Origin of the sequence: Olsenella sp. SW781, assembly GCF_012027725.1 — a bacterium.
Classification (GTDB): domain Bacteria; phylum Actinomycetota; class Coriobacteriia; order Coriobacteriales; family Atopobiaceae; genus Thermophilibacter.
In genome coordinates, this window is the sequence record NZ_SJOU01000015.1 from 1 (window position 1) to 56,087 (window position 56,087).

Annotated in this window: 50 protein-coding genes (1 of these 50 running past the window's edge); 36 read left to right on the top strand and 14 right to left on the bottom strand. The window is 69.0% G+C overall.

The annotated features are described in order from the left end of the window. Nucleotides 1-238: 238 nt before the first annotated feature. A complete protein-coding gene (locus tag E0L17_RS08790) occupies nucleotides 239-1,105 on the bottom strand; it encodes a DegV family protein (protein ID WP_167930864.1) in 867 nt (288 codons plus the stop codon). Between the two features lie 122 nt (nucleotides 1,106-1,227). Here E0L17_RS08790 and E0L17_RS08795 point away from each other — a divergent pair, with 122 nt between their 5' ends. From E0L17_RS08795 to E0L17_RS08815, 5 genes are read left to right on the top strand one after another with little or no spacing between them, the layout of a single operon-like run. Then, complete coding sequence (locus E0L17_RS08795) at nucleotides 1,228-1,824, top strand: DUF1836 domain-containing protein (RefSeq protein ID WP_167930865.1); 597 nt, start codon at nucleotides 1,228-1,230, stop codon at nucleotides 1,822-1,824. A 3-nt stretch (nucleotides 1,825-1,827) separates the two neighbouring features. Beyond that, nucleotides 1,828-3,231, top strand: a complete 1,404-nt coding sequence (gene nhaA, locus E0L17_RS08800; protein WP_167930866.1) for a Na+/H+ antiporter NhaA — start codon at nucleotides 1,828-1,830, stop codon at nucleotides 3,229-3,231. Nucleotides 3,232-3,268: 37 nt separating this feature from the next. Continuing rightward, nucleotides 3,269-3,907 carry an alkaline shock response membrane anchor protein AmaP gene (gene amaP, locus E0L17_RS08805; protein ID WP_167930867.1) on the top strand — a complete coding sequence of 213 codons (639 nt, stop codon included), beginning with the start codon at nucleotides 3,269-3,271 and terminating at the stop codon, nucleotides 3,905-3,907. Nucleotides 3,908-3,912: 5 nt separating this feature from the next. Then, entirely contained in the window at nucleotides 3,913-4,281 is a 369-nt protein-coding gene (locus E0L17_RS08810) for a DUF2273 domain-containing protein (protein ID WP_167930868.1), read from the top strand. A 59-nt stretch (nucleotides 4,282-4,340) separates the two neighbouring features. Beyond that, on the top strand, nucleotides 4,341-4,931 hold the full coding sequence (locus E0L17_RS08815) for an Asp23/Gls24 family envelope stress response protein (protein WP_167930869.1): 591 nt from the start codon (nucleotides 4,341-4,343) through the stop codon (nucleotides 4,929-4,931). Nucleotides 4,932-5,332: 401 nt separating this feature from the next. Here E0L17_RS08815 and E0L17_RS08820 read toward each other — a convergent pair whose 3' ends face one another. Next, the gene (locus E0L17_RS08820) at nucleotides 5,333-6,316 is read right to left on the bottom strand and encodes a D-isomer specific 2-hydroxyacid dehydrogenase family protein (protein WP_167930870.1); all 984 of its coding nucleotides are present in this window, start codon (nucleotides 6,314-6,316) and stop codon (nucleotides 5,333-5,335) included. A gap of 78 nt (nucleotides 6,317-6,394) precedes the next feature. On the opposite strand from E0L17_RS08820, the gene E0L17_RS08825 reads away from it, so the two are divergent. Further along, the gene (locus E0L17_RS08825; RefSeq protein WP_167930871.1) at nucleotides 6,395-6,847 is read left to right on the top strand and encodes a C-GCAxxG-C-C family (seleno)protein; all 453 of its coding nucleotides are present in this window, start codon (nucleotides 6,395-6,397) and stop codon (nucleotides 6,845-6,847) included. Here E0L17_RS08825 and E0L17_RS08830 read toward each other — a convergent pair whose 3' ends face one another. Continuing rightward, nucleotides 6,848-7,444, bottom strand: a complete 597-nt coding sequence (locus tag E0L17_RS08830; protein ID WP_167930872.1) for a metal-dependent hydrolase — start codon at nucleotides 7,442-7,444, stop codon at nucleotides 6,848-6,850. Between the two features lie 205 nt (nucleotides 7,445-7,649). Here E0L17_RS08830 and E0L17_RS08835 point away from each other — a divergent pair, with 205 nt between their 5' ends. The 8 genes from E0L17_RS08835 (at nucleotide 7,650) to E0L17_RS08870 (ending at nucleotide 15,714) form a co-directional block, all read left to right on the top strand. After that, on the top strand, nucleotides 7,650-7,991 hold the full coding sequence (locus tag E0L17_RS08835) for a thiamine-binding protein (protein WP_167930873.1): 342 nt from the start codon (nucleotides 7,650-7,652) through the stop codon (nucleotides 7,989-7,991). Between the two features lies 1 nt (nucleotide 7,992). Next, the gene (locus tag E0L17_RS08840; protein WP_167930874.1) at nucleotides 7,993-8,781 is read left to right on the top strand and encodes an ABC transporter permease; all 789 of its coding nucleotides are present in this window, start codon (nucleotides 7,993-7,995) and stop codon (nucleotides 8,779-8,781) included. Next, complete coding sequence (locus E0L17_RS08845) at nucleotides 8,771-9,820, top strand: ABC transporter substrate-binding protein (protein ID WP_167930875.1); 1,050 nt, start codon at nucleotides 8,771-8,773, stop codon at nucleotides 9,818-9,820. Before E0L17_RS08840 ends, E0L17_RS08845 begins: the two co-directional genes overlap by 11 nt. 2 nt (nucleotides 9,821-9,822) lie before the next feature. Then, a complete protein-coding gene (locus E0L17_RS08850) occupies nucleotides 9,823-10,596 on the top strand; it encodes an ABC transporter ATP-binding protein (protein ID WP_353652974.1) in 774 nt (257 codons plus the stop codon). A 323-nt stretch (nucleotides 10,597-10,919) separates the two neighbouring features. Next, nucleotides 10,920-12,074: a hypothetical protein gene (locus tag E0L17_RS08855; RefSeq protein WP_167930876.1), complete on the top strand. Its 1,155-nt coding sequence runs from the start codon at nucleotides 10,920-10,922 to the stop codon at nucleotides 12,072-12,074. Between the two features lie 20 nt (nucleotides 12,075-12,094). Then, complete coding sequence (locus E0L17_RS08860) at nucleotides 12,095-13,717, top strand: vWA domain-containing protein (RefSeq protein WP_167930877.1); 1,623 nt, start codon at nucleotides 12,095-12,097, stop codon at nucleotides 13,715-13,717. A 79-nt stretch (nucleotides 13,718-13,796) separates the two neighbouring features. Further along, nucleotides 13,797-14,483 carry a hypothetical protein gene (locus E0L17_RS08865; protein WP_167930878.1) on the top strand — a complete coding sequence of 229 codons (687 nt, stop codon included), beginning with the start codon at nucleotides 13,797-13,799 and terminating at the stop codon, nucleotides 14,481-14,483. A gap of 49 nt (nucleotides 14,484-14,532) precedes the next feature. Continuing rightward, the gene (locus tag E0L17_RS08870; protein ID WP_167930879.1) at nucleotides 14,533-15,714 is read left to right on the top strand and encodes a toxic anion resistance protein; all 1,182 of its coding nucleotides are present in this window, start codon (nucleotides 14,533-14,535) and stop codon (nucleotides 15,712-15,714) included. A gap of 19 nt (nucleotides 15,715-15,733) precedes the next feature. Here the strand turns inward: E0L17_RS08870 and E0L17_RS08875 are convergent, their stop codons facing one another. Next, entirely contained in the window at nucleotides 15,734-16,480 is a 747-nt protein-coding gene (locus E0L17_RS08875) for a DeoR/GlpR family DNA-binding transcription regulator (RefSeq protein WP_167930880.1), read from the bottom strand. 161 nt (nucleotides 16,481-16,641) lie between these two features. Next, on the bottom strand, nucleotides 16,642-17,550 hold the full coding sequence (locus tag E0L17_RS08880; protein WP_167930881.1) for a glycyl-radical enzyme activating protein: 909 nt from the start codon (nucleotides 17,548-17,550) through the stop codon (nucleotides 16,642-16,644). A gap of 152 nt (nucleotides 17,551-17,702) precedes the next feature. Between E0L17_RS08880 and E0L17_RS08885 the strand changes: the two genes are divergently transcribed. The 3 genes from E0L17_RS08885 (at nucleotide 17,703) to E0L17_RS08895 (ending at nucleotide 21,781) form a co-directional block, all read left to right on the top strand. Then, a complete protein-coding gene (locus E0L17_RS08885; RefSeq protein ID WP_167930882.1) occupies nucleotides 17,703-20,123 on the top strand; it encodes a glycyl radical protein in 2,421 nt (806 codons plus the stop codon). A gap of 65 nt (nucleotides 20,124-20,188) precedes the next feature. Next, entirely contained in the window at nucleotides 20,189-20,866 is a 678-nt protein-coding gene (locus E0L17_RS08890; RefSeq protein WP_167930883.1) for a transaldolase family protein, read from the top strand. A 294-nt stretch (nucleotides 20,867-21,160) separates the two neighbouring features. Further along, nucleotides 21,161-21,781: a hypothetical protein gene (locus tag E0L17_RS08895; RefSeq protein ID WP_167930884.1), complete on the top strand. Its 621-nt coding sequence runs from the start codon at nucleotides 21,161-21,163 to the stop codon at nucleotides 21,779-21,781. Nucleotides 21,782-21,965: 184 nt separating this feature from the next. Here the strand turns inward: E0L17_RS08895 and E0L17_RS08900 are convergent, their stop codons facing one another. Together E0L17_RS08900 and E0L17_RS08905 are read right to left on the bottom strand one after the other, a co-directional pair. Next, the gene (locus E0L17_RS08900) at nucleotides 21,966-23,369 is read right to left on the bottom strand and encodes an aminopeptidase (protein WP_167930885.1); all 1,404 of its coding nucleotides are present in this window, start codon (nucleotides 23,367-23,369) and stop codon (nucleotides 21,966-21,968) included. Nucleotides 23,370-23,655: 286 nt separating this feature from the next. Further along, nucleotides 23,656-24,561 carry a hypothetical protein gene (locus E0L17_RS08905; RefSeq protein WP_167930886.1) on the bottom strand — a complete coding sequence of 302 codons (906 nt, stop codon included), beginning with the start codon at nucleotides 24,559-24,561 and terminating at the stop codon, nucleotides 23,656-23,658. A gap of 177 nt (nucleotides 24,562-24,738) precedes the next feature. On the opposite strand from E0L17_RS08905, the gene fba reads away from it, so the two are divergent. From fba to E0L17_RS08950, 9 genes are all read left to right on the top strand, one after another. Further along, nucleotides 24,739-25,611, top strand: a complete 873-nt coding sequence (gene fba, locus E0L17_RS08910) for a class II fructose-1,6-bisphosphate aldolase (RefSeq protein WP_167930887.1) — start codon at nucleotides 24,739-24,741, stop codon at nucleotides 25,609-25,611. Between the two features lie 301 nt (nucleotides 25,612-25,912). Next, a complete protein-coding gene (gene dltA / locus E0L17_RS08915) occupies nucleotides 25,913-27,532 on the top strand; it encodes a D-alanine--poly(phosphoribitol) ligase subunit DltA (RefSeq protein ID WP_167930888.1) in 1,620 nt (539 codons plus the stop codon). After that, a complete protein-coding gene (dltB, locus tag E0L17_RS08920) occupies nucleotides 27,529-28,728 on the top strand; it encodes a D-alanyl-lipoteichoic acid biosynthesis protein DltB (protein WP_167930889.1) in 1,200 nt (399 codons plus the stop codon). Before dltA ends, dltB begins: the two co-directional genes overlap by 4 nt. Next, nucleotides 28,718-29,020, top strand: coding sequence for a hypothetical protein (locus E0L17_RS08925; RefSeq protein ID WP_167930890.1), 303 nt, complete (start codon nucleotides 28,718-28,720; stop codon nucleotides 29,018-29,020). The genes dltB and E0L17_RS08925 overlap by 11 nt, the downstream gene beginning before the upstream one ends. A 12-nt stretch (nucleotides 29,021-29,032) precedes the next feature. Continuing rightward, the gene (locus tag E0L17_RS08930) at nucleotides 29,033-30,274 is read left to right on the top strand and encodes a D-alanyl-lipoteichoic acid biosynthesis protein DltD (protein WP_286163400.1); all 1,242 of its coding nucleotides are present in this window, start codon (nucleotides 29,033-29,035) and stop codon (nucleotides 30,272-30,274) included. Nucleotides 30,275-30,335: 61 nt separating this feature from the next. Further along, nucleotides 30,336-30,590, top strand: coding sequence for a D-alanine--poly(phosphoribitol) ligase subunit DltC (gene dltC / locus E0L17_RS08935; protein ID WP_167930892.1), 255 nt, complete (start codon nucleotides 30,336-30,338; stop codon nucleotides 30,588-30,590). A gap of 1 nt (nucleotide 30,591) precedes the next feature. Beyond that, nucleotides 30,592-31,776 (top strand): D-alanyl-lipoteichoic acid biosynthesis protein DltD, encoded by a 1,185-nt coding sequence (locus tag E0L17_RS08940; RefSeq protein WP_167930893.1) that lies wholly within the window; start codon nucleotides 30,592-30,594, stop codon nucleotides 31,774-31,776. Next, nucleotides 31,773-33,374 carry a serine hydrolase domain-containing protein gene (locus tag E0L17_RS08945; RefSeq protein WP_167930894.1) on the top strand — a complete coding sequence of 534 codons (1,602 nt, stop codon included), beginning with the start codon at nucleotides 31,773-31,775 and terminating at the stop codon, nucleotides 33,372-33,374. The genes E0L17_RS08940 and E0L17_RS08945 overlap by 4 nt, the downstream gene beginning before the upstream one ends. Beyond that, nucleotides 33,319-33,909, top strand: coding sequence for a GNAT family N-acetyltransferase (locus tag E0L17_RS08950; protein WP_167930895.1), 591 nt, complete (start codon nucleotides 33,319-33,321; stop codon nucleotides 33,907-33,909). The genes E0L17_RS08945 and E0L17_RS08950 overlap by 56 nt, the downstream gene beginning before the upstream one ends. Before the next feature lie 89 nt (nucleotides 33,910-33,998). Here the strand turns inward: E0L17_RS08950 and E0L17_RS08955 are convergent, their stop codons facing one another. The 6 genes from E0L17_RS08955 to sufC form a co-directional block, all read right to left on the bottom strand. Further along, nucleotides 33,999-34,439, bottom strand: a complete 441-nt coding sequence (locus E0L17_RS08955) for an RrF2 family transcriptional regulator (RefSeq protein ID WP_167930896.1) — start codon at nucleotides 34,437-34,439, stop codon at nucleotides 33,999-34,001. Between the two features lie 103 nt (nucleotides 34,440-34,542). Beyond that, entirely contained in the window at nucleotides 34,543-34,980 is a 438-nt protein-coding gene (gene sufU, locus E0L17_RS08960; RefSeq protein WP_167930897.1) for a Fe-S cluster assembly sulfur transfer protein SufU, read from the bottom strand. Beyond that, a complete protein-coding gene (locus E0L17_RS08965) occupies nucleotides 34,967-36,205 on the bottom strand; it encodes an aminotransferase class V-fold PLP-dependent enzyme (RefSeq protein WP_167930898.1) in 1,239 nt (412 codons plus the stop codon). The genes sufU and E0L17_RS08965 overlap by 14 nt, the downstream gene beginning before the upstream one ends. After that, entirely contained in the window at nucleotides 36,205-37,368 is a 1,164-nt protein-coding gene (locus E0L17_RS08970) for a SufB/SufD family protein (protein ID WP_167930899.1), read from the bottom strand. The genes E0L17_RS08965 and E0L17_RS08970 overlap by 1 nt, the downstream gene beginning before the upstream one ends. Beyond that, nucleotides 37,368-38,795 carry a Fe-S cluster assembly protein SufB gene (sufB, locus tag E0L17_RS08975; RefSeq protein WP_167930900.1) on the bottom strand — a complete coding sequence of 476 codons (1,428 nt, stop codon included), beginning with the start codon at nucleotides 38,793-38,795 and terminating at the stop codon, nucleotides 37,368-37,370. Before sufB ends, E0L17_RS08970 begins: the two co-directional genes overlap by 1 nt. Then, nucleotides 38,792-39,601 carry a Fe-S cluster assembly ATPase SufC gene (gene sufC / locus E0L17_RS08980; RefSeq protein WP_167930901.1) on the bottom strand — a complete coding sequence of 270 codons (810 nt, stop codon included), beginning with the start codon at nucleotides 39,599-39,601 and terminating at the stop codon, nucleotides 38,792-38,794. Before sufC ends, sufB begins: the two co-directional genes overlap by 4 nt. A 291-nt stretch (nucleotides 39,602-39,892) precedes the next feature. Between sufC and E0L17_RS08985 the strand changes: the two genes are divergently transcribed. The 5 genes from E0L17_RS08985 to E0L17_RS09005 all read left to right on the top strand — a co-directional run bounded on the left by E0L17_RS08985 (nucleotide 39,893) and on the right by E0L17_RS09005 (nucleotide 46,342). Further along, complete coding sequence (locus E0L17_RS08985; RefSeq protein ID WP_167930902.1) at nucleotides 39,893-40,846, top strand: bile acid:sodium symporter family protein; 954 nt, start codon at nucleotides 39,893-39,895, stop codon at nucleotides 40,844-40,846. Nucleotides 40,847-41,601: 755 nt separating this feature from the next. Then, nucleotides 41,602-41,919 carry an Asp-tRNA(Asn)/Glu-tRNA(Gln) amidotransferase subunit GatC gene (gatC, locus tag E0L17_RS08990; protein ID WP_167930903.1) on the top strand — a complete coding sequence of 106 codons (318 nt, stop codon included), beginning with the start codon at nucleotides 41,602-41,604 and terminating at the stop codon, nucleotides 41,917-41,919. Then, a complete protein-coding gene (gene gatA / locus E0L17_RS08995) occupies nucleotides 41,919-43,424 on the top strand; it encodes an Asp-tRNA(Asn)/Glu-tRNA(Gln) amidotransferase subunit GatA (protein ID WP_167930904.1) in 1,506 nt (501 codons plus the stop codon). The genes gatC and gatA overlap by 1 nt, the downstream gene beginning before the upstream one ends. Then, a complete protein-coding gene (gene gatB, locus E0L17_RS09000) occupies nucleotides 43,421-44,929 on the top strand; it encodes an Asp-tRNA(Asn)/Glu-tRNA(Gln) amidotransferase subunit GatB (RefSeq protein WP_167930905.1) in 1,509 nt (502 codons plus the stop codon). The genes gatA and gatB overlap by 4 nt, the downstream gene beginning before the upstream one ends. A 468-nt stretch (nucleotides 44,930-45,397) precedes the next feature. Beyond that, nucleotides 45,398-46,342, top strand: a complete 945-nt coding sequence (locus tag E0L17_RS09005; RefSeq protein ID WP_353652975.1) for a YitT family protein — start codon at nucleotides 45,398-45,400, stop codon at nucleotides 46,340-46,342. 219 nt (nucleotides 46,343-46,561) lie between these two features. On the opposite strand, the gene E0L17_RS09010 is transcribed toward E0L17_RS09005, so the two are convergent. Then, a complete protein-coding gene (locus E0L17_RS09010) occupies nucleotides 46,562-47,215 on the bottom strand; it encodes a helix-turn-helix transcriptional regulator (protein ID WP_167930906.1) in 654 nt (217 codons plus the stop codon). Between the two features lie 296 nt (nucleotides 47,216-47,511). Between E0L17_RS09010 and E0L17_RS09015 the strand changes: the two genes are divergently transcribed. The 5 genes from E0L17_RS09015 to xdh form a co-directional block, all read left to right on the top strand. After that, the gene (locus tag E0L17_RS09015) at nucleotides 47,512-48,846 is read left to right on the top strand and encodes a uracil-xanthine permease family protein (protein ID WP_167930907.1); all 1,335 of its coding nucleotides are present in this window, start codon (nucleotides 47,512-47,514) and stop codon (nucleotides 48,844-48,846) included. An 88-nt stretch (nucleotides 48,847-48,934) separates the two neighbouring features. Then, entirely contained in the window at nucleotides 48,935-50,287 is a 1,353-nt protein-coding gene (gene ssnA, locus E0L17_RS09020) for a putative aminohydrolase SsnA (RefSeq protein ID WP_167930908.1), read from the top strand. A gap of 117 nt (nucleotides 50,288-50,404) precedes the next feature. Beyond that, complete coding sequence (gene ygfK, locus E0L17_RS09025; protein WP_167930909.1) at nucleotides 50,405-53,401, top strand: putative selenate reductase subunit YgfK; 2,997 nt, start codon at nucleotides 50,405-50,407, stop codon at nucleotides 53,399-53,401. Between the two features lie 120 nt (nucleotides 53,402-53,521). Continuing rightward, complete coding sequence (locus tag E0L17_RS09030; RefSeq protein WP_286163397.1) at nucleotides 53,522-53,731, top strand: 4Fe-4S binding protein; 210 nt, start codon at nucleotides 53,522-53,524, stop codon at nucleotides 53,729-53,731. 63 nt (nucleotides 53,732-53,794) lie between these two features. Then, nucleotides 53,795-56,087, top strand: the 5' portion of a protein-coding gene (gene xdh / locus E0L17_RS09035) for a selenium-dependent xanthine dehydrogenase (protein WP_167930911.1). The gene runs 464 nt beyond the window's last position; 2,293 of the gene's 2,757 nt are visible here — the first part of the coding sequence; the start codon lies at nucleotides 53,795-53,797; its stop codon lies beyond the right edge, outside the window.

Here is a 56,087-nt window from a genome sequence, read left to right on the forward strand (position 1 = left end):
CGCTGTAGGCACGCGGAAGCGGAGATTTCCGCACATCCCGGTTTACGCGTGCAAAAGGTGAAACCTTCGGATGCGTAGCTTGGGATCTCGCGTCAGAATCAACCAGAATCCCGGCTTGCGCGTCCTTCTCGGCACGCGTAAACCGGGATGTCTGAAAAACCATGGCTGCGCGTGATGGCGCGTGTGCCAAATGTGCCAAATAAACCTGACGCCAGTGGCATGCCACGCGGCGGCGCGCCTAGACTCCCTGGACCGCCATGCCCACGAGGGTGGGGCCGGTGTGGACGAGCAGGTCGGCGGAGATGCCGCAGCTCACAAACTCGACGATCTCCGCCACGGCGCCCACGCGCTCGCGCACGCGCGCCACGAGCTCGCCGCGCAGCGCGGGGTCGAACGTGCAGACCGCAATGCGCACGCGGCCCCACCGCGTGGCGTTCTCAGCGAGCAGCTTGACCTGCGTGTCGAGCGCGCGCTGCCAGCCGCGGGCCTTCTTGGCGATGACGTACTTGCCCTCGCGCTCGTCGCACATGAGGACGGGCTTGATGTTGAGGACGGACCCCACGCGGTAGACGGCCTCGCTGATGCGGCCGCCCTTGCGCAGGAAGTCGAGCTTCTGGACGGAGAAGTACACGCGCGTGCGCTCGGAGAGCGCGCCCAGCACGCTGCCGATCCTGTCGAGCGGCATGCCGGCCTCGACCTGCCGCACGGCCTCCATGACGATGAGGCCCGCGGCGACGCCGATGCTCTTGGTGTCCACCACCACGACGGGGAAGTCCTCCATCTGGCGCGCGACCATGTTCATGGTCTCGTTGGTGGCGGAGAGCCCCGAGGAGATGGTCACCACGACGGCGCCGACATACCCGTCGCGCCGCGCCTGCTCGAAGGTGTCGCGGATCTTCATGGGCGAGGGGAGCGAGGTCGAGGGGATCTCCTCGTCAAAGCGGCGGACCACGTCCTCCGTGGTGATGTCGACGCCGTTCTCGTAGCTCGACCCGTCGGAGTAGTTGATGCGCAGCGGTATGACGCGCACGTCGTGGGCGGCCACGAAGTCGGCCGGCGTGTCGGTCCCGGAGTCGGTGATGACGGCGATGCGCTGCTCGTTCATGGTTTCTCCCCCTGATGCGTGACGAGGTCCCCGCTGGCCGGTATGATGCTAGCTAGACTATATCCCTTTCACATGGTCTTGAATACTAGATTATCTGTTTACGAGAAAAACAAAGGAGTGCCATGGGCGAGAAGAACCGTGAGCTCCGCGCCGCGTCGGCAAGCGAGGACGACCTCAGGTCTCTCGGGGAGCGGATGCGCTCCGTGCACATCTCGCGCATCCGCGAGATGCCGCGCATCGAGCTCTACCTCGACCAGCTGCTCACGCTCGTCTCGCAGGAGCTCGAGTTCATGCAGGTCCCGGGCGAGACCCTCGTCACGGGCTCCATGGTCAACAACTACGTCAAGCAGGGCGTGATCCCCGCGCCGCGCAAGAAGCGCTACACGCGCCGGCACGTGGCGTCGCTGCTCTTCGTGTGCGCCCTGAAGCGCGTGTTCTCCATCTCGCAGGTGAGCCAGCTCGCCGCCCTCATCTGGTCCTCCGAGCTCGACCTCGAGGCGCTCTACGACAGCTCGTGCGCGGCGCTCGAGGCGGCGCTCGCGCGGCGCTTCTCGCCTGGCGGCGAGCAGGCCTGCCAGGAGGGCGCGCTCGTTCTTCTCGACAAGGACGGACGCCCGGCCGAGACGGGGCTCGCGTGGCTGCTCCAGGCCGCCATGGATGCCCTGGCGGACAAGGTCGCGGTGGAGCAGGTGCTCCTCCTCGGCGAGCGGGGGGCGTGAGGCATGGCCAAGAGCATCTACGGCGAGCCTGCCGTCGTGCGCCGCCTCGAGCGGCGCGGCGCGCTCGCCACGGTGACCGGGAACGGCACCGTCGCCGCGGGCGTCATGGTGGCCGCGGCCCTCCTTGCGCTCGTGATCGCCAACACCCCGCTCTACGAGGGCGTGGAGTGGGTGCTCGCGCTGCCGCTCGAGGTGGGCGCGGGCCCGTTCGAGGTCTCGCTCACCGTCGAGGCCTTCGTGAACGACTTCCTCATGGCGGTCTTCTTCCTGCTCGTGGGCATCGAGCTCAAGTACGAGACCACGGTGGGGCAGCTCCGCCGCCCGCGCCAGGCCATCCTCCCCATGCTCGCGGCGGTGGGCGGCGTCACCGCGCCCGCCCTCATCTACCTCGCCGTCAACGCCGGCCAGCCCACCGCGAGCGGATGGGCGGTCCCCATCGCCACCGACATCGCCTTTGCGCTCGGCGTGGTGTCGCTCCTCGGCGACCGCATCTCACCCGAGGCCAAGGTCTTCTTCCAGACGCTCGCCATCGCCGATGACATCCTCGCCATCGTCGTCATCGCCCTCTTCTACGGGCAGGTGCCGGACCTCGGCTGGTGCGCCGCCTCGCTCGTGGCCGTCCTGGGCCTCGTGGCGCTCAACCGGGCGCGGGTCTACTCGGTGGCCCCGTACGTGGCGGTGGGCCTCGTGCTCTGGGCGTGCATGTTCAACTCGGGCGTCCATGCCACGCTCGCGGGCGTCATCCTCGCCTTCGCGCTGCCGAGCCGCTCGGACGTGCGCCTCCCCGAGCTCTCCGACTGGCTCGCGCACCGGGCCCACGACCTCGATGACGCCTACGACGACGAGCACCACGTCCTCGGCCAGCACGACTTCACCGAGGGCGCCTGGCGCGTGGAGCGCGTCATGCACCACGTGACCCCGCCGCTGCAGCGCATGGAGCGCTACGTGTCCGTCTTCGTGAACTTCCTCGTGCTGCCGCTCTTCGCCTTCGTGAACGCGGAGCTGCACCTCGTGGGGGAGAACTTCGGCGCCATCCTCTCCAACCCGGCGGCGCTCGGCACCTATCTCGGCGCCGTCGTCGGCAAGCCCGTGGGCATCATCCTCGTGACCGTCCTGCTCGTGCGCCTCGGCTTCTCGCGGCTGCCGCGCGGGATGGACTGGGGCCAGGTCGTGGCCGTGGGCATCCTCGGCGGCGTGGGCTTCACCATGTCCATCCTCATCTCCGGCCTGGCCTTCGCGGACCCGGCCGACGCCGTCGCGGCCAAGTGCGCCATCCTGCTGGGCTCGGTGACCTCCGCCCTTCTCGGCTACGCCTTCGTGCGGCTGGCCGTTCGCGGGCGCGGCGGCGGGCATGGGCGGAAGTCTCGCCCTCGCGGGGCAAACCGTCCGGGGCAAGGGGTATCCTAGGGTGCATGCGCACGCTCGCACCCGTTAGGAGTCTCGCATGAACGGTTTCAAGCGCCTCTGCATGGTCCTCTTCACGCTGGCGAACCTCTTCGTCCTGGCGGCCCTCGCGCTCACGTGGTACGGCCCGTGGACGGCGGAGGCGTCGGCGCTGCTCAACCTCGAGCCGTATTCCATCGCCATCTTGGCGTGCCTCGCCGTGAGCGCCTTCGGCCTCGTGGTCCTTCTCGTCCGCGCGCTCGTGGTCCGCAAGGTCCGCACGATCGAGGTGGCCTCCGTCGACGGCGGCGTCATCTCCGTCACGCGCGACGCCATCGCCGCCCAGGCCTCCCACATCGTGGAGGCCGACGGCACGTGCTCGGCGGCGCGCGTCATCGTTGACGCCAGGGCCCGCGGTCACGTGCGCGTCCACGTGCGCGTGCTCCCGCACGAGAGTGTGGACGTGGTCGCCAAGGGCGCCGAGCTGCACGAGGACCTCCTGCACGGGCTCGCCAAGGTCTGCGGCGACAAGGTCGAGGACGTGAGCCTGGAGTTCGTGGAGCCCGAGTCGGTCACGGTCTCGCTGGCGGAGGTCGACGAGCCCGTCGACGACGGTGGCCTCGCGCCGGCCGAGCCCGACTCCACGAGTGAGATCACGGTGTCGATGGGCGCCGCGCGCGAGTCCGAGAGGGAGGCGTAGGAGCCATGGCAGACGAGAGGGGCGCCAAGCCCAGGGTGGAGTTCAAGGTGGAGCTCGAGGACGCGGGCGAGAAGGACGCGGGGCAGCGGCCGTCCGCCGACGTCCCCGACGACGGGGCCGCCTCCGGCGAGCCCGCGCGCGACGGCCTGGGCTGCGTGTGCGACTGGGTGCGCCGCACCTTCCCGGGCGGCGAGGGAGCCTTCTGGGGCGGCGTCGTGGGCCTCGTGGCGGCCATCGCCTTCCTGGTCCTGGGCGTCTGGTACACCGCGGTCATCGCCGCCTTCGTGCTCGTGGGCGTGGCCGTCGGCCAGGCCGTTGACGGGGACCCCAAGATCTGGAACCTCATCCGCAGCCTCTTCTCACGCAACCAGTGACGGGCATAACGAGTAGTGCAGACGCGGGCGGCGCGCCGCCCCGGCAGCGAGGAGCAGACATGAGCAAGCCGAGCAGCATCAGGACCAACGAGCCGGTCGCCGAGCCGGAGCCCGAGGTCGTCGAGGAGACGGCGGTCGAGGAGGCCGTCGAGGAGGGGCCGGAGCCCGCTGAGGACGCCCTCGCCGAGCTTCCCGAGGAGGGCCAGGACATCGACCTCTCCACGGAGGGTGACGAGGACACGGACTCCGAGGACTCCCTCACCTTCTCAAACGGCGTCATCGAGAAGATCGTGGCCATCGCGATGCGCGAGGTCCCGGGCGTCGTGGGCATGAAGGGCAGCTGGTTCAACCGCGTGCAGGACGCCTTTGGCGCGAGCGACTCCACGAAGGGCGTCACCGTCGAGGTCACGCCCGAGAGCGCCGTGCGCGTGAACATCTCCGTGCTCATCGAGTACGGCGCGTACGCACCGCAGGTCTTCGAGGACGTCAAGCGCGCCGTGGTCAAGCAGGTCACGGGCATGACGGGACTCGAGGTGGCCGGCGTCAACCTGCGCATCGAGGACGTGCTCACGCCCGAGGAGATCGAGCAGCGCAGCCGCCGCGCAGCCCCCGCAAAGAAGGACGAGAAGGACGAGGAGCCGGAGGAGTAGCGACTCCGCTCAGTCACCCGTTTCGGCCGCGCGGTCCTTCTTGCCGCGCGGCCTTTCTTTGCCGCGACCCGGCTTTTTCTTCCTCTCCGCGCCCCCTCTCGCCTCCGCCGTCTCCTGCCTCTGCCGCCCCTGCGCCCGCTCCTGCCGCCCCACCGCTTAGGTGAGCAAATTAGTTGAACCATCTCTGCTCACCTAAGAGAGGTGGCTTCCTGCGACCTGTGAAAACGTTACTCACCTAAGAAAACCATGCAAGATAGTTCAACTTTTGTGCTCACCTAAGCGACGGGCGGCGAGAAGGGGGCGCTGCGGGGCGAGGCAGGCGGCAAGGCAGGGGCGACGCGAGGCTGGGGGCGCGAGGGGGACGAGGGCGGCGATGAGGACAGAAGGGGACCGCCCCGGGATCAGCGAACCTCGTGCGGCGTCTCGACGCCTGCGGCGAAGGCGAGCAGCGCCTCGACGTTGCTGCGGACCATGCCCTCCACGTCCTCGGCGGTGTAGAACGCCATGTGCGGGGTCACGATGGCGTTGGGCAGCGCCATGAGCGCGGCGCGGTCCCGGTTGGGGAGGGCGTCGCGGCTGCGGTCAAGGTAGTAGAGGCCGGCCTCGTGCTCGATGGTGTCGAGCGCCGCCCCGCCTATCCGCTCGGACTCGAGCGCTTCGACGAGCGCGGCCGTGTCAACGAGGCTGCCGCGCGCGGCATTCACGAGCACGGCGTCCGTCTTCATGAGCGCGAGCTCCTCGGCGCCGATCATGTGGTGGTTCTCGGGCAGGCCCGGCGCGTGGAGCGTCACCACGTCAGAGGAGGCGAGAAGTTCGGGCAGGCTCGTGTAGGTGGCGAGGTCCGCGAGCTCGGCGCGCGGGAACGGGTCGTACGCGAGCACGCGGCAACCGAAGCCCCTGAGCTCGCGCACCACGCAGGAGCCGATGGCGCCCGTCCCCACCACGCCCACGGTACAGCTGGAGAGCGCCCGACCGAGCTTGCCCTCGAGGGTGAAGTCCTGCGCCGCGGCGTGGCGGCAGACGAGCTTGAGCTTGCGCAGCGCCATGAGCATCAGCATGATGGCGTAGTCCGCCACGCCCTCGGGCGGGTAGGACGCGTGCCCCACGCGGATGCCCAGCTCGCGCGCCGCGGCAAGGTCGATGTGCTCATAGCCGATCGACCGCGTGGCGAGTCCGCGGACGCCAAGCTCGCGGTAGGCCGCGAGGAGCTCGCGCGACATGGGGTTGGTGATGATGCAGATGCCGTCCGCGCCGGCCGCGAGGCCCGCGTTCTCCAGCGTGGGGTAGTCGGCCGTCCAGCCGAAGTCAAAGCCCAGCTCGCGGCTCAGCGCCTCGAGGCAGGGCAGCTCGTCGTAGGGGCGCAGGGCGTAGGCGAAGATTCTCATGGGGCCTCCCGTGGTCGGATGGCCCTATGCTAGCGGTTCCGCTGCTAGAATTGGCGAGACTTCGACGGAGGGGGAGACATGACGGACAGCGTGAGCATCGAGGCGGTGGAGGCCGCGGCGCGCGCCAACAACACGCCCGGCCCGGACCACATGAACTGCGGCGAGTCCGTGATCGCGGCGCTCTGGGACGCCTTCGAGCCCGACTTCCCGCGCTCGGTCGTGGCGATGGGCGCCGGCATGGGGGCGGGCATCGGCGGGTCGGGGTGCATCTGCGGCGCGCTTGCCGGCGCCGTGGCGTTTCTCGGCCTCATGGTGGGGACCAAGGAGCGCGCCAAGCCGCTCGCGGCCGAGCTGCACGACGCCTTCCGCGACGGCACCGCCAAGCACGTGACCTGCTGCCGCGTGCTCACGCGCGGGATGGACTGGTGGGGCGAGGAGCGCGTCTCCCAGTGCCAGTACCACTGCTCGCTCGCGGCCGGCGCCGCGGCGCGGATCCTCTGCCGCGAGCTCGGCGTCCGCGCGGAGGACTAGCTAGGGGAGGGCCTGCCAGAGCGAGGCCGCGGCTATGACGAGCGCCGCAGCGAGGCAGCACGCGTCCACGATGCCGCCCGTGTGGCAGAGGCGCGCGCTGAAGCCGTGCCTGGACGGCCAGAAGAGGCGCAGGCCGCGGTAGGTGAGCGCGTCGAGCGCGAGGTGCGTGGCAAAACCGAGCGCCACGTACGGCGCGAGCGGCGGACAGACGAGCCACGTCGCCGCCGCAAATCCTACGAGCGCGGGCAGCGAGTGCGAGAAGGACCGGTGCGCCGAGAGCCGCGCCGCGCAGGCCAGGGCGACGAGCCCGACCGCGCCAAGTGAGAGCGGGCCGACGCCGTGTGTCACCGCCTCCCGCGCGAGCGATGCGCCGTTCGCAGCATCGAAGACCAGTGCGCCCGCGAGCAGCGCCGCAGCGCCGGCGCGCGTGAGCCGCTCTCGCCAGGGGTGAGCCGTGTCGCGGACGTCCAGATCCGGCAGGACGGCACCGACCGCGCCCCCGGCGGCCGCGACCGCGAGGCCGGTGAGGCCCGCCGCCGGCCCCGCCGCGAGCAGCGCCGCCGCGACGCCCACCGCGAGGTGCGTCCTTCCCGTCACGTGCCCTCCGTCCTTCTCGCCTGCGCGCGTGCTACACTACCTTACGACAACGGGGGGCTGGCGCATGCCGGCTGAGATTGGGCCCAGGATTGCGGCCCTGACCCAGGAACCTGATCCGGGTAATGCCGGCGTAGGGAAGAGCTTCGCGCGCAACGAGGCACCTACGGGAGACGGGGTGCCCTGGGGCACCCGGAAGGGAGGGCGCGTGAACTGCTCGGTTGCGATTCAGTTCCTGCCCATGGACGCCACCACGGACGACGCCACGTGCGACGCGGTGGATGCCGTCATCGCCTACATCGACTCGACGGGGGTGGACTACTTCGTCGGCCCCTTTGAGACGGCGATCGAGGGCGACTACGAGACCTGCATGGAGATCCTCAAGAACTGCCAGCTCGTGGGTGCCAAGGCGGGGTGCAGGCACATGATGTGCTACGCCAAGATCAACTACCGTCCCGACGGCGACGTCATGTCCACCGACCGCAAGATCGGCAAGTACCACCCCGGCGACCCGGAGTTTGCCCCCAAGGCCGAGGACGCGGCGGCCTAGCATGGCGTCCCGTCCCGAGCCCGCCCGCGCGCGTCGCGTGCTCACGCCGCTTCTGACCGTCGCGGCGCTTCTCGCCCTGTGGCAGGCCGTCGTGGGCGTGGGGATCGTCCCCAACTTCCTGCTGCCCACGCCGGTGCAGGTGGTCCAGTCCCTCGTGGAGGACGCCCCACTGCTCGCGAGCCACTGCGTGACCACGCTTGCCGAGGCCGCTGCCGGCCTTGCGGCAGGCGTTGCGCTGGGCTTTGTCTTTGCGGTGCTCATGGATCGCTTCGAGGGCTTCTACCTGGCCTTCGAGCCGCTCATGACCATCTCGCAGACCATCCCCACCGTGGCCATAGCCCCGCTTCTGGTGCTGTGGCTCGGCTACGGCGCGCTGCCCAAGGTCGTGCTCGTGATCATCTCGACGTTCTTCCCGATCACGGTGTCTCTGGCCTCGGGGTTCCGCTCGGTGGACCCGGACGTCATCGACCTCATGCGCACGATGAACGCCTCGCGCTGGCAGATCTTCTGGTACGCCAAGCTGCCCGCCGCGACGGAGCAGTTCTTCAGCGGCCTCAAGATCTCCGCCACCTACGCCATCGTCGGCGCGGTCATCGCCGAGTGGCTCGGCGGCAACGTGGGCCTCGGCGTCTACATGACGCGCGTGCGCAAGTCCTTCTCGTATGACCGCATGTTTGCCTCGATCATCGTCATCTCCGCGCTGTCGCTCGCCCTCATGAAGCTCGTGGAGCTCGCCCAGCGCACGTGCATGCCCTGGAAGCGGGCAGAAAGGAACAGCAATGAGCGATAAGAACCTCGCCAGGAACCTCAGCCGCCGCCAGTTCGTCGCCGCCGCGGGCGCCGCCGCGACGACCGCGGCCCTCGCGGCCTGCGACGGCGCGCAGGCCCCCGCCGCTGACGACGCCTCCGGCTCCGCGGACGGCGGGAAGACCAAGGTCTCCTTCGTCCTGGACTACACCCCCAACACCAACCACACCGGCATCTACGTGGCGCTCGCCGAGGGCTACTTCGACGAGGAGGGCCTCGAGGTGGAGATCATCCAGCCGCCCGCGGACGGCGCGGACGCCCTCATCGGCGCCGGCGGCGCGCAGATGGGCGTCTCCTACCAGGACTACATCGCAAACAACCTGGCCTCCGACCAGCCGATGCCCTACTCCGCCGTGGCCGCGATCATCCAGCACAACACCTCCGGCATCATGAGCCGCGAGGAGGACGGCGTCACGCACCCCGCCGCCATGGAGGGCCACACCTACGCCACGTGGGACATGCCCGTCGAGCAGGCCACCGTGCGCCATTGCGTCGAGGCCGACGGCGGCGACTGGTCCAAGGTCGAGCTCGTGCCGTACGAGGTGGACGACGAGGTCAGCGGCCTGCGCGCCAACATGTTCGACACCGTGTGGGTCTACGAGGCCTGGGCCGTCCAGAACGCCGTGGTGCAGGACTTCCCGTACAACTACTTCAGCTTCATCTCGGTGGACCCGGTCTTTGACTACTACACGCCGGTCATCGCCGCCAACGACGACTTCGCCAAGGAGAACCCCGAGGCCGTGAGGGCGTTCTTGCGCGCGGCCAAGAGGGGCTACGAGTACGCCGTGGAGAACCCCGACGCCGCGGCGGACATCCTCTGCGAGCAGGTGCCCGAGCTCGACTCCGCGCTCGTCCACCAGAGCCAGACCTACCTCGCCGACCAGTACGTCGCCGACGCCGAGGCCTGGGGCGTCATCGACCCCGAGCGCTGGGCCGCCTTCTACCAGTGGCTGAACGACAACGAGCTCGTGAACAACCAGCTCGACGTCAACGCCGGCTACGACCTCTCCTTCCTGGAGTAGGCGTGGGCGCTGGCGAGAAGAACGTGGTGCCCGCGCTCGAGGCGCGCGACCTGACGCTGTCCTGGGACGGCGAGCATATCGTCGTCCAGGGCGTGTCCGTTGACGTCGCTCCCGGCGAGGTCTGCTGCCTCGTGGGCCGCTCCGGCTGCGGAAAGACCACGATCCTGCACGCGCTCGCCGGCCTCACGACGCCTGTGTCCGGTCGCGTCCTCCTGCATGGCGAGGACGTGACCGGCCGGCCGGGCCGCGTGAGCTACATGCTGCAGAAGGACCTGCTGCTGCCGAGCCGCCGCATCATCGACAACGTGTGCCTGCCGCTCGTGCTCGCGGGCATGAAGAAGACCGACGCCCGTGCCAAGGCCGCCCCGCTCTTCGAGCGCTTCGGCCTCGCGGGCTGCGAGCGCAAGTGGCCGAGCGAGCTCTCCGGCGGCATGCGCCAGCGCGCGGCGTTCCTGCGCACCTACCTCATGGGCGCGGACGTGACGCTCTTGGACGAGCCCTTCTCGGCGCTCGACGCCCTCACGCGCACGGACGTGCGCCGGTGGTTCGTGGGCGTGGCGGCCGAGCTGGGGCTCTCCGCGCTCGTGATCACGCATGACGTGGACGAGGCCGTCTCCATGGCGAGCCGGATCTACGTGCTCGCGGGTGCGCCGGCTGCGGGCGAGCCCAGCCACGTGGCGGGCATCGTGCCCGTGGAACGCGTGAACAGCGAGCACTTCGAGCTCACCGACGAGTACCTCGCCGCCAAGCGCGAGGTCATGGCGCTTCTGGGGTAGCCGCCGCCGACCCGAGGCCCTTCTCGGTGGCTCAATGTGCCCATATCAAATCTGGCCGCGGCTTTTTGGCGCTTTCGTCCCCCTCGGGAGGGCAAAAAGCGCCAAAAAGCCGCGGCCAGAATTTATGTTGTAGGCGAGAAGGGCGCGTGGGCGAGAAGGGTGAGCGGGCGAGTGGGCGAGAAGAACGAATGGCCGAGAGACCCCGCGCATCGTAAGCAAGGAATAACGGCGGTGTAAGGCTCGCGCAAGGGGAGGGGAACGATCCGTAAAAGGTCTTCCCCCGGACGTATCGTTAGGGCATCGATACGTCTGAAGGGAGCTTCGTGGGAGCAAGGACCAGGACCCTCGTCGCCGGAGTCGCGCTCATCGTGGTGGCGGCGGCGCTCGCTGTGGGGATTGCGCTCTTCTCCAACGGGACGGTGCCCGGGCAGGGCCCCAGCGAGGCATCCGGGGACGCGCCTGCCGAGCAGTCGCTCACGGTGGTCCGCGGCGTCATCGGCTCCGAGAAGGAGTCGCTTTTCGCGGACCCCGAGGCCAAGGAGATCTTCGCTCGCTACGGGCTCGACGTTCAGGTCACGACGTCGGGCTCCTGGGCCATGGCGGAGCGCGAGGGCATCGAGGGGTCGGACTTCGCCTCGCCCTCCTCTGAGATCGCGGCCGCGCACATCGAGGACGTCCACGGCGACGCCGTTCTCTCCACCACGCGTCCCTTCTACTCGCCGCTTGCCATAGCCACCGGCGAGACGGTCCTCGCCGTTCTCGGGCAGAACGGCCTCGCCGAACAGCGTGACGGCGTCTGGTATCTCGACATGGCCGCCTACCTCGATGCCGTCGCCAACGGCAGGCGCTGGACGGACCTCGCGGGCTCCGAGGCCTATCCCTCGAGCAGAAACGTCATGATCACCACCACCGACGTGCGCTCCTCCAACTCCGCGCTCATGTATCTCAGCCTCGCGAGCTACGTCCTCAACGGCAACGCCGTGGTCACAAGCGAGGATGCGGGGCGCCAGCAGGCCACGGACGCTCTCGCGCGCCTTTTCCTCGACCAGGGCTACTCGCAGTCCTCATCCGCGGGACCGTGGGAGTCCTTCCTCTCCAAGGGGCCCATGAACCAGCCGCTCACGCTCATCTACGAGAGCCAGTACCTCGAGGCCCAGATGAACGAGCCCACGCGTGTGACCGACGAGATGCGCATCTGCTACCCCGCGCCCACCATTTTCTCGGACCACGTGGTCGTGGCCTTCTCCGAGGCGGGGCAGCGGGTCCAGGACGTGCTGGACAACGACCCTGACATGGCGCGCGTCATCGCCCGGCACGGGTTTCGCCTCAACGGCTCCAACTCGGGCGTCTTCTCCGAGCAGGTAGGGGAGGCCGGACTCACTGGATACGCTGCGGACGGCACGTTTATCGACGCCGCCCAGGCTCCCAGCTACGAGGTGGCGGACGCCATGCTCCAGACCATCGAGGCGCTGTACTAGCGCCGGGGAGGAGAGGGACCATGCTGAACGCACCCGTCACACGCCGCCGCTGGCTCGCCGTTCTTCTCGCCCTGGGCTGCGCGCTTGGCTGCGTGGCCGCCCTGCCCGCCTGCACGGGCGGCGGGCCCGCGCAGGGCGAGCCCCAGGGACGGCCCGCCAGCGAGGACGTCGACTCCGAGCCCGCGGTCGACGTCTCGGGCACGACGCTGCGCGTGCTCGCGGGCTCGGAGGTCCAGGACATGCTGCCCATCCTGGAGGACGCCGAAGCGGAACTGGGGATCTCGGTGGAGCTTGAGTACATGGGAACGCTCGACGGCACGGAGGCGGTCATGGCGGGCGAGGGGGACTACGACGCCACGTGGTTTCCGTCCAACGCCTACATGAGCCTCTTTGACGAGAAGGGCTCGCTCGTCTCGCAGGAGACCTCGATCATGCGGACGCCGGTGGTGCTCGGCGTGAGGGCAGATCGCGCTGTCGAGCTCGGCTGGGACGAGGAGAGCCCCACGTGGGCCGAGGTCGTGGACGCCGCCGCCTCGGGCGAGTTCTCCTATGGCATGTCCAGCCCGGTCTCGTCCAACAGCGGCTTCTCCGCGCTGGTGGAGCTCGCGACGGCGCTCTCGGGAACGGGCGTTGCCATCTCAGCCGACGACGTCTCGCTCGTGGCGGCTGACCTCACGCGCTTTGCCCAGGGGCAGGCGCTCACGAGCGGCTCTTCGGGCTGGCTCATGGAGGCCTACGACAAGGACGCGTCCGCCGTCGACGGCATCTTCAACTACGAGTCGCTCATCCTGCAGGACGAGGGGCTCGTGGAGGTGATCCCGCAGGACGGCGTCATCACCGCGGACTACCCGCTCACGCTGCTCTCCGGCCGCGGGGAGGACGCCGAGGCGGCGTATCGGGCGCTCGTGGACTACCTGCGTCGCGATGACGTGCAGCGGCGCATCGCGGACGAGACGCTCCGCCGCACGGCCGCGACGACGCCCGATGACGCGCGGATGGTCTTTGAGATCCCCTTCCCCAACCGTCTCGAGACGGTGCGCGCCCTGCTCTCCAGCTGGGTCGCCGACGTGCGCAAGCCCGCCAACATGGTCTTTCAGATCGACACCTCGGGCTCCATGGAGGGCGCGCGCCTCGACGCGCTCAAGGCTGCGCTCGTCTCCCTCACGGACACCGGAGCGGACGGCACGACCTCGCTCCTCACGTTCCAGCCGCGAGAGACGGTGCACTTCGTCGAGTTTGGCTCGGAGATCAAGAGCGAGAAGGACCTCGAGGTGGCGGCGGACGGAGACCTCTCCGACGTGCGCGCCTACGTGGAGGGGCTTCGCACGGCGGGCAACACGGCAATCTACGGCACCCTGCAGCACTCCCTCGAGCTGGCGGCGCAGAGCCGCTCGGACGACAACGTGACGTCGGTCGTGCTCTTCTCGGACGGGGAGAACACCGACTACCCGGGCATCGCCGAGTTCTCCTCCTGGTACGAGGCCACGCCCGAGGTCCAGGGCATCCCCGTCTACGCGATTCTCTTCGGCGAGACCAGCAGGGCGGAGATGGAGCAGCTCACCCAGCTGACGGGCGGGCGCGCCTTTGACGCCGCGGACGGCGACCTCACCGCCGCCTTCAAGGAGATACGCGGCTATCTGTAAATTGGGGACGGGTTTGTTCTCTCAGAGAAAACGGGACAGGTTGGGGGCGCCCGCCACGTCGCCACGGATGGGAGGTTCGATGCCAGGGGAACGGGGTCTCGTGCTCGGGATGTCGGCGGCGGTCTTCGTCGTGTTCTGCGTCTCCGCCCTTCTTGCCTCGGGGCTCGCCGCTCAGGTGGCGCTCGTGGTCGTCGGCGCCCTCATGTCCGCAGGCTCATGGCTGCTGCTCACCTCGCTCAACATGCCTCGCCACGTGGCGGCGATAGACCTGGACGCACTCGTCGGGGCCGATCCCACGCTCAAGGAGTCCGCCGAGGCCGTGAGTGGCATGGCGGGCCGCATCGACGAGGCGTGCGCCGCGGACAGCCCCCGCGGCATCGCGGCGGAGTCCGAGCGGCTGCGGGCCCTCGTGTCCTCCATGGCGGAGCTCGTGGAGCTGCCCGAGTTTGCCACGGCCGGGGCGGAGGAGGACCGCCACCTCGTCCTTTCGCTTGCCACCACGTGGCTGCCGGGCGCCTGGGACCAGCTCGTGACCAACGTCCGCTACCTGGGGTTTGGCGGTCGGGCGAGCTCGCGCGCCAGGCGGAACGTGACCGCGCTCGACGAGCAGTGCGCGCATGTTGCCGGCGCGCTCGACCGCATACGGACCAACATCGTCGACGGGGCCTCCGCGAAGATCGAGACGGGCTCCGACTACTTGCGCCAGCGTCTCGGCCATCGGTCGCCCGAGCTCTCCTTGGGGGAGCCGCCCGATGACCTCCCGTAGCCGACGGAACGATTCGACACTTGGATCTGACACTTGGAGAGGAGCCATCATGGCACACGACCTTCTCGACGCGCCCGACGACAGCTTTGACCTGGAGGTGACGCCGGCGCCGGAGCCCGTCAAGACCGAGGGCGCCCTCGCGCAGGTGCCCGCGCCGAGCCCCGAGGAGCTCCTGCGCCTGAGCGGCAACGCCAGCTCCTGGGTTGCCAAGGTGGCCGCCCTGCCGCCCCAGAGCCTGGAGTTCAAGCAGGAGGTCGACGCGATCTTCGAGGTGGGGTCCGACGCCTTTCTGGAGACGGCCAGCACCTCGAGCCGCTTTCTTGAGCAGTCCCTGGCGACGTCGAAGAGCGGAGGCGCCCAGGAGCAGGTCTCCAGGAGCCTCGTGGACCTGCGCAACGAGGTCGACGAGCTCGCGCCAGGGGAGGACACCTTCGCCGACCGCCTGCTGGGGACTCTGCCCTTCGCCAATCGCGTGAAGCGCTACTTCAAGCGCTATGAGTCAAACCAGCAGCAGCTCAACGCCATCCTGCTGTCGCTCGGCAAGGGTCAGGACCTGCTGCGCAAGGACAACGCCGCCCTCAACGTGGAGCGCCGCAGCCTCTGGGGCAACCTGGGCACCCTCAAGCGCGCCTACGAGCTGCTTACGAGCATCGATGGCGAGCTCGTGGCGCGCATCGACCGGGAGCGTGCGGCGGGCAACGCCGAGCTGGCGGCATCGCTCGAGAGAGACGCCCTGTTCGCGGTGCGCCAGCGTCGCCAGGACGTGCAGACGCAGGCCGCCGTGACCATCCAGGCCTACCTCTCGATGGGCATCATCCAGCAGAACAACGACCAGCTCGTGCGTGGCGTCGAGCGCGCCAAGACCACCACGGTGACCGCGCTGCGCACGGCCGTGATCGTGGCGCAGTCGCTCGAGAACCAGAAGCTCGTGCTCGACCAGATCGACGCGGTCAACAAGACCACGGACGCCATGATTGACCGCACGAGCAAGCTCCTGCAGGAGAACTCCCTGCGCACGCAGCAGCAGGCGGTCTCGAGTGGCGTCTCCCCGGAGACGCTGCGCCGGGCCTATGATGCGGTCTTCTCCACGCTTGACAGCATCGACAAGTTCCGCGAGCAGGCAAACGAGTCCTTCTCCAAGACCATTGACGTGCTGAACGACCAGCTCGAGCGCGCCCACGCCTATGCCGAGCGGATGAACCGCGACGGCGAGGGCGGCGCGACGGAATAGTCGGCGGCACGGCCCCGCGCTATGCGCAGACGAGCTCCACGCCGGCCGCGGCGAGCTCGGTGCGCGCCTCGTTGCTCACGTGGGAGTCGGTGATCACGCTGACGTCCTTCTCGCCTAGCGCAAGCGGCACGGTTCCGCGGCGGCTGAACTTCTCGCTCTCCGTGAGCACCACCACGCGCTCGGCGTGCTCGGCCATGTCGCGCACGGCCTGGGCGCGCATCTGGTCGCTGTTGGTGAAGCCGGTGCGCGCCGAGAAGCCGTCCGTGCCGGCGAAAAGCTGGTCCACGTAGAATCCCTCGACGCATGCGCGCACCATGGGGCCCACCATGACCTGCGAGTCCTTCTGGTAGATGCCGCCGATGAGCACGACCTTCACCGTGGGGTCGTCACGCACGGACGCCGCGATGAAGGCGCTGTTGGTGATGACGGTGACCTCGCGGCCCTCTGCCGCGAGCTGCGCCACGAGCAGCGCGCAGCAGCTCCCGCTCTCCACCATGATCGTGTCGCCGTCGTGCACCAGCCTGGCGGCGCGTTGGGCGATGGCGCGCTTCTCCTCGTAGTGATAGGCGAGGCGCCCCTCCACGTTGTCCGTGCTGCGCAGCACCGCGTAGCCGTGCTCGCGGCGGATGAGGTGGCGCCGCTCGAGCTCGGTGAGGTCCTTGCGCATGGTGACCTGCGACACGCCGAGCTCCTCGGCGAGCGCCGAGACCTCGACGCGCGTGCGCTCGGTGAGGATTTCGAGAATCCGGTTGGTGCGTGAGGGCATGACGTTCTCCTTTGAATGCCTATTCGTAAGGAGTATTGCATAATGCGCTTACGAACGAAGCTCTCAAAGAATCGATAGCTCGTGCGACTGTACACATGCGGTGTTTTTTGACCCTTAAGGCGCAAAAACAGGGGCATATGTACACTCCGGGGAAGTAGCCCTCAGAAGAATGCGTCAATCCCGGCGTCCACGTAGACCTGCCGGAACCCCTCGAGGTCCTCCTCGTGGAGGTTGGCGAGGCCATGGAGGCGGTAGTCGCGGCCGAGCAGGTCGTACTTGTTCTCGCCGAAGTTGTGGAAGGGGAGGAGCTGCACGCGCGAGGCGCCGACCTCGTGGAGGCGCTCCGCAAAGCACCGGGCGTCCTCGGGTCCGTCATTGAAGCCGGGGATGACGGGCGTGCGCACGAGCACGTCGACGCCCGCCTCGATCGCGCGGCGGGTGTTGGCGAGGATGAGGTCGTTCTCCACCCCCGTGCCCTCGCGGTGCGCCGCGGCGTCCCAGTGCTTCATGTCGATGTAGGCGTGGCTGAGCAGCCCGGCCACGCGGTCGAAGTCGCGCGCGGGCACGTAGGCCGTGGTCTCCACGTTGGTGTCCACGCCCGCCTCGCACAGGAGGCCGAGGAGCTCCACGCAGAAGTCCGGCCAGGTGAGGGGCTCGCCGCCCGAGAGCGTGACGCCGCCCCCGCTCTGCAGGTAGAAGGGCTCGTCCTGTATGCACTCCTCGAAGACGTCCTCTGTGGTGCGGGTGCGCCCGGCAACCGTGAGCGCGCGCCCCGGGCAGCCCGCGACGGCGGCCGCCGCCTCCGGCGACGCGGCGTCCACCGCGCGCACGTCCACGTGGCGCCTGTCCTCTGGCCCCGCCGCCGCGACGCCCGGGCACGCCGCCAGGCACGCCCGGCAGCCGACGCAGCTCCGGGCGTTCCACTCGAGCTGCGGGCGGCGCAGCTGGCTCTCCGGGTTGGAGCACCAGTAGCAGCGCAGCGGGCAGCCCTTGAGGAAGACCACGGTGCGGATGCCTGGCCCATCGTCGAGGCTGAACTTCTGCACGTTGAATACGGTCGCTGTCTGCATGGTCCCTCCCCGGGCCTCCGTCCCTCTCCCCGCCGTCATTCTAAGACACTTACGAACGAAAGTAAATCTCATTCCGAACGTTGACACTGCACCTGACGGCTGCTATAAGTATGCTGTAGCCAGAAGGCGTCCCACGAGAAGGGAAGTCCCAGATGTCCCAGGCAAACGAGAGCCACTTCGGCGAGCTCACGTCCCGCATGAAGGCGTTTCGCGAGGAGATGCTCGACGAGAAGCCCTACATCGACGCCGAGCGCGCCGTGCTGGCGACGGAGGCCTACCGCGAGCACCAGAACCAGCCCAACGTCATGAAGCGCGCCCTCATGCTCGAGAAGATCCTCGACAACATGACGATCTACATCGAGGGCAAGACGCTCATCGCGGGCAACCAGGCCACCAAGAACCGCAACGCCCCGATCTTCCCCGAGTACACGATGGAGTTCGTGATCGACGAGCTCGACACCTTCGAGAAGCGCGACGGCGACGTCTTCTACATCACGGAGGAGACCAAGCGGCAGCTCCGCGACCTCGCGCCCTTCTGGGACAACAACAACCTGCGCGCCCGCGGCGAGGCGCTTCTGCCCGACGAGGTCCAGGTCTACATGGAGACCGGCGTCTTCGGCATGGAGGGCAAGCTCAACGCCGGCGACGCCCACCTGGCCGTGAACTACGCCCGCGTGCTCTCCGACGGTCTCAAGGGCTACGAGGAGCGCGTCCGCGCGCTCAAGGCCGCCCTCGACCTCACCGACCCTGAGTCCATCGACAAGTACGTCTTCTACAAGGCCGTCCTCGTGGTGATCGCCGCGGTTCGCCGCTTTGCCGCGCGCTATGCCGCCCTCGCCCGCGAGATGGCGGCGGCCGAGAAGGACCCGGCGCGCGCCGCCGAGCTCCTCCAGATGGCCGAGGCCTGCGACCGCGTGCCCTACGAGCCCGCCCGCTCCTTCCGCGAGGCCGTGCAGTCCGTCTGGTTCATCCAGCTCATCCTGCAGATCGAGTCCAACGGCCACAGCCTCTCCTACGGCCGCTTCGACCAGTACATGTTCCCGTACTACGAGGCCGACATCGCCTCCGGCGCCATCACGCGCGACGAGGCCCTCGAGCTCCTCACGTGCCTGTGGATCAAGACGCTCTCCGTCAACAAGGTGCGCAGCCAGGCGCACACCTTCTCGAGCGCCGGCAGCCCCATGTATCAGAACGTGACCATCGGCGGTCAGACCACGGACAAGACCGACGCCGTCAACGACCTCTCCTTCCTCGTGCTGCAGTCCGTGGCGCAGACCCGCCTCACCCAGCCCAACCTCACGGTGCGCTACCACGCGGGGCTCAACAAGAAGTTCTACGACGAGTGCGTCGAGGTCATGAAGCTCGGCTTTGGCATGCCCGCCCTCAACAACGACGAGGTCATCATCCCGTCCTTCATCAACTGGGGCGTGGCCGAGGAGGACGCCTACAACTACTCCGCCATCGGCTGCGTGGAGACGGCCGTCCCGGGCAAGTGGGGCTATCGCTGCACGGGCATGAGCTACGTGAACTTCCCGCGCATGCTGCTCGTGGCCATGAACAACGGCGTGGACGTCACCTCCGGCAAGCGCTTTGCCCACGGCTACGGCTACTTCCGTGACATGAAGAGCTACGACGAGCTCATGGAGGCCTGGGACAAGACCGTGCGCGAGGTCACCCGCGCGAGCGTCATCGTGGAGAACGCCATCGACAAGGCGTCCGAGCGCGACGTGCCCGACATCCTCTGCTCCGCGCTCACGGACGACTGCATCGGCCGCGGCAAGACCATCAAGGAGGGCGGTGCGGTCTACGACTTCATCTCCGGCCTGCAGGTGGGCATCGCCAACATGGCCGACTCCCTCGCCGCCATCAAGAAGCTCGTCTTTGATGAGGGTCGCATCACCCCGGCAGAGCTTGCCGACGCGCTGGAGAGCGACTTCGCGGGCGAGCAGGGCGAGCGCATCCGCCAGATGCTCGTGAACGACGCCCCCAAGTACGGCAACGACGACGACTCCGTGGACCAGCTCGTGGTGGACGCCTACCAGTCCTACATCGACGAGATCGCCAAGTACCCCAACACGCGCCACGGCCGCGGCCCCATCGGCGGCATCCGCTACGCCGGCACCTCCTCGATCAGCGCCAACGTGGGCCAGGGCATGGGCACCATGGCCACGCCCGACGGCCGTCACGCCCACGAACCGCTGGCAGAGGGCTGCAGCCCCGCGCACAACGCGGACACCCACGGCCCCACCGCCGTCTTCAAGTCCGTCTCCAAGCTCCCCACGGAGAAGATCACCGGCGGCGTGCTGCTCAACCAGAAGGTCACGCCCGCGACGCTGGCCACCGAGCGCAACAAGCAGAAGCTCGAGATGCTCATCTCCGCCTTCTTCGACCGCCTGCATGGCTATCACGTGCAGTACAACGTCGTCGACCGCGCCACCCTCATCGACGCGCAGGAGCACCCCGAGTGCCACAAGGACCTCATCGTGCGCGTGGCCGGCTACTCCGCCTTCTTCAACGTACTCTCCCGCGCTACCCAGGACGACATCATCGCCCGCACCGAACAGACCCTGTAATGTGCAAGGCGTGCAAAAGTGACAGGCACTTTTGCACGCCAACGAGCTAGCGAAAGGAATGCCTCATGAAGCTCATCATCGACGACGCCGACGTCAACGCCATCAAGCGCCTGGTCGAGTACTACCCCGTTGACGGCGTGACCACCAACCCGTCGATCCTCGCCGCCTCCGGGCGCGCGCCCTTCGAGGTCCTGCACGAGATCCGCGACATCATCGGGCCCGAGATGGAGCTCCACGCGCAGGTCGTGGCCCGCGACGCCGAGGGCATGGTCGCCGACGGCAAGCGCATCGTGGCCGAGCTCGGCGCCAACACCTTCCCCAAGGTTCCGAGCGTCCCCGAGGGCTTCAAGGCCATCCGCATGCTCGCCGCGGAGGGCATCCGCACCACCGCCACGGCGATCTACACCCCCATGCAGGCGTTCCTCGCCGCCAAGGCCGGCGCCTCGTACGCCGCGCCCTACATCAACCGCATCGACAACATGGGCTATGACGGCGTGGGCGTGGCCATGGAGATCCACGACATCTTCCGCGCCAACGACCTCCCCTGCGAGGTGCTCGCCGCGAGCTTCAAGAACTCCCAGCAGATCCTCGAGCTCGCCCGCTACGGCGTGGGCGCCGTGACGGCCGCCTCCTCCGTGATCGAGGGCCTGGTCAAGAACGCCGCGATCGACGCCGCGGTGGACGCCTTCACCGCCGACTTCGAGGGTCTCGTTGGCGCCGGCAAGACGATGGCCGACCTGTAGGGGCGGGCGAGAAGAACCTCGGCCCCGGGCCTCCACGCGCAACCGGGGATTTCCAACATCCGCGTTAGCGCGTGATAGAAGTTGAACTACCGAACGCGTAGCTCGGGAAACGTGGCCGCTTGGCCGCAAAATCCCGAGCTACGCGTTCTTCTCGCCATGCGCAACCCGAGATCTCTGCGAAGGGTCCTGCCCGGCCGCCCTAGCCTGCGACGTAAGCGTTGCGCAAGGGATGCCGGCCAAGCCAACATTTCCCCTTGCGTCAGGCTAACGTTGTCCTGAGAGCAGAGGGGGTATATGGAAGCGCACGAGGACGATACGTACGCGAGGCTCAAGGCGGCGATGGAGGAGGCGGAGGCGAGCGAGTCCCCCGTGGAGTCCGCCCGTGACCGCCGGCGCCGCTATCTGGCGATTGCCTTGATTGTGATTGTTCCCCTGGCTGTGGTCAGCTACGTCGTGTGGGGGCTCATCGGCCTTTTTACCTTGGGCAAGACGGACGAGGGGCCGATTGCGGTGGCGTATCGGCTCGTGGGCGTCCCGGGCTGGCTTGCCATCTTCTCCTTTGGCGTCGTGGCGGTGGCGCGGCAGCTGCGCGACGACTTCAAGGGCGTGGGCGAGCGCATCTTCGGGGCGGTCATCATCGCGCTCATGGTGGTTACCTGCTACGTCTTTGTGGGGCAGCCGCTGCTGGACATCCCGTACCTCTTCGACCCCGTGCGCGTCGAGCTGCACGATGTCGAGACGAGGGACGTGAGCGGCGAGAGCGGCGCGACGTACTACCTCAGCGGCGTCGACGAGTCCGGCAAGGAGTGGGAGTTCCGCATTAACAGCGATACGTTCCTCAGCTGGGACCGCGACCGCACCACCGCCACCGTGACCGGCCTCCCCAACACCCAGGTGACGCTCGCCATCGAGTGACCCTCCCCGCGCCCTCCAGAAGGTGGAGGCCCTGAGCGACGGCCATCAGGAGTTCCTCACGTGTCGTCGCATCCAACCGCTCACGCAAGAGGCCGCCCCTCCGACCTGCTAAGCAGAATCTTCCGCGAAGCGCAGTTCTGCGTGCAGGTCGGAGGGGCGGCCGTCGTGGCTGCGAGTCAGTCCGCTACGCGAGCTTGAGGAACTCCTGGTAGCCGCGATACGCCTCGTACACGTCGGCCTTGCTCGTGGCCTCCCAGGGGGCGTGCATCGAGAGCACCGGCACGCCGCAGTCGACGACGTTCATGCCGTAGGTCGCCAGGATGTAGGCGATCGTGCCGCCGCCGCCCGCGTCGACCTTGCCGAGCTCGGCGGTCTGGAAGTGCACGCCGCCCTCGTCCATCACGCGACGGATGGTGGCCAGGTACTCGGCGTCGGCGTCGTTGGAGCCGGACTTGCCGCGGCTGCCCGTGTACTTGTTGAACGTGAGGCCGTGGCCCAGGTAGCAGCTGTTCTTCGGCTCGAAGACGCTCGCGAACGTGGGGTCGAAGCCGGCCGAGACGTCGCTCGAGAGCATGTTGGAGTTCGCGAGGCAGCGACGCAGCGCGAGCGGGCCGGTCTCGCCGGCGAGCTCGAGCACCTCGGCCATCGTGTTCTCGAAGAAGTGGCTCGTCATGCCGGTGGCGCCCACCGAGCCGATCTCCTCCTTGTCGACGAGCAGGGTGACGGCGGTGCGCGCCGGCGCCTCGGCGTCGAGCTGCGCCACGAGGCTCGTGTAGGCGCACACGCGGTCGTCCTGGCCGTAGCCGAGGATCATCGAGCGGTCGAGGCCCAGGTCGCGGGCAGCGCCCGCGGGCACGACCTCGAGCTCGGCGGAGAGCAGGTCCTCCTCCTCGATGTCGAGCAGGTCGCGCAGGATGCCGAGCACGCCGGCCTTGACCGGGTTCTTCTCGGCGTCGTCGTCCTTCTCGCCCTCCTTGACGACGACCGGGCGGTTGCCCACCAGGACGTCGAGCATCTCGCCCTCGATGACCTCGGTGGCCTTCTTGCCCATCTGATCGCTCGCGAGGTGGGGGAGGAGGTCGGTGATGCAGAAGACCGGGTCGTCGTCATCCTCGCCGATGACCACGGAGACGACGGTGCCGTCCTTCTTGGCCACCACGCCGTGGATGGCGAGCGGCATGGCCACCCACTGGTACTTCTTGACGCCGCCGTAGTAGTGCGTGTCGAGCGTCACGAGCTCGTTCTTCTCGTCCACGGGGTCCTGCTTGACGTCGAGGCGCGGCGAGTCGACGTGCGCGCCCAGGATGTTCACGCCCGCCTCGAGGGGCTCGGTGCCCAGCTGGAGCAGCATGAGGGTCTTGTCGCGGTTGACGGCGTAGACCTTGTCGCCGGGCACGAGGCGCTCGCCGGCCTCGATGCGGCTCTCCAGGCTCACGTAGCCGGCCTCCTCGGCCATGGCCACGGCGGCGGCGCAGCACTCGCGCTCGGTCTTGTTCTCGGAGATGAAGGCCTTGTAGCCCTCGCAGAGGTAGTGCAGCTGGTCGAGCTGCTCCTCGGTGTATTCCTTCCATGCGTTCGGACGGTCCATGGGACTCCCTTCCTCGGAGATACGCAAATCGGCTCACGATTCTAGACCAGCCCGGCGGCGCGGGCCAGGGAGGCGTTGTGGAATCTGGGGTTGTGGCAGCGCGGGGCGGGCGCGCGTTGCGGGGAAGGGGGTTGTGGCAGCGCGGGGGCTGCCATAACCCCCGATTCAAGAACGGGGGCGAGAAGAACCGCAGGATTCGCTGATCCGCGCCTGCCATAACCCCTCTTTGGACAACGCCCGCTCGCGAAAAAGTGCCACGGGGCCGATTTCCGCAGCGTGCCCGCGCCTACGGCTGGCCGGCCGGGTCCGCGGCCCCCGTGGAGCCGCCGGCACTCGTCGACCCGCCGGTCCCGGCGCCCGTGCCCGCGTCGCCGCCGGCGTCGGAGCCGGTGCCGCCCTGCGCGCCGGAGCCGGAGCCCGCATCCGCGCCCGCGTCGGCGCCGGTCCCGGAGCCCGCACCTGCGCCCGACCCCGTCCCGGGCTGCGTGCCGCCCTCGTCCGAGGTACCCGCGCCGCCCTGCGCCCCGGACCCCTGGTCGCCCGTGCCGGCGTCGCCCTCGACGGGGGAGCCCGCAGGCTCGCCGCCCTGCTCGCCGACCGTCTCCGCGGTGGTCCCCCCGGTCGGCGGCTCGGCTGCCTGCGGCGCGTCCTCGGCCGCGGCCTCGCCCCGTTCCGCGGCCGGCGCGGCGGGCGAGAAGGACGGACCGATGCCGGCCCCCTGCGTGGCGAGGCTCACCACGAGGGCGTACGCCAGCACGACGGCGATGGCCGCGACCGTGGCGATGACGGCGACGCGGCGGCGCAGGCGCGTGCGCTGGCGCTCGCGGGCGGCGTCGATGACCTCGGGCGGGGCGATGGGCGTCCCGGAGGCGGCGACGCGCGTGCCCTCGGCGGGCGCGGGGGCGGGCGCGGGCATGACGCGGGTCGCGCCGGCGGCCGGCGTCGCGTCCCCTCCCGCGGGGTCGGGGCCGAGCGAGCGGAGCTTCTCGGCGGAGGCGTTGATGAGGTTGCGGTAGACCTGCGTCGCCACGCTCGACGCCACCGCGCCGATGACCGCGCCGATGATCGACCCGGCGATGCCGATCTGCGCCGAGAGCGCGAAGGACGTGGCCGCCGCGAGGCCCGTCGCCACGATCTGCGAGAGGGAGAAGTCCCCGAGGATGCCTCCGCGTCGCTCGTTCTTATCGGCCATGCGCCCTCCCTCGACGTTCTCCCTGGCTCCCCAATTGTCGCCCGTGACGTGCGGCATCACGAAGACCTAACAAAACCGTTCCCCCAAAATGTGGCTGTGAGACCGATTTCCGCTGCGTGTCGGGGTATCATTTACCCGTACTGTCCTTCCGGGTTACACCAACGTATGGAGGTCAACATGCTCGTCAACGCTACTGCCATGCTTCAGGCCGCAGAGAAGGGCCACTACGCCGTCGGCGCGTTCAACACCAACAACCTCGAGTGGGCGTCCTCGATCCTCGACGCCGCCGAGGAGCTCCAGTCCCCGGTCATCATCCAGTGCACCTCCGGCGCCGCCAAGTGGCAGACCAGCTACAAGGTCGTCGCCGACATCGTGAAGCAGCTCGTCGAGGACAAGGGCATCACCGTGCCGGTGGCCCTCCACCTCGATCACGGCACCTACGAGGACGTCTTCAAGTGCATCGAGGCCGGCTTCACCTCCGTCATGTATGACGGCTCCCACGAGGAGACCTTCGACCTCAACCTCCAGCGCACCGCCGAGGTCGTCAAGGCCGCCCACGCCAAGGGCATCTCCGTCGAGGCCGAGGTCGGCGGCATCGGTGGCGTCGAGGACGGCGTCGCCTCCAACGGCGAGCTCGCCGACCCCGAGCAGTGCAAGGCCATCGCCGACCTGGGCGTTGACTTCCTCGCCTGCGGCATCGGCAACATCCACGGCATCTACCCCGAGAACTGGGCCGGCCTGTCCTTCGACCGCCTCGGTGAGATCAAGGCCCTGACCGGCGACCTGCCGCTCGTCCTCCACGGCGGCACCGGCATCCCCGTCGACCAGATCCAGAAGGCCATCTCCCTCGGCATCTCCAAGATCAACGTCAACACCGACCTCCAGGTCGTCTTTGCCGAGGCCACCCGCAAGTACATCGAGGAGGGCAAGGACCAGCAGGGCAAGGGCTACGACCCGCGCAAGCTCCTCAAGCCCGGCCGCGACGCCATCGTCGAGCGCACCAAGGAGCTCATGGAGGAGTTCGGCTCCACGGGCAAGGGCTGGGCGTAAGCGAGAAGAACGGCGAGAGGAACGCCCGCCACTGAGGTGACGTCGGCGCCCGGTCCCGCATCGCGCGGGGCCGGGCGCCTTCCTGTGCCGCGCGACCCCGCGCCGCAAACCCGCTGGTTCCGCTAGGGGTCACGTGTCAGATCTGTCACGTTGCCGTAATGCCGCGGCATTCAAGCTTCCCCTATCTTTTGTGCGTTGTCGGTGTCGATTGGCGCCGCGTCGCACAGGGGCGTATCGCGCGCCGCCGGAGGGGTACCTACTCCGGTCGTCGGGCGCGACGCCCGAGGAGAGGATGGATGCCATGGAGTTTCTTGACCTCGTGGAGAGGCACGCGCGGGAGCACCCCGAGGCGGAGGCGCTCGTCACCTCCGACGGCGCCCGCATGGGCTACGGCGAGCTCTGGTCGGCCTCGGGCGGCGTGGCGGCCCTGCTCGCGAGGGAGGCCGCCCGCGACGGCCGCCCCGCGCACGAGCCGGTGATGGTCTACGGGCACAAGTCCCCGCTCATGCTGGCCTGCCTGCTCGCGTGCCTGCGCTCCGGGCGCCCCTACGTGCCGTGCGACTGCCACAGCGTGCCGCCCGCCCGCGTCCGCGCCATAGCCGCCCAGCTCGGCTCGCCCGTGCTGCTCGCCGTGGAGCCCCTGCCGCCGGAGGCGCTTGCCGACGGGGAGGGCCGCGCCCTCGCCGCCGACGTCTGGGACGCCGAGAAGGTCGCGCGGGCCGCCGCGCTGAGCGAGCGGCCCGACGCCGGCCTCGCCGTCTCGGGCGACGAGCTGGCGTACGTGCTCTTCACCTCGGGCTCGACCGGCGCCCCCAAGGGCGTCGAGGTCACCGCCGCGTGCGTGGACCGCTTCATGCCCTGGTGCGTCTCGATCATGGGGCTGGGCGTCGCGGCGGGCGCCCCGCGCCGCTTCCTCGACCAGGCGCCCTTCTCCTTCGACCTCTCGGTCTTCGAGCTCGTGGGCGCGCTCGCCACGGGAGGGGCGCTCTTCTCGCTCACGCACGCGACGCAGTCCAGCATGCGCGACCAGCTGGCGGCGCTCGACGCGTCCGGGGTCTACGTCTGGGTGTCCACGCCCTCGTTCGCCGAGATGTGCCTCGCTGACCCGTCCTTCTCGGCGTCCCTCATGCCCCGGGTCGAGACCTTCCTCTTCTGCGGCGAGACGCTCACCAACGCCTGCGCGCGCAGGCTCCAGGAGCGCTTCCCCGCGGCGCGCGTGGTCAACTCGTACGGGCCCACGGAGTCGACGGTCGCGGTGAGCGCCGTGGAGGTGACCCCCGCGATGGCGGCCGCCCCCGACCCGCTGCCCGTGGGCGCGCCGCGGCCGGGCACGCGGATCAGGGTCGTCGACGAGCGGGGCGCGGACGTGGCGACGGGCGCCCTCGGCGAGGTCGTCATCGAGGGGGACACGGTGGCGCTCGGCTACCTCGGGCAGCCCGCGCTCACCGCCGCGCGGTTTGGGTCCGCGACCCTGGGCGGGCGCCCGGTCCGCACCTACCGCACGGGCGACGAGGGCTGGCTCGACGAGGGGGGCATGCTCCACTACCACGGTCGGATCGACCTCCAGGTCAAGCTCAACGGCTACCGCATCGAACTCGGCGACGTGGAGTCCCACCTCGCGCAGGTCCCGGGCGTCAAGGCGGCGGCCGTGGTTGCCGCCACGCGCGACGGCCGGGCGGACCACCTCGTGGCCCACGTGGTCTGGGAGGGCGAGCGGCCCTCCTCGGACTTCGAGCTCGCGCGCGACGTCAAGGCCCGCCTGCGCTCCAGCCTCCCGCACTACATGATCCCGCGGCGCATCGTCTTCGACGACGCGCTCCCCGTGACCCCCAACGGGAAGGTCGACCGCCACGCGCTCGCCGAGGAGCTCCCGCGACGCGGGGCGCGCGGGCGCCGCGGCGTGGGAGGGGGCGCCGCATGACGTTCTACGCCTCGCCAGCGTTCTTCGTCGCGCTCGTCGCGCTCATCGTCCCCGCCGCCGCGCTCGGCCTCTCCGGCCGGCCGATCAAGCGCTACGGCATGGCGGCCTCCGCCGTGATGCTCGCCCTGCTCTTCTCGGGGAGCGCGGCGCAGCTCGTGGCGTTTCTCGCCTTCGTGCTCGTCTCCACCGCGGCCATGCGCCTCACGCTCAGGAGCTGGCGGGGCGGGGAGGGGTCAGTCGCGCTCTACCGCGCGTGCCTCGCGGCGACGCTCGCCCCGCTCGTCGCGTACAAGCTCGCCTCCGGCGCGGGCTCCGGCGTCGCCGACCTCGTGGGCTTCGCGGGCATCTCGTACGTGACCTTCCGCGCGGTGCAGGTGCTCATAGAGATCAAAGACGGGCTCATCACCGAGCTCACGGTGGGCGACTACCTCTACTTCCTCACGTTCTTCGCCACCATCACCTCGGGCCCCATCGACCGCAGCCGGCGCTTCCTCGCGGACGCCAACGCGCCGCTCGGCCGGGACGAGTACGCCGACCTGCTCTCCCGCGGGGTCCTGCTCGTCCTTCTCGGCGCGGTGGGCCAGCTCGTCATCGCCACGATCGCGCTGCGCTACTACCAGCCCGACCGGCCGCTCGTCTCGGCGGGGCTCGCCTACGGCGTGGCCCGGCAGGTGGCAAACGCCTACCTCTACGGCATCTACCTCTTCTTCGACTTCGCCGGCTACAGCCTCATGGCCATGGGCGTGAGCTACTGCCTGGGGATCCGCTGCCCGAGGAACTTCGACGCGCCCTATCGCGCGGTGGACCTCAAGGACTTCTGGAACCGCTGGCACATCACGCTCTCCACCTGGCTGCGCGACTTCGTGTTCATGCGGCTCGTGCGCTCGCTCACGCGCCGGAAGCTCCTCTCCTCGCGCCTCCAGCGCGCCTGCGCGGGCTACGTCGTCAACATGCTCGTCATGGGCGCCTGGCACGGCCTCACGGCCGACTACCTGCTCTACGGCCTCTACCACGGCGTGCTGCTCGCGGGGCTCGAGGTCTGGCAGAAGAAGTCGGCGTTCTACCGGAGGAACCACCAGAGGCGGTGGTACCGCGCGTGCTCCTGGTTCGTGACGATGCAGCTCGTCATCATCGGATTCGCCATCTTCTCGGGGCAGCTGAGCTCGATCGTGGGGAGGATCGTCAATGGCCTGTGACGTCGGGAGGGGCCCGTCGGCTGACGCCGCGGGAAAGAGGGGCGCGCTGGGAAGGAAGGACGCGGCGGGCGAGAAGGACGCGGCGGGCGAGAAGGGCGCGGCGGGCGAGAAGGACGTGCGGCCCACCCTCGCCGCCCGGCGTGCCCGCCTGGTCGCGTGGTTCTTCGGGGACAGCTGGTCCGCCGCGCTCGCGTGGGCCGCGGTGGCGGTCGCGTGCGTGGGCGTGCTCGCGTGGTTCTTCCTCGTCTCGCCGTTCGGGGTCCCCGCGCAGCCGGTCTATGCGGGATTCTAGGGAGGTGTCGTGATGCGTCGTCGGCTCTGCGCGCTTCTCGCCGTGCCGTGCCTGGCCCTCGCGGCCCTCGCGGGCCTCTGGGCGTGGTCCGGCTCCTACGTCGGCACGCTCGCTGCGTCCGCGCCCTACGTCGACTACCTCTCCACCCGGGAGGTGGCGAGCCTGGAGTTCGTCCGCGCGTCGCTCGCGGGCCGGCGCGCCCTCGGCAACGACACGCGTCTCGTGTTTGGCACCTCCGAGCTCTACCCGGGCGGGAAGGGCCCTGCGCACCCGGTCGCGCTCCTGCGGGGGCGCGCCCACGGCATCGACGTGATGCCCGTGGGCCGCGCCTACTGCGAGAGCCTCTGGCAGGCGGTCGAGCTCGGCGCGCTCGCGCCCGACGTCCTCTCGACGGGGGACGACCGCGTGGTGGTCTTCCTGAGCATGCAGTGGTTCATGCCCAGCCGCAACACGGCGGCGGACCTCTCCACGTCCTTCTCGCAGGGCGCCCTGGACGCGCTCATGGCGAGCGACACCATATCGGACGAGGTCAAGGCCCGCGTCCGCGCCCGCCTGGCCGCCTATGGGACCATTGCGGAGGGGGAGGACAACCCCGTGTTCGGGGCGGCCTCCGCCGTCGACGGCGCCGCGCGCGGGGCGCAGGGACGCGTCCGGCTCGCGCTCGAGCTGGCCTCGGGAGGGCCGTCCAACGGCATGGCGGGGCAGACGGACGCCGAGGTCACGGCCGCGGCCGGGGACGGCGGGGGCGCCGAGCCCAACTGGGACTCGCTCATATCCGAGGGCCGCGCGCTCGCCGAGGCCGACTCGACGAGCAACGACGCGGGCTACGCGGACGCCGTCTGGACCTCAGGGGAGTACGACCGCTTCCTCGCCGCGTCGCGCCGCTGGAGGCCGTTTCCCAGCGGCGGCCTCTTCAGCGAGCAGGAGTTCGGCGACTTCCAGCTGCTGCTCGACGTCTGCCAGGAGGCGGGGCTCCGGCCGCTCGTGGTGATCCAGGCCAACAAGGGCTGGGCATACGACCAGACGGCCTACGACGGGCCCGTCCGGGAGGGCTTCCGCGACCGGGTGGAGGCCATGTGCGCCGACGCGGGCGTGGAGGTCGCGGACTTCTCGGCCTATGACGACGACCTCCTCTTCTGCCGGGACGCCTCGCACCCCTCGGCGCTCGGGAGCGCCTACTACTCCCGGTGCATCTACCGGTGGTTCACCGAGGGCGTCGTGGACACGGGCGTCCCGCCCGGGGGCGCCGCCTGAGCGGCCGCGCCCGACGCGTGGCCGACGGATGGGACAAGGCTGACGATCAAAGGAGAACGACATGGCAAAGATGGGACATGACGAGGTCATGGGACGCGTGCTCGACCTTCTGGCGGACGTCTGCGGCGACGACGCGGCGCGCGAGCACCCCGACGACGACCTCTTTGAGCTGGGGCTGCTTGACTCTATGGCGGCAATCGAGCTCCTGGTGGGGCTCGAGGACGAGTTTGGCGTCACAATCGCCCCGACCGAGGTCGAGCGCTCGGAGATGAACTCCGCCCGCACCATCGCGGCGCAGGTCGAGAGGCGCCTCTAGCATGAGGCGCCACGCGCGGCGGCCCGGAGCCCGCCCGTCGGCGGGCGTCCGGCGCCTCGTGGCCGTGACGGGGGCGCTCGCGCTCTGCGTCGGGACGCTCGCCGCGCTCTGGTGCGCCCTGCCCTCGAACGGCCCCGCCGACCCCACGAGGATCTACGACTACGTCTATGCGGACGGCAAGTCGGAGAACGAGGACTTCACGCTGGCCAACATGTCCGACGACGGCTACCTCTGCTTCGGCTCCTCGGAGTTCGCCATCTCCAAGGACCTGGTGAGCATGTGCCCGCAGGCGGTCTTCGGCGAGAGCGTGGCCGGCGTGGACATGACCTTCGTGGGCCAGGGCTACGACCAGAGCCTCTGGCAGGCGATAGCGGCCGGCGCCTACGGCGGGCGCGTGCGCAACCGCAAAGTTATGATCGTGGTCTCCCCGCAGTGGTTCTTCAAGGGGAACGGCGACCAGGACAAGTTCGAGGGGCGCTTCTCCTACTCCCTCTATCGCGCCTTCGCGCAGAACCCCGACATCTCGGACGAGACGAAGGAGTACGTGCGCGCCCGCTGCGAGGCGCTCGGCGTCCCGGCGGCCGAGCTCGACGCCGCAGACCCCGGCGCCTCGCCGGTGGATGCGGTGAGCGGCTGGTTCCACGACCTCGCGGACGCGTGGCGCCTGCGCTCCCGGGTCCCGGGGATCGTGGCCATCTCGCCCTCGAAGAGCCCCGCGCGCACGGCCGGCGTCCCCACCGGGGAGCCCGACTGGGACGCCTTGCTCGACGAGGCCCGCGCCGAGGGGGCGGCCGCCTGCACGACGAACGACTTCTGCGTCTACGACGCCTACTGGGAGAAGAACCACACGTTCATGCCCGAGCTCTTCGAGAACTTCCACGAGGCCGACGACGAGTACGCGGACCTCGCGTGCCTGCTCGAGGTCTGCCGCGAGGCGGGCCTGGAGCCGCTGGTGTGCATCCTGCCGGTCCACGGGCGCTGGTACGATCTCGCCGACGTCTCCCGGGAGGAGCGCGAGGCCTACTACGCGCGGGTGCGGAAGATCTGCGACGACGCGGGGGCGGCCTATGCCGACTTCTCCGGCTGCGAGTACGAGCCGTACTTCCTCTGCGACACGGTCCATCCCGGCTGGGTGGGCTGGGTCAGGATCGAGCGGGCCTTCTACGACTTCGTGACCGCGCCATGAGCGGGGCGAGCGGGGCGGTCCCCGGGAGGGCGCGCGCCGTCGCCGTCCTTCTCGCGTGCGCGCTCGCGCTGGCGCCCGCGGCGGCCCGGGCCGACGAGGCGCTCCTGCCCGGCGAGGACGACCTCGGCGAGCCGGGCCTCTCGGCCGAGGAGGTGGCCCGCATCACGGAGCCGGAGCTCGACCCCACCGAGGACGGCGCGGCGCGCCCCGGCGACGAGCCGCGGGGAGACGAGCTCGCATCCCGGCTCGACGACTACCTCGACGAGGCGTTCCCCGCCTGCGGCATGCCGGGTGCCGCCGTGGCCGTGGTGGATGCCGGCGGGGTGCGCTACCTGCGCTGCCTCGGCGACGTCACGGGACCGGACGAGACCTTCCTCATAGGCTCGCTCTCCAAGTCCATGACGGCGGCGGCCGTGATGCAGCTCGTGGACGAGGGGGCCGTCGACCTGGACACGCCCGCCGCGGCGTATGCCCCGGGCTATGGCGTCCCCGCGTCGGTGACGGTGCGCGACCTGCTCAACCAGACGAGCGGATTTGGGTACTTCGAGCCGCTCTCGGGCGCGCGGTCGGGCGAGGCCGCCGGGTCCTTCTCGTACGCCAACGCCAACTACGACCTGCTCGGGCGCATCGTGGAGTGCGCGAGCGGGATGCCGCTGGGGGCGTACCTGCGCGAGTTTGTCTTCACCCCGCTCGGGATGGGCGACGCCTCCGCTGGCGGCGAGCCCGAGCGCGCCCCCCGGGCCGAGGGGCACCGCTCGTGGTTCGGCGCGTGGGCGGCGGACGGCTTCGAGCACGGGGAAGGGGACGACGCCTGGGGCGGCCCGGCCTCCGGCTACGTCCGCGCGAGCGTCTCGGACATGGCGGCGTACCTGCGGATGTATCTCAACAGCGGGGAGGTGGCGCCCGGCGGCGCGCGCGTGCTCTCGTCCCGCGCCGTCCACCGGATGATCTTCTCGCGCGTGCCCGACCCCGAGGGGGACACCTACTACGGCATGGGCTGGACCACCTACTCCTGGGGCGATGGCGAGCTCGTGATGTCGCACGACGGCCAGGTGGAGAACTACGTGGCGCGCATGTGCGCGATTCCCGGCCGCGACCTCGCGATCGTGGTGCTCGCGGACGGCAGCGACGAGTTCGGCGGCAACGAGGCGTTCTTCTCGCTGGCGGACGGGGTGACGGCCATCGCCGTGGGCGGGCGCGCCGACCCGGCGGACGCGGCGGCGCGCCCGGGCGAGCACGCGCGCTACAACGCGCTCTACGCGCTCGCCGTCCTGCTCAGCGCGCTGCCGCTCGCGTGGGGGGCGGTGCGGCGGCTCCGCGGGTCCCGGCGGGCGCCCCGGGCGCTGCCGTTCCTGCTGCTGCACATGGCGGCGCCGGTCTACCTGCTGGGCACCCCGCCGCTCCTCACGGGCATGCGCTGGCGCGACTTCGCGTCCTACTATCCTGACCAGACGCTCGTCCTTCTCGCCTGCTGTATCCTTCTTCTCGTGGGAGGCCTCGGCGGCCTTCCGGGAATGGCCCGGACGACGGGGAGGAGGAGCGGTGCCAGAGGTGACGGCGGTGCCGGTGACGCCAGAGGTGCCGGTGACGCTCGATGACGGCGTGGTGCGCCTGGTGTCTCCCGACCAGGTGCGGCCGGCCGAGCTGCTCGACTACGTGACGCGCAACCGCGCGTTCCTGCGGGAGTTCGAGCCCGCCCGCGAGGACGGCTACTACACCGAGGGGGCGCAGCGGGAGCTGCTCGAGGGCGAGCTCGCCGCCTGGCGAGAAGACCGTGGGTATCGGCTCTACGTGCGGCTCGTTGCCGAGGGCGGCCTGCTCGTCGGCAGCGTGGCCCTGAACAACGTGGTGCGCGGCGCCTTCCTGAGCGCCCACCTGGGCATCCGCATGGACGGCGCGCGCGGGGGCCGCGGGTACGCCACGCGCGCGACGCGCCTCGTGGTGGACTGGGCCTTCGGCGAGCTGGGGCTCCATCGGGTGGAGGCCAACGTCATGCCCCGCAACGCCCGCTCGCTCAGGGTGCTCGAGAAGTGCGGCTTTGCCAACGAGGGGCTCTCGCCGCGCTACCTGCGCATCAACGGGGTCTGGGAGGACCACGTCCACATGGTGCGCCTGAACGACGCGCTGGAGTAGCGGCCGGCATCGACGCCCTGGGCGCCGCCCGTCCCCTGGGGCGACGTCCGCACGGGGCGTGCCGGGAGCGGGGGTCCGAGGTCGCGGCGCTAGATCGGCTTGGCGGTGCAGGGGCCCGCGTCGTCGGGGCGCACGAGGTCGGCGAGCGTGCGGCTGTCCAGGTAGGAGGACGTCACGCGGCCGAGGTCGCGCCAGACGCCCACGGTGGTGCAGGTGTCTCGCTGCGGGCAGAGCTCCTCGTTGGTGCAGTCGAGGCAGCTCACCGGCGCGAGGGATCCCTCCGCGGCGCGCAGGAGCTCGCCGAGGGTGTAGTCCTCCGGCTTGCGCGTGAGCTGGTAGCCGCCGCCCTTGCCGCGCTGGCTGCGCACGTAGCCGGCCTTGTGCATGAGCGAGATGACCTGCTCGAGGTACTTGCGCGAGATGCCCTGCCGGCGCGAGACGTCGCCGAGCGAGACCCAGCCCTCGTGGCAGGCGAGGTCCGCCATCGCGCGCAGCGCGTACATCCCCTTGGTCGAGAACATTCCAGCCATCTCGTCACCTCCGTCTGTAAATTGGGGACGGGTTTTTTCTCTCTGTTAATTGGGGACGGGTTATTTCTTCCTGAGAGAAAAAACACGTCCCCTTTTCCTTGGGTTAGCGGCCCCGTGCCTCGAGCATCTCGTCGAGCGTGCGCCAGGCCAGCTCGGCGCACTTCACGCGCGCGGGCATGTGCGCGATGTCGCGCAGCAGCACGCCGTCCTCGAGCGCCTCGAGCGCGGCCTCGTCGGTCTCCTCGCCGCGGACCATGCGCATGAACAGGGCGCAGAGCTCGCGGGCCTCCTCGGGCGTCTTGTCGATCATGAGGTCGCTCATGATGTCGGCGCTCGCCTGGGAGATGGCGCAGCCGTGGCCGGTGAAGGCTGCCTCCTCGATGGTGCCGTCGTCAGCGAAGCGCACCGAGAACGTGAGCTCGTCGCCGCAGGAGGGGTTCACGCCCTCGTGGCTGCAGTCGGCGTCCTCGAGCTGGTACTTGTAGTCGGGGTGCGAGACGTGGTCCATAAAGGCCGCGTTGTAGAGGTCAGTCACTGCCATGGAAGATCCCCCAGACCTGGCTCAGGCCGTCGACGAGGCGGTCCACGTCGGCGGCGTCGTTGTAGAACGCGAGGCTCGCGCGGCAGCAGGCGAGGTTCTCCACGCCGAGCCACGCGAGCAGCGGCTGTGCGCAGTGGTGCCCGGCGCGGATGCACACGCCGGAGGCGTCGAGGATGCTCGCCACGTCGTGCGGGTGGACGCCGCGCACGTTGAAGCTGATGACGCCGTGGTGACGCGCAGCCTCCGCAGGGCCGATAAGGTCGACGAAGTCCAGCTCCGCCAGGCGCTCGAACGCGTAGGCCACAAGCGCCGCCTCGCGCTCGGCCACGGCGTCGATGCCCACGGTCTCGGTGAGGTATGCGAGCGCGGCGCCGGTGGCGTAGATGCCGGCGGCGTCTTGCGTGCCGGCCTCGAACTTCTCGGGCACGGGCGCCCACGTGGCGTCCTGCTCGCGCACGGAGTCGATCATCTCGCCGCCGGTGAGCATCGGCGGCATGGCCTCCAGAAGCTCGTGGCGGCCCCAGAGCACGCCCACGCCCATCGGGCCGAGCGCCTTGTGGCCGGAGAACGCGAGGAAGTCCGCGCCCAGCTCCCCCACGTTCACGCGCAGGTGGGGCACGGACTGCGCGGCGTCGACGACCATCACGGCGCCCACGGCGTGCGCGGCGTCCGCGAGCCTGCGGACGGGCAGCTCGCAGCCCATGACGTTGGAGACGTGCGCGGCGGAGACGATCTTGGTGCGCGGTCCGATCTTCTCGGCGATCTCCGCGTCCGCGAGCGTGCCGTCCTTCTCGGGATAGAGGTAGACGAGGCGCGCACCGGCGGCGCGGCATGCCTCCTGCCACGGGATGAGGTTGGAGTGGTGCTCCATGATGGTGATGGCAACCTCGTCGCCGGGGCCCAGGACGCGGGGCGAGAAGGACTTGGCCACGAGGTTCAGGCTCTCGCTCGTGTTGCGCGTGAAGACCACGTCGCGCGCGTCGGGGGCCCCGATGAGGGCCGCCACCTGCGCGCGCACGTCGGCGATGGCCGCGGTGGCCGCCACGGAGAGGCTGTAGAGACCGCGCAGCGGGTTGGCGTTCATGGTCTCGTAGAAGCGGCGCTGGGCGTCGAGCGCGCAGGCGGGGCGCTGTGCGGTGGCCGCGCTGTCGAGAAACGCGATCTCGGGGTGGCCGGCCAGCAGCGGGAAGTCGGCGCGGTACGGGTTCTGACGGATGTCGGCCATCACGCCTCCTCAGTGTGCAAAAGTGCCTGTCCCTTTTGCACGGCGCTCGCCTCGACGACGGCGCGGGCCTCGGGGCAGGGGGCGTGCATGAGGGCGTCCTCGTAGAGGGCGCTCACGAAGAGGCGCTCGGCGTCGGCGCGGGAGAGGCCGCGGTCGGCGAGGTAGGCCAGCTGCTCGGGGCTCACCGAGCCGATCGTGGCGCCGTGGTTGCCGGCGACGTCGTCCTCGTCGCAGAGGATCGTGGGCAGCGTCTTGTTGACCACGTCGTCGCCCAGCACGAGCACGGTCTCCGCCTCGTTGCCCTGCGCGCCCTTGGCGCCGTGGACGAGGTCGATCGTGGTGCGCAGGCCCTTCTTGGCCGCGTCCTCGAGCACGCCGTTGTAGCTGAGCTCGGAGCGCGTGTTGCGGCCGCGCTGGCGCACGACCTCGTTGACGTCCAGGACCTCCGTGCCGCCGGCGTGGTAGCGGCAGCCCAGGTCCACGCGCGCGCGCTCGCCGGCGAGGTCGCAGGCGAGGCCCAGCGCGACGGTGCCGCCGCCGAGCAGGTACTGGTGCACGTCCACGCGGGCGTCGCGCGCCGCAGAGATGCCCACGCTCTCGAGGTGCTGCTGGGTCGCGCCCACGCCCACGTACTCGTGCAGGTGCACGCGCGCCCCGGCCTCGACGATCACGCGCAGCAGCGACGCGGATGAGACACTGGGGACAGGTTCGTTTGTCTCATCCGTGGCGGGCGCGTCGGGGGAGGTGGCGTTGTCTGCGGATGAGACAAACGAACCTGTCCCCAGTGTCTCACCCGCGGCCACGACGATGGTGGCCTCGGCTCCTGCGCGGACCATCACGCCCGTGTCGGCGACGTCGCCGGCGCCCACGGCAACCACGATCGGCTCCTCGCGCCTCTCGCCGCGCGGGACCTCCACGTAGCGCGCGCCGCGAGCCTGGGACTCCACCCAGTCGGTGACCTTGCGGCCCATCCCGCACTCCACGCCCTCGAAGAGGCGCGGCAGCGAGAAGTACACGTCGCCCTTGCGGCCTCGCAGGGGCACCGTGAGCGTGATGTCGTTCGTGCGCAGGCGGTTCCACGTCTGCGCGGGGGCAACGTTGACGCGCTCGAGGGTGAGCTCGCCCTCGGCGCCGGCCTCGGGCGCCAGGTTCTTCTCGGCCATCATCCTATGGCCCCTTCCATCTCGAGCTTGATGAGGTTGTTCATCTCCACGGCGTACTCCATCGGGAGCTCCTTGGAGACGGGGTTGGCAAAGCCGTTGACCACGAGCGTGCGCGCCTCGGCCTCGGAGCAGCCGCGGCTCATGAGGTAGAGCACCGTGTCGTCGGAGATGCGGCCGATCGTGGCCTCGTGGCCCACCTGAGCGGTGGCGTTGCGCACGTCCATCGCGGGGATGGTGTCGGAGCGGGAGATGTCGTCGAGCATGAGGCTCTGGCAGCTCACACTGCAGCGCGCGCGGTCCGCGTGCCGGCCGATCACCACGGACGAGCGGAACGTGTTCACGCCGCCGTCCTTGGAGATGGACTTGGTGCTTACGGACGCCGTCGTGTCCGCGCCGTTCATGATCACCTTGCAGCCGGTGTCCAGGTCCTGCGTGGCGCCGGCGAACGTGATGCCGGTGAACTCGCAGGTGCCGCGGTCACCCGCCATGATGGTGGAGGGATAGAGGTAGCTCACGTGGCTGCCAAAGCTGCCGGAGACCCACTCCATCTTGGCGTCGGCGCCGATGGTGGCGCGCTTGGTGTTGAGGTTGTACATGTTCTTGGACCAGTTCTCGATCGTGGAGTAGCGCAGGCGCGCGCCGTCCTTCACGAAGAGCTCCACGGCCCCGGCGTGCAGGTTCGCCTCGTAGTACTTGGGCGCGGAGCAGCCCTCGATGAAGTGCAGGTCGGCGCCCGGCTCCACGATGATGAGCGTGTGCTCGAACTGGCCCGCGCCCGCGGCGTTGAGGCGGAAGTAGCTCTGCAGCGGGTAGGGCAGCGTCACGCCGGCGGGCACGTAGACGAACGATCCGCCCGACCACACGGCGTAGTGCAGCGCGGCGAACTTGTGGTCGGTGGGCGGGATCAGCGTGCCGAAGTACTCGTGCACCACCGGCTCCCACTTGGGGTCGTGGAGGGCGTCCTCGATCGTGGTGTAGATGACGCCCTGCTCGGCCACCTCCTCGCGCATGTTGTGGTAGACGATCTCCGAGTCGTACTGGGCGCCCACGCCGGCGAGGCTCTCGCGCTCCGCCTCGGGGATGCCCAGGCGCTCGAAGGTGTCCTTGATGTCCTCGGGGACGTCGTCCCAGCTCTTGGCCTGCTTGGTCTTGGGCGAGACGTACGTGGAGATGTGGTCCAGGTCCAGCCCATCGATGCTCGGGCCCCAGTTGGGCGCCATCTCGCGCGCGTGGTAGAGGTCGAGCGCGCGCAGGCGCATCTCGAGCATCCACTCCGGCTCGTCCTTCTTGGCGGAGATCGCGCGGACGATCTCGGGCGTCAGGCCGTCGTCGTAGCGCTCGTAGCCCTCCTCGGACTTGGTGAAGTCGTAGAGGGAGCGGTCGACGTCGGCGACCTGCGTGCGGTTCTTGCTGCGCTCCTCGCTCACTGGGCATCACCGACCATGGGGCAGCCCGGACAGTCCGCGCAGGCCGCGTCGTCCTGGCCGGCCCCGCGCTCGAAGCGCTCGAAGCCGTGGGCATCGATGTCCGCGATGAGCTCCGCGGGCCCCTCGGCCACCATGCGGCCCTTGACCATGACGTGCGTGCGGTCCACGTCAAGCCGCTCGAGGATGCGCGTGTTGTGCGTGATCACGATGAGGGCGCCGCCCACCTGCTCGCGATAGGCCTGGATGCCGCGGGAGACGATGCCCAGCGCGTCCACGTCCAGGCCGGAGTCGGTCTCGTCGAGGATGGCCAGCTTGGGCTGGAGCAAAAGGAGCTGCAGCATCTCGATCTTCTTCTTCTCGCCGCCGGAGAAGCCCACGTTGAGCTCGCGCATGAGGAAGCCCTGGTCGAGCTCCAGCTGGTCGGCGATGGCGCCCACGCGCTCGCGGAACTTGCGCGCGGTGGTCTTGAGCTCCGGGCGCATCTGGCAGATCGAGCGCAGGAAGCTGTAGAGCGGTACGCCGGGCACCTCCACGGGAGCCTGGTAGGAGAGGAAGATGCCGGCGAGCGAGCGCTTGTCGGCGCTGAGCTCGGTCACGTCCTCGCCCGCGAAGCTGATGGAGCCCGAGGTCACGCGATAGGCGGGGTCGCCCATGATGACGTGGCCGAGCGTGGACTTGCCGGCGCCGTTGGGGCCCATGAGGACGTGGCACTCGCCCTCGCCCACGGCGAGGTCCACGCCGTGCAGGATGGGCTTGTCCTCGGTGCCCGCAGAGAGGGCGCTCACGTTGAGCAGCTGAGTGGACATGTTCCGCCTTTCTCCTCGCGGGCCGCGCGGGCCCGCGCCTTATTTCGCCTAATTCATAGTAATGAGTGGGGTATTAAAGGCAAGGGGTCAGGGCGAGAAAAACGCCCCTTCGTAACAATTCCTACTTATTTAGAGGCATTTAAGGACGGCGCGGCGGCGGACCTGTTGCCTAAAAGGGGCCTGTCCCCTTTTAGGCAAGGTTTGCCGCCGCGTTACGCGTGCGCGCGGCCCGCGTGGCGAGAAGTACCATGACGCGTGGCGGGCGGTCGGCGATGGGAGGTTCTTCTCGGCATGGAGGCGTGGAAGCGGCTCGGTGGCTTCATCGGGAGCCATATGGCGTTCATCTCGCCGACGTGCGTGGCGCTCGGCGTGCTCTTTCCCGACCAGCTCTCCGTGCTCAAGCCGGCCGTGACCGCGCTCTTTGCGTTCATGACGTTCCAGAGCTCGCTCTCCAACACCTTCGGCAACCTCGCGCGGACGGTGCGCCGCCCGGCGCCGCTCGCGGTGACGCTCCTTCTGGCCGCCGTCCTCATGCCGTGCGTGGCCTGCGCGCTGGCGACGGCACTCTTCGGCGCGAGCCCCAACCTCGTCTGCGGGATCGTGCTGGAGTACAGCGTGCCCGTGGCCGTGGTGTCGGCCATGTGGACCAACATGCTCGGCGGGGACCCGGCGCTCACACTTGCCACCATCCTCGTGTCCACGGTGGCCGCGCCGTTCACGATTCCGCTCACGCTGCACCTGCTCCTGGGCCAGACGGTCGAGGTGGACGCCGCGAGGATGATGGGGGAGATGGTGGTCTCCATCGCGCTGCCGGCGCTCGCGGGGACGCTGCTCAACGACGCCTCGCGCGGCCGTGCGGCGCGCGAGCTCTCGCCGGTGCTCTCGCCCGCGGGCAAGATCGCGCTCGTGCTGGTGATCCTCAGCAACTCGACGGGCGTGGCGCCCTACGTACGCGCGCTCACGCCCCAGCTCGTCGGCGTGATGGCGTTCATCTGCGCCTTCTCCGTCGGGGGCTACGCGCTCGGCCTCTCGGCCGCGCGCCTCATGCGGCAGCCCCGCGAGCGGGAGGTCTCGATGACCTATCTCGTGGGCATGCGCAACATCTCGGCCGGGGCGGTCATCGCAGCGGAGTACTTTCCCGGCGAGGTGATGTTCCCGGTGGTCATAGGGACGCTCTTCCAGCAGGTCATCGCCGCGAGCTTCGGCACCGTCCTGCGTCGGCGTGCCCCGCGGGCCGCCGAGTAGCGCCGCTGCCCGCGGGGCACGGGGCGGGCGCGACGGCGTTGCCGTTTCCGGGGTTGTGGCAATCCGGCGGTTCGCGGCGTTGCCGAACGGGGGCTTGTGGCAGCGGGCTCAGCGCGCCAACTGGACGTTTTTCTCGCCCCGCTGCGCTTTCGGGGGTCATGGCAGGGCGAATGCTGCCATGACCCCAAAATCACCAACGCCTCGCGCCCCGCAATTGCCACGACCCCCGATTCCACAACGCGGCGCGGGATGCCCCAGGTGCTAGTGGTGGCGGTACATGCGCGGGCGCGGGCGGCCGTCGTCGAGGATGACGGCGAGCGCGGCGATGGCCACGACGGCGATGAAGATGATCTTCTTCATGATGACCTCCCTCTCTGATGAGCCCATTCTCCCGCCCGACGCTGCCCGGGGCCATCGATGCGACTTACTGCTGCCTTGCGCTTTCGTAAGGTTCGGACGGCGCGCGCCCCTCGCTCCGGGTACGTACACCCTCCTTCCGGGTACGTACGCAATTTGAGGTCTGATACGCCTTACGTTCCGGAGAATCCGCAGGTGGGCGCGGTGGCGAGAAGAACATCAGCTCTGAAACCTCGTACGTACCCGGGAGGGGCGTGTACGTACCCGGAGCGGGCCGCGGGGGAGGGGCGCAGAGAAGGGCCGCGGGCCCGCCTCCGCATTGTTGCGGCCGCGTCTCGGCGGAGGCCGGGCGCGCGGTCCCTGTCGTAGAATGGGGCGCAGTGTAGATAGGAGGACCCATGCCCCTTACCAAAGAAGATGTTGCGGGCATCGCGGACTACGCGCGGATCGCGCTCACGCCCGAGGAGCTCGACGAGATGACCGCGTACATGAACGATGCCGTTGACCTGCTGGAGCCCATTCGCCAGTATGACCTCGAGGGCGTGGAGCCCACGTTCCACCCCATCGGCGACCTCTCCAACGTGATGGCCGACGACGTGCCGGACGACGAGGTGCGCCATCTGAGCGTGGACGTGGCGCTGTCCAACGCCGGCGCGTCCCGCGACCGCAGCTTCCGCGTGCCGTCCATCCTCGGCGACCAGGGGGGTGACCGCTAATGGCAAACCTCGACCAGCTCTCTGCCGCCCAGATCGCGGCGGGCGTCGCAAACGGCGACTTCACCGCCACCGAGGTGGCCCGCGCCGCACTCGACGCCGTGGAGGCCCGCGACGGCGAGGTCAAGGCGTTCCTGCAGGTCTCCGCCGACCTCGCGCTCGCGGCCGCCGAGGCAACGGACAAGGCCCGCGCGGCGGGCGAGAAGCTCGGTCCGCTCGCCGGCGTCCCCGTTGCTTTCAAGGACAACATGCACCTCGTGGGCACCCGCACCACCTGCGCCTCCAAGATGCTCGCCAATTACGAGTCCACGTTCACGGCCACCTGCGTCCAGCGCATGCTCGACGCCGGTGCCACGCCCGTGGGCAAGACCAACATGGACGAGTTTGCCTTTGGCAGCTCCACCGAGTCCTCCGCTTTCCACCCCACGGCCAACCCGTGGGACACGGGGCGCGTCCCGGGCGGCTCCTCGGGCGGCTCCGCCGCGGCCGTTGCCGCCGGCGAGGTCACGGTCTCGCTGGGCTCCGACACCGGCGGCTCCATCCGCCAGCCGGCCTCGCTCTGCGGCGTCGTAGGCCTCAAGCCCACCTACGGCGCGGTCAGCCGCTACGGCGTGGTGGCCTTTGGCTCCTCGCTCGACCAGGTCGGCCCCTTCGGCCGCAGCGTCGAGGACGTGGCCCTGGCCATGAACGCGCTCACGTGCGGCGGGCGCGACCCGTGGGACTCCACGAGCCAGCCGGTCGACGTCGATTTTCTCGCCCATCTGAACGACCCCATCGAGGGGCGCCGCGTGGGCATCGTGCCCGCCCTCATGGAGGCCGCCGGCCTCACCGACGAGGTCCGCGACGCCGTCACCGCCGCCGGCCGCGCGCTGCGGGACCAGGGCGCCGAGCTCGTGGAGGTGGAGCTGCCCAACATCGCCTCCGCCATCGCGGCCTACTACGTGATCGCGCCGTGCGAGGCCTTCTCCAACCTCGCGCGCTTTGACGGCGTGCGCTACGGCTACCAGGAGCCCGGCCAGACAACCCTTGCCGAGCAGACCTCGCTCTCCCGCGCGCACGGCTTTGGCGAGGAGGCCAAGCGCCGCCAGATGCTGGGCGCCTACCTCCTCTCCAGTGGCACCTACGACAAGTACTACTACCCGGCGCAGCAGGTCCGCACCCTCATCACGGCAGACTACGCCCGCGCGTACGAGAAGTGCGACGTCATCCTCATGCCGGCCGCGCCGCGCACGGCGTTCAAGTTCGGCGAGATGAGCGACCCCACGCAGATGTACGCGTCGGACATGTTCACGATCTCCAACAACATCGTCGGCAACGGCGGCGTCTCCGTGCCGCTGGGCCTGGGCGCCACCTCCGGCCTGCCCGTCTCGGTGCAGCTGCAGGGCCCGGCCTTCGCCGACGCCACGCTGCTCACGTTTGCGCGCGCGATCGAGCGGTCCAACTCGTCGTCCGGCTCCGGGGCCCTCGTCGCGCCCGCGTTTGCCGGGAAGGGAGGTGAGCTCGCATGAAGAAGCTCGCCGAGGTCCTCAAGGACTGGGAGGCCGTGATCGGCCTCGAGGTCCACACTGAGCTCACCACGCTCGAGACCAAGATGTTCTGCAACTGCCGCCTCTCCCACGACGATGAGCCCAACACCAACGTCTGCCCCGTCTGCCTGGGCATGCCGGGCGCGCTGCCCGTGCCCAACGAGAAGGCCATCGAGTCGATCGTCATGGCGGGCCTGGCCACCAACTGCGAGATCATGCGCCACTCCATGTTCTACCGGAAGCACTACTTCTACCCGGACATGGCCAAGAACTTCCAGACCACGCAGGGCCCCGTGGCGTTTTGCATGCACGGCCAGCTTGACCTGGAGGTTTCCGGCGCCGGCGCCAAGGAGCGCCCGGACTCCACGGTCGAGAAGGACGCGGACGGCGGCTACGTTGCGCCCATCCGGATCCTGCGCATCCACATGGAGGAGGACGCCGCCAAGATGGTGCACGTGGGCGGCGAGGAAGGCCGCATCGGCGGCGCGGCGGAGTCGCTCATCGACTACAACCGCTGCGGCACGCCGCTCATCGAGCTCGTCACCGAGCCCGACCTGCGCACGCCCGAGGAGGCGCGCCTCTTCATGGAGAAGCTGCGCCAGACGTTCCTCACGCTCGGCATCTCCGACTGCTCGCTCGAGAGCGGCTCGATGCGCTGCGACGGCAACATATCGCTGCGCCGCCGCGGGGAGACCAAGTTTGGCACCAAGACCGAGATGAAGAACATCAACTCGTTCAAGAGCCTGCACGACGCGCTCGAGTACGAGATCTGCCGCCAGGCCGAGGTGCTCGAGGAGGGCGGCATCGTCTACCAGGAGACGCGCCACTGGGAGCCCTCGCGCCGGCGCACCGTGGTCATGCGCGTCAAGGAGACCGCGGACGACTACCGCCTCTTCCCGGACCCGGACCTCGCGCCCTTCGACCTCACGGACGAGTTCATCGACCGCTGCCGCGCGCGCATCCCGGAGCTGCCGGACGCCAAGCGCGACCGCTACATGGCCGACTTTGGCCTCAAGCGTGCCGACGCCGCCCAGCTCGCGGGCGACCCGTCGGTCGCGGCCTTCTTCGAGGAGACGCTGGCCGCTGCGGGCGAGAAGAACGCGGAGACCGTGGCCAAGGTCATGGTGAACCTCGTCCCCAGCTACGACGCCCTCACGCCGGCGCAGGTCGCAAGCCTCTCCGCGCTTCTCGCCGAGGACGCGATCACGTTCGCCCAGGCGCGCGAGGTGCTCGACGCGGTCAACGGCACAAGCGAGGACCCGGCCGCCTACGTGGACGCCCACGGCATGCGCCAGTCCACGGACGCGGATGCGCTCGGCGCGATCGTCGACGAGGTGCTCGCGCGCTGCACCGACCAGGTCCAGCAGTACCGCGACGGCAACAAGAAGGTGCTCGGGTTCCTCGTGGGCCAGTGCATGAAGGCGGCCAAGGGCTCCGGCAACCCCAAGGCCTTCAACAAGATGCTCGCCGAGAAGCTCGAGGGGTAGACGCCCTCACCAACGGCAGAGGCCGCCGCTTCGTACGCAGGACTGCGCTACGCGGAAGATCCTGCGCAACGAAGCGGCGGCCTCTGCCGTTGGTAAGGACGGCCTCTCGTTCGTCGCGAGGCAAACCGCCGGGTAAGGGCGGAGTGGGGGTTCTTCTCGATTGTTCTTCTTTCCGTTGAGCATGCGCAAGCTGGCTTTTTCGGATTCTTGAGATTGCGCGTCATTTGGTTTCAAGTTTTTAATACGTAACGCGGAATAATGCGTCAATATGTCCACGATTCTGGGTTTACGTATGAAAAATATCAAATCAAATGATGCGTAGCTTGGGATTTCTGGAAAAACGAGTCTGCGCATCCTCGCTACAGGCGCGCGCCACGGCGTGGAACCTGCTAGACTGCCGACCCCGAAGGCCAACAGGACGTGCCAAACGAACCGGGTTCGTTTGGCGTGCGCGGAGGGGAGCGTGCGGTGGACGAGCAGCTGGAGGCGGCGGTGGAGCCGGTCTCTGAGGTCGTGACGGAGGACGAGGAGGCGCGTGGCGAGAGGCTCTCCAAGAAGCGCATGGCCTACAGCTTCCCGCAGTTCTTCGGCCTGCTCAACGTGGGCCTCATCCTCACGGCCGTGGCGCTCGTGCTCTTCAAGACGCCCAACCACCTGGCCTTCGGCGGCACCACGGGCTTTGCCATCCTGCTCAACACCGCCATCCCGGCGCTGCCCGTCTCCATCTACATGTGGATCCTGAACGCTGTGCTCGTGGGCCTGGGGTTCGCCTTCCTGGACCGCAAGGCGGTGCTCTGGAGCGCCTTCGCGTCGTTTGCGCTCTCGGGCTACACCTCGCTCTTCGAGTGGCTCTTCCCCGTGACCCAGTCCATCACCGGCGACCTCTGGCTCGACGTCTGCTTTGCGGTGCTCCTGCCGGCTGTGGGCTCGGCCATCGTCTTTGACATCGGGGCCTCCACCGGCGGCACGGACATCCTGGCCATGATCTTGCGCAAGCACACGGACCTGGAGATCGGCAAGGCGCTCTTTGCGGTGGATGTGGCCGTGGTCGTGGCGGCCATCGGGCTCTACGGCCCGCGCGTGGGCCTCTACTGCGTGCTCGCCCTCATCGGCAAGACCTTCGTGGTGGACGGCTTCATCGAGTCCATCCGTCAGCGCAAGGTCTGCCAGGTCATCTGCTCGCACCCGCGCGAGGTGGAGGAGTTCATCGTCAAGAAGCTCGGCCGCACGGCCACGGTCACGCAGGGCTGGGGCGCCTACTCCGGCCGCCGCGTGACCATCCTCACGAGCGTGCTCTCGCGCCGCGAGGCCATGAAGCTGCGGCTCTTTGTCCGCGCCACGGACCCGGGCGCCTTCATCACCATCACGAGCAGCTCGGAAATCATCGGCCGCGGCTTCCGCGGGGTCAACTAGCGAGTTGCGTGCGCGGAGGCATGCTCGGGCGCGTCCTTCTCGCCCGCGCGCCCTGCGCTGACGTCTCCGAGCATGCCTGGGTGCACAGAATGCGCGAGCATGCCCCAGCGCACAGAATCGGCCCCCACGGGCTGGAAAGTGTGCGCAGAGGCATGCTCGGCCAATCCGTGCGCAAGCATGTTCGCCTGGGCGAGAAGAACGTCCGGTTGAGCGTCCGACCTACGCGTCCTTCTCGCCGGCGCGCGCCTCGTCGAGGTAGCTGTAGAGGGTGTACTTGGAGATCCCGAAGAACTTGCAGACCTTGGGGCCGCTCTTGGTGATGAGGAAGGCCCCCGTGTCGTTGAGGTAGCGGATCGCGCGGACCTTCTCCTCCTTGCTCATGAGCGCCACGGGCGTGCCCACGAGCTGCACGCTCTGCTCGATGAGGTCGTCCAGGAGGTCGGCCACGCTGCGCACGATGGGCTCCGGCTCGCGCGGGGCGCTCGGCTCCGTGCCCACGACCTCGGCGATGGTGTCTCCCATCGCGCGCAGGATCGTGATGTCGTAGTTGATGGCGAAGATGCCCACGGCATGCCCGTCCTCGTCGCGGATGAAGACGGTCGAGGACTTGAGGATCTTGCCGTCCGCGGTCTTGGTGAGGTAGGCGGGCCGGTCCTCGAGCTTGGAGTCGCCGGCGTGCAGCGCCTCCAGCACCACGTGGCTGGGTCCGTCGCCGAGCTTGCGGCCGGTCACGTGGCCGTTCTCGATGGCCACGATGGAGTGGCTGGGGTCCTTCGTCTCGAGGTCGTGCACGACGACCTCGCAGCTGCTGCCGAACTGCAGCGCAAGGGCATGGGCGAGTCGCTTGTAGAAGTCGAGCTGCTCCTCGGTCATGGGGCCTCCTCGATTGGCGGTGCGATGAGAGCATACTAGCCGATTCTCTGCAATTTCAAACTTTTTGTTAGGTGCTCGAACCTAAAGGTTCGGCTCGCCTTGGCGAGAAAAACGGGCCTTGACGTGGCGTTATATCACGGCGTAGATAACGGAAAAATTCTTGTGACGGGGCCGTGTCCCGACCGCTCACGCCCCGCAACCTACCGTCTAACAGATTTTCATAGAAGCAGACAAATTGTTAGCCACCTCTCGCAATACTATCGAAACATAGTCGGAGCATCGTGGAGAGGACGATCATGGCTAAGACGCAAGCGACGGGGGTCAAGAGCGCCCACGACTACCTGTTCCAGCGCGAGGGGATGCCGCCCGTCGGCGAGATGATCCCCTGCGCCCTCCAGCACGTGCTGGCCTCCTTCGCCGGCATCATCACCCCGGCGATCCTCATTGCCGCCACGTTCGACTTCACCGCCCAGCAGAAGACCGACATCATCCAGGTCGCGCTGATCCTCTCCGCCATCGACACGGCGCTGCAGGCCTTCGCGCCGTTCCGCCGCATCGGCGGCAACCTGCCCATCGTCATGGGCGTCTCGTTCGCGTTCCTGCCGGCGCTGCAGGCCATGGGCGCCACGTTCTCCTTCGGCGCCCTGCTCGGCGGCGAGATCGTGGGCGGCATCGCGGCCATCCTCTTCGGCATCTTCTACGGCAAGCTCAAGGCGTTCTTCCCGCCGGTCGTCACTGGCACGGTGATCTTCACCATCGGCGTCTCGCTCTACCCGACGGCCATCAAGTACATGGCCGGCGGCGAGGGCACTGCGCTCTGGGGCACCCCGCAGGCCTGGTGCGTGGCGCTCGTCACGTTTGCCGTGGTCTTTGGCCTCAACAACTTTGCCAAGGGCACCCTCAAGCTGGGCAGCGTCTTCTTCGGCATGATCGCCGGCATCATCGTGTCCGCGCCCTTTGGCATGCTCGACTTCTCCGCCGTGGGCTCCGCGGGCGTCTTCGCGTTCCCCAAGATCATGCCGTACGCGCTCGAGTTCCATCCCGAGGTCTGCATCACGCTTGCCGTGGTCTACCCGATGGTCGCCATCCAGGTCATCGGCGACGTCTCCGCCGCCTGCCTCGGCTCCATGGACCGCATGCCCACCGAGCGCGAGCTCTCCGGCGCCATCGTCTCCCAGGGCGCGACCTCGCTCGTCTCCGCCTTCATCGGCGGCCTGCCCACCTCCGCGCTTGGCCAGAACGTGGGCATCATCTGCTCCAACAAGGTCGTCAACAAGTGGGTCTTCGTGATCGTGGCGGCCGTCTTCGCTGCGGCGGGCCTGCTGCCGCAGCTCTCCGCGCTGCTCACGGCCATCCCGCAGCCGGTCATCGGCGGCGCCACGGTGGGCGTCTTCGGCACCATCACCATGAACGGCGTCCGCATGTTTACCAAGGACGGACTCACCCCGCGCGTCACCACGATCGTGGGCACCTCGGTCGTCTTTGGCCTCGGCATCTGGATGGCGTCGGGCTGCCTCGCTGGCGAGGGCATGCCCAGCTGGGTGACCACCGTCATCGGCTCCAACGCCATCACCCCGGCCGCCATCATGGCCATCATCCTCAACCTCATCCTCCCCAAGCCCGAGAAGTAGGCGTGCAAAAGGGACAGGCACTTTTGCACGCCCCGCAGGAAAGAGGGGCGAGAAGAACGGTCTTCTCGCCAGACAGATAGGAGACGAAATGCTGCTCGTCACCAATGGTCGCGTCATCACGCGCGACGCTGACAACGCCTACCTCGAGAACGGCGCCGTCGCCATCGATGGCGAGAAGATCGCCGAGGTCGGCGACGCCACGACGCTGGCCGAGAAGTACCCCGGGGCCGAGGTCGTGGACGCCCACGGCGGCGTCATCATGCCGGGCCTGGTGAACTGCCACACCCACATCTACTCCGGTCTGGCCCGCGGCCTTGCCATCAAGGGCTGCAACCCCACCAACTTCCTCGAGAACCTCGAGCAGCAGTGGTGGAAGATCGACGACAACCTCACGCTCGACGGCACTCGCGCGAGCGCCTACGCCACCGTGCTGGACAGCCTGCGCGACGGCGTGACCACGATCTTCGACCACCACGCGAGCTTCTGCGAGATTCCCGGCTCCCTCTTTGCGATCAAGGACGTCTGCGAGGAGACCGGCATCCGCGCGTGCCTCTGCTACGAGACCTCCGACCGCCGCGGCGACGAGAAGCGCGACCAGGCGATCGCCGAGAACGCCGAGTTCGCGCAGTGGGCCGCCAAGGCCCAGACCGAGGGCAACTCGATGATCGCCGCGATGTTCGGCGGACACGCCACCTTCACGCTCTCCGACGAGACGATGGACAAGATGGCCGAGGCCAACGCCGGCCTCACCGGCTTCCACATCCACGTCTGCGAGGGCATGAATGACGTCTGGGACAGCCGCCAGAAGCGCGGCGGCATCTCGCCGATCGAGCGCCTGCTGCAGCATGACCTCCTGGGCCCGCGCACGATGCTCGGCCACTGCATCCACGTCACGCCCGCCGAGATGGACATCATCAAGGAGACCGGCACCCACATCGTCAACAACCCCGAGTCCAACATGGGCAACGCCGTGGGCTGCGCGCCGGTGCTCGAGTTCTTCCGCCGCGGTATCCCGGTGCACATGGGCACCGACGCCTACACCCACGACATGCTCGAGAGCCTCAAGGTCTTCCTCATCATCCAGCGCCACAACGCGGCCATGCCCAACGTGGGCTGGGTCGAGGCCATGACGATGCTCTTCCAGAACAACCCCGCCATGGCGAGCGAGTACTTCGGGCGCGAGATTGGTGTCCTCAAGCCCGGCGCCGCGGCCGACGTGATCGTGATGGACTACCCGGTCTTCACGCCCTTCTCGGACGAGAACATCGACGGCCACATGCTCTTCGGCATGATGGGCAAGAACTGCCGCACCACCATCGTCAACGGCAAGGTGCTCTACAAGGACCGCGAGTTCGTGGCCTTTGACGAGGAGCGCATCAACGCCTGGACCCTCGAGCAGAGCAAGTTGCTCTGGGGCACCCTGAACGAGCGCACGTACTAGGACCGGTCGGCGCGCGGCGTGCAAAAGGGACAGTCACTTTTGCACGCAGAGGGGCGCGACCAATCGTGATGACCGTGCAAAAGTGACTGTCCCTTTTGCACGCGGAGAGGAGCAACAATGAGCGACGTCATGAGGCCGATCCCGTTTGCGCAGGTCATGGACTGGGTCCTGACCGAGCACGACACGCAGGCCAGCATCTTCGGCGTGCGCAAGGCTTACGTCCACGAGGGCGGCGCCGAGCCGATCTTTGCCGAGAAGATCGAGACCCCCTTTGGCCCGGCCGCCGGCCCCAACACCCAGCTCGCGCAGAACATCATCGCCTCCTACGTGGCGGGCTCGCGCTTCTTCGAGCTCAAGACCGTCCAGGTCATGGACGGCGAGGAGCTCTCCGCCTGCGTGAACAAGCCCTGCATCGTGGCCGAGGACGAGTGCTACAACTGCGAGTGGTCCACCGAGCTCACGGTGCCCGACGCCTTTGCCGAGTACGTCAAGGCCTGGTGGGCCTGCAAGCTCATCGCCCGCGAGTACGGCCTGGGCGACCCGGACGGCTTTGTCTTCAACATGTCCGTGGGCTACAGCCTCGAGGGCATCAAGTCCGAGAAGGTCGACAAGTACATCGAGGGCATGAAGGACGCCTCCGGGACCGAGGTCTGGGCCGAGTGCCGCGACTGGGCCCTCGCCAACCTCGACCGCTTTGACAACGTCGACGCCGACTTCGTCAACGCCGTCTCCCCGCAGGTCTCCAACTCCGTCACCGAATCCACGCTCCACGGCTGCCCGCCCGACGAGATCGAGCGCATCGCCACCTACCTCATCACCGAGAAGGGCGTGAACACCTACATCAAGTGCAACCCGACGCTCCTGGGCTACGACTTCGCGCGCGAGCGCCTGAACGAGCTCGGCTTCGACTATATCGTCTTTGACGACACGCACTTCCGCGAGGACCTGCAGTGGGCCGACGCCGTGCCCATGTTCGAGCGCCTCATCGAGCTCTGCGCCGAGAAGGGCCTCGCGTTTGGCGTCAAGCTCACGAACACCTTCCCGGTGGACGTGACCCGCGGCGAGCTGCCGAGCGAGGAGATGTACATGTCCGGCCGCTCGCTCTTCCCGCTCACGATCGAGCTGGCGCGTCGCATCGCCCGCCAGTTTGACGGCAAGCTGCGCATCTCCTACTCCGGTGGCGCCGACGCCCGCAACATCTGCGAGCTCTACGCGGCCGGCATCTGGCCGATCACCATGGCCACCAACGTCCTCAAGCCCGGCGGCTACGAGCGCTTCTTCCAGATCGCCGGTCTTCTCGCTGGCGCCCCGCGCGCCGAGGTCGTGGACGTCGACGCCGTGACCGCGCTCGCCTCCCGAACCGCCTCCGGCAAGGACTACCAGAAGCCCATCAAGCCGGCCAAGCCGCACAAGATCGACGCCGAGCTCCCGCTCATGAGCTGCTTCACGGCGCCGTGCCGCTCCGGCTGCCCCATCCAGCAGGACATACCGGCCTACCTCTCCCGCGTTGACGAGGGCAAGTTCGCCGAGGCGCTCCAGATCGTCGTGGAGCGCAACGCGCTGCCGCACATCACCGGCAACCTCTGCCCGCACCCCTGCGGCGCCAAGTGCGAGCGCAGCTTCTACGAGCCCGAGGGCGCGCGCATCCGCGAGTCCAAGCTTGCAGCGGCGCGCGGCGGCTTCGACGAGGTCGTGAAGAAGCTCCGTGCCGCTGGTCCTTCTCGCCTTGCTTCTGCTGCCGATAAGAACGTGGCAGTCGTGGGCGGCGGCCCGGCCGGCCTGGCCACCGCGTTCTTCCTCACGCGTGCCGGCGCCAAGGTCACCATCATCGAGCGCACGGACAAGCTCGGCGGCGTGGCGCGCCACGTCATCCCCGAGTTCCGCATCTCCCACGACGACATCGACAAGGACGTGGCCCTCTGCCTCGCCTTTGGCGCGCAGGTTCAGATGGAGCGCGAGGTCACGAGCGTCCAGCAGCTCTTTGACGAGGGCTTCACGGACGTCGTGGTTGCCACGGGCGCGTGGGCGCCGGGCAAGGTGGGCCTCAAGGCCGGCGAGGAGATCGACGTCCTGGAGTTCCTCGAGGCCGCAAAGGCCGGCGAGCCTTGTGCGCTGGGTACCGACGTCGTGATCGTGGGCGCCGGCAACACCGCCATGGACGCCGCGCGCGTGGCCAAGCGCGCCGAGGGCGTGCAGAACGTGCGCATCGTGTACCGCCGCACCAAGAAGGAGATGCCGGCGGACGAGGAGGAGCTGCAGCTCGCCCTGGAGGAGGGCGTGGAGCTCTGCGAGCTTCTCGCCCCCATCGGCGTGGCAAACGGCCAGCTGGCCTGCGAGGTCATGCGCCTCGGCGAGCCGGACGAGTCCGGTCGTCGCCGCCCCGAGCCCACGGGCGACACCGTGGACGTCCCGGCCACGGCCGTGATCTGCGCGGTGGGCGAGCAGATCGAGCGCGGGCTCTACGAGGGAGCGGGCGTCGAGGTTGACCGCCGCGGCCGTCCGGCCGGCACCGCCACCGGCGTGGACCACGTCTGGGCTGCCGGCGACTGCCGCCGCGGGCCGGCCACCTTTGTGGAGGCCATCGCCGACGCGCAGGCCGTCGCCCGCGACCTGGCCGGCGTCGACTTCAACGCCTACTCCGCCCAGAACGTCCGCGCCGACAAGTACGACGCAATCATGGGCCGCAAGGGCGACATCTGCCTCGACGTCGCCGGCTGCACCTCCAGCCGCTGCCTGGGCTGCGCCACCGTCTGCGAGGTCTGCTGCGACGTCTGCCCCAACCGCGCCAACGTGGCGATCAAGGTGCCGGGCCTCGCGCAGGAGCAGGTCGTCCACGTGGACGGCATGTGCAACGAGTGCGGCAACTGCGCCGTCTTCTGCCCGTGGAGCGGACGTCCATACAAGGACAAGCTCACGCTCTTCTGGAGCGCTGAGGACATGGACGCGAGCGAGAACCGCGGGTTCCTGCCGCTGCCCGACGGCGCGTTCCGCGTGCGCCTGGCCGGCTCCGACGGCACCTACGACGTGAACGACGCCGCCTGCGGCCTGCCCGAGGACGTGCGCCTCACCATTGCCGCAGTCCGCGACGACTACGCCTACCTGCTGGCCAAGTAACCCAGCCGCGGCGTGCAAAGGGGACAGTCACTTTTGCACGCCGCGCATGAACTCGCCGGATTCGGAATCTGGATGCGTGCAAAAGTGACTGTCCCCTTTGCACGCAACGAGGGGAGAGACATGGACGACGAGCTCAAGCGCATCTGGGTCGCCGACGAGGGCTGCATAGGCTGCCGCCTCTGCGAGCGCGCGTGCCCCACCGGCGCCATGCGCGTGGAGGACAAGCAGGCCCACATCGACTATGCGCTCTGCATCGCGTGCGGCATGTGCGCCACCAAGTGCCGTAAGGGCGTCATCCACGACACGCTGGGCATCTACGCCCTTGCCTAAAAGGGCCATGCCTAAAAGGGGCCAGGCCCCTTTTAGGCAAGTTTTCGAGTAGGGGAGAAGGACATGGCAGCTAACGCCGAGTACCGCTTTACCGTCAACGGCGAGGAGCAGGTCGTCACCACCGACAAGCCGCTCCTTCGCTACCTGCGCGACGACCTCAAGCTCACCTCCGTCAAGGACGGCTGCTCCGAGGGCGCGTGCGGCACCTGCACCGTGCTCGTGGACGACCGCGCCACCAAGGCGTGCGTCCTCACCACGCGTCTGGCCGCAGGTCGCAACATCGTGACCGTGGAGGGCCTGCCCCACGAGGAGCAGGAGGCCTTCGTCTACGCCTTCGGCGCCGTTGGAGCCGTCCAGTGCGGATTTTGCATCCCCGGCATGGTCATGGCGGGCGCGGCCCTCATCCACAAGGTGCCCGACCCCACCGAGGACCAGGTCAAGGTGGCCATCCGCGGCAACGTCTGCCGCTGCACCGGCTACAAGAAGATCATTGAGGGCATTCTCCTCGCCGCCGCCATCCTGCGGGGCGAGAAGAACATCGACCCCGAGCTCGAGCGCGGCGACGACTACGGCGTGGGCAAGCGCGCCTTCCGCGTGGACGTGCGCCGCAAGGTCCTCGGCTTTGGCAAGTACCCCGACGACATCGACGAGCGCGACTTCCCCGACCTCACCTACGCCAGCGCCGTGCGCTCCAAGTACCCGCGCGCCCGCGTGGTCAAGATCGACGCCGAGAAGGCCCGCGCCATGCCGGGCGTTCTCGCCGTGCTCACGGCCGCCGACGTGCCCGTGAACGCCGTCGGCCACCTGCTCTACGACTGGGACGTCATGACGGCCGAGGGCGACGTCACCCACTGCGTGGGCGACGCGATCGCCCTGGTCGTGGCCGAGGACGCGGCCACGCTGGAGAAGGCCAAGAAGGCCGTCAAGGTGGAGTACGAGGTCCTCGAGCCCGTCCGATCCATCGAGGAGGCCCGCGCCGAGGGCGCGCCCGTGCTCCACAAGCCCTACCTCGCCTTTGGCAACTGGGTCACGCCCGAGAACAACATCTGCCAGCAGCGCCACGTGGTCCGCGGCGACGCTGCCGCCGCGCTCGCCGGCGCCGCGCACAAGGTGACGCGCACCTTCAAGACGCCGTTCACCGAGCACGCCTTCCTCGAGCCCGAGTGCGCCGTCGCCTTCCCGTACAAGGGTGGCGTCAAGGTGTGCTCGTCCGACCAGGGCGCCTACGACTCCCGCAAGGAGATCGCCCACATGCTGGGCTGGGACGCCACGCCCGAGAAGGTCGTCGTGGAGACCATGCTCGTGGGCGGCGGCTTTGGCGGCAAGGAGGACGTCTCCGTGCAGCACCTGGCCGCGCTCGCCGCGCTCGCGGTGAACCGTCCCGTCAAGGTGCGCCTCACGCGCCAGGAGTCCATCAACTTCCACCCCAAGCGCCACTACATGGAGGGTACCTTCACCCTCGGCTGCGACGAGGACGGCACCTTCGTGGGCCTGGACTGCGAGATCAACTTCGACACCGGCGCCTATGCGTCCCTCTGCGGCCCGGTCCTCGAGCGCGCCTGCACGCACTCCGTGGGCCCGTACTGCTACCAGAACACCGACATCCGCGGCTACGGCTGGTACACCAACAACCCGCCCGCCGGCGCGTTCCGCGGCTTCGGCGTCTGCCAGAGCGAGTTTGCGCTCGAGAGCCTGATCGACCTTCTCGCCGACGAGGTGGGCATCTCCCCGTGGGAGATCCGCTACAGGAACGCCATCGAGCCGGGCAAGGTCCTGCCCAACGGCCAGATCGCCGACCGCTCCACCGCCCTCAAGGAGACCCTGCTCGCGGTCAAGGACGTCTACGAGGCTCACCCCGGCCACGCCGGCCTCGCGTGCGCGATGAAGAACGCGGGCGTGGGCGTGGGCCTGCCCGACGCCGGCCGCTGCAAGATCCGCGTGGAGGACGGCCGCGCGGTGGTCTACTCCGCCACCTCCGACATCGGCCAGGGCTGCAACACCGTCTTCCTGCAGGACGTTGCCGAGGCCACGGGTCTGCCGCTCGCCAACATCGTGAACGGCGAATGCTCCACCGAGAACGCGCCCGACTCCGGCACCACCTCCGGGTCGCGCCAGACCCTCATCACCGGCGAGGCCGTGCGCGGCGCGGCGTTCCTTCTGCGCGACGCCATGCTCGCGGTGGAGGAGGGCACCGAGACCGGCACGGAGCCCGTGGTCGCCCACGGCGACGGCTTTGTGGTCGAGTACGCCGACGGCACGCCCTACGTGGGCCCGGGCGCCGGCTACCACGCGGCCGACCCGGTGGCGGCGCTGGCCGCCCTCGAGGGCCGCGAGTTCTCCTACGAGTACCTCGAGA

Bases quoted from the DNA above. Each gene is read 5' to 3' on its own strand.
- E0L17_RS08820 (WP_167930870.1), bottom strand. From the start codon at position 6,316: ATGAGAATCTTCGCCTACGCCCTGCGCCCCTACGACGAGCTGCCCTGC.
- E0L17_RS08875 (WP_167930880.1), bottom strand. From the start codon at position 16,480: ATGCCCTCACGCACCAACCGGATTCTCGAAATCCTCACCGAGCGCACG.
- E0L17_RS08930 (WP_286163400.1), top strand. From the start codon at position 29,033: ATGCGTCGTCGGCTCTGCGCGCTTCTCGCCGTGCCGTGCCTGGCCCTC.
- E0L17_RS08905 (WP_167930886.1), bottom strand. From the start codon at position 24,561: ATGGCCGATAAGAACGAGCGACGCGGAGGCATCCTCGGGGACTTCTCC.
- E0L17_RS08825 (WP_167930871.1), top strand. From the start codon at position 6,395: ATGACGGACAGCGTGAGCATCGAGGCGGTGGAGGCCGCGGCGCGCGCC.
- E0L17_RS08880 (WP_167930881.1), bottom strand. From the start codon at position 17,550: ATGCAGACAGCGACCGTATTCAACGTGCAGAAGTTCAGCCTCGACGAT.
- dltB (WP_167930889.1), top strand. From the start codon at position 27,529: ATGACGTTCTACGCCTCGCCAGCGTTCTTCGTCGCGCTCGTCGCGCTC.
- E0L17_RS08865 (WP_167930878.1), top strand. From the start codon at position 13,797: ATGCCAGGGGAACGGGGTCTCGTGCTCGGGATGTCGGCGGCGGTCTTC.
- E0L17_RS08945 (WP_167930894.1), top strand. From the start codon at position 31,773: ATGAGCGGGGCGAGCGGGGCGGTCCCCGGGAGGGCGCGCGCCGTCGCC.
- dltA (WP_167930888.1), top strand. From the start codon at position 25,913: ATGGAGTTTCTTGACCTCGTGGAGAGGCACGCGCGGGAGCACCCCGAG.
- amaP (WP_167930867.1), top strand. From the start codon at position 3,269: ATGAACGGTTTCAAGCGCCTCTGCATGGTCCTCTTCACGCTGGCGAAC.
- gatB (WP_167930905.1), top strand. From the start codon at position 43,421: ATGAAGAAGCTCGCCGAGGTCCTCAAGGACTGGGAGGCCGTGATCGGC.
- gatA (WP_167930904.1), top strand. From the start codon at position 41,919: ATGGCAAACCTCGACCAGCTCTCTGCCGCCCAGATCGCGGCGGGCGTC.
- E0L17_RS09015 (WP_167930907.1), top strand. From the start codon at position 47,512: ATGGCTAAGACGCAAGCGACGGGGGTCAAGAGCGCCCACGACTACCTG.
- E0L17_RS08870 (WP_167930879.1), top strand. From the start codon at position 14,533: ATGGCACACGACCTTCTCGACGCGCCCGACGACAGCTTTGACCTGGAG.
- E0L17_RS08795 (WP_167930865.1), top strand. From the start codon at position 1,228: ATGGGCGAGAAGAACCGTGAGCTCCGCGCCGCGTCGGCAAGCGAGGAC.
- gatC (WP_167930903.1), top strand. From the start codon at position 41,602: ATGCCCCTTACCAAAGAAGATGTTGCGGGCATCGCGGACTACGCGCGG.
- E0L17_RS08845 (WP_167930875.1), top strand. From the start codon at position 8,771: ATGAGCGATAAGAACCTCGCCAGGAACCTCAGCCGCCGCCAGTTCGTC.
- E0L17_RS08840 (WP_167930874.1), top strand. From the start codon at position 7,993: ATGGCGTCCCGTCCCGAGCCCGCCCGCGCGCGTCGCGTGCTCACGCCG.
- E0L17_RS08810 (WP_167930868.1), top strand. From the start codon at position 3,913: ATGGCAGACGAGAGGGGCGCCAAGCCCAGGGTGGAGTTCAAGGTGGAG.
- nhaA (WP_167930866.1), top strand. From the start codon at position 1,828: ATGGCCAAGAGCATCTACGGCGAGCCTGCCGTCGTGCGCCGCCTCGAG.
- ssnA (WP_167930908.1), top strand. From the start codon at position 48,935: ATGCTGCTCGTCACCAATGGTCGCGTCATCACGCGCGACGCTGACAAC.
- E0L17_RS08815 (WP_167930869.1), top strand. From the start codon at position 4,341: ATGAGCAAGCCGAGCAGCATCAGGACCAACGAGCCGGTCGCCGAGCCG.
- sufU (WP_167930897.1), bottom strand. From the start codon at position 34,980: ATGGCAGTGACTGACCTCTACAACGCGGCCTTTATGGACCACGTCTCG.
- E0L17_RS08890 (WP_167930883.1), top strand. From the start codon at position 20,189: ATGAAGCTCATCATCGACGACGCCGACGTCAACGCCATCAAGCGCCTG.
- E0L17_RS08970 (WP_167930899.1), bottom strand. From the start codon at position 37,368: ATGGCCGAGAAGAACCTGGCGCCCGAGGCCGGCGCCGAGGGCGAGCTC.
- E0L17_RS08860 (WP_167930877.1), top strand. From the start codon at position 12,095: ATGCTGAACGCACCCGTCACACGCCGCCGCTGGCTCGCCGTTCTTCTC.
- E0L17_RS08925 (WP_167930890.1), top strand. From the start codon at position 28,718: ATGGCCTGTGACGTCGGGAGGGGCCCGTCGGCTGACGCCGCGGGAAAG.
- E0L17_RS08955 (WP_167930896.1), bottom strand. From the start codon at position 34,439: ATGGCTGGAATGTTCTCGACCAAGGGGATGTACGCGCTGCGCGCGATG.
- sufC (WP_167930901.1), bottom strand. From the start codon at position 39,601: ATGTCCACTCAGCTGCTCAACGTGAGCGCCCTCTCTGCGGGCACCGAG.
- fba (WP_167930887.1), top strand. From the start codon at position 24,739: ATGCTCGTCAACGCTACTGCCATGCTTCAGGCCGCAGAGAAGGGCCAC.
- E0L17_RS08790 (WP_167930864.1), bottom strand. From the start codon at position 1,105: ATGAACGAGCAGCGCATCGCCGTCATCACCGACTCCGGGACCGACACG.
- dltC (WP_167930892.1), top strand. From the start codon at position 30,336: ATGGCAAAGATGGGACATGACGAGGTCATGGGACGCGTGCTCGACCTT.
- E0L17_RS08985 (WP_167930902.1), top strand. From the start codon at position 39,893: ATGGAGGCGTGGAAGCGGCTCGGTGGCTTCATCGGGAGCCATATGGCG.
- E0L17_RS08885 (WP_167930882.1), top strand. From the start codon at position 17,703: ATGTCCCAGGCAAACGAGAGCCACTTCGGCGAGCTCACGTCCCGCATG.
- E0L17_RS09030 (WP_286163397.1), top strand. From the start codon at position 53,522: ATGGACGACGAGCTCAAGCGCATCTGGGTCGCCGACGAGGGCTGCATA.
- E0L17_RS08900 (WP_167930885.1), bottom strand. From the start codon at position 23,369: ATGGACCGTCCGAACGCATGGAAGGAATACACCGAGGAGCAGCTCGAC.
- ygfK (WP_167930909.1), top strand. From the start codon at position 50,405: ATGAGCGACGTCATGAGGCCGATCCCGTTTGCGCAGGTCATGGACTGG.
- E0L17_RS08895 (WP_167930884.1), top strand. From the start codon at position 21,161: ATGGAAGCGCACGAGGACGATACGTACGCGAGGCTCAAGGCGGCGATG.
- E0L17_RS08965 (WP_167930898.1), bottom strand. From the start codon at position 36,205: ATGGCCGACATCCGTCAGAACCCGTACCGCGCCGACTTCCCGCTGCTG.
- E0L17_RS09010 (WP_167930906.1), bottom strand. From the start codon at position 47,215: ATGACCGAGGAGCAGCTCGACTTCTACAAGCGACTCGCCCATGCCCTT.
- E0L17_RS08940 (WP_167930893.1), top strand. From the start codon at position 30,592: ATGAGGCGCCACGCGCGGCGGCCCGGAGCCCGCCCGTCGGCGGGCGTC.